Genomic DNA, 55,448 nt, shown 5'->3' with positions numbered 1-55,448 from the left:
CCCAGGTCGTGTCGTCCATGTCGGTGGGACGTTTGAAGCGCAACTGGATGGTGTCCACGGTCGGTCGCACCGACAGGACCGCTTCCACGCGCTCCGCGCTGTCGACGATGGCGTAGACACCCGGTGCTCGCCCACGCGGCCGCTGGGCCAAGGCGTGCGGGAGTTCCTCGTCCAGCGACAGGCGGGGCAGCAGGGTCGGATCGGTGACAAAGCCCTCCCGTGCGATCACCGGTCCCACGCCTCGGCCAACCGCGCGCGCGTGGCGCAGCGCGTGCGTGGCGGCCATCTTGGCCAGTACCGCCGCGTCGGCCGTCACCCAGCCCAGTGCCAGGGCTGAAGCCATGGCCGACGCGAAGGTGCAGCCGGTGCCATGGTTGTGCGGCGTGGCTTCGCGCGGCAAGGCCAGCCAGCCGCAGGCATGCGGTGTCTCCAGCCAGTCCAGTGACAGCTGCTCGTGACGCTGCAGCAGCGCCGCATCGCCACCGGTGATCACGACCGCCTCGCAGCCCAGTGCCCGCAGTGCGCGGGCTTGCGCTGGAATGTCTCCTGGTGCACCGTCACCGAGCAGGGCCACCGCCTCGGCCTGGTTGGGCGTGATCACAGTGGCGCGCGGCAGCAGCAGGTCGCGGTAGGCCGCGCGCAGTTCAGCGTCGGCCAGCGCAGCGCCGGTGCTGGCTCGAAGCACCGGGTCCACCACCAGCGCCAGCGGTTGCTGCATGCGCAGCCGGTCGATGAAGGCGACCAGCACCCGCACGTTGTCGGCGCTGCCCAGCAGGCCGGTCTTGATGACCTTCGGCGGCATGTCCCTGGCCAGCGTGTCCAGCTGCGCCTGCAGCACTGCGGGCGGTGTGGCTTCGGTGTGGGTGACTTCGGTGGTGCTTTGCGCCGTGATACCGGCCACGACGGTGCAGCAGTGAACGCCCAGGGCGTCGGCTGCTCGCTGGTCAGCCGCCAGCCCGGCGCCGCCACCGCTGTCGGTGCCGGCAATGCTCCAGATGATGGGTGTGGTCATGGTGTCATCCGATCAGGAAAGGGTGTCCGCTGACTGGGGTGGAGGCCACCGCCATGTCCTGCGGCGCCATCACGCCGGCTTCAAAGGCCGATCGGCCCGCTTCAATGGCCAGGCCGAAGGCGCGCGCCATACGCACCGGGTCCACGGCCTGTGACACGGCCGAGTTCAGCAGGACGGCGTCAAAGCCCAGTTCCATGGCCTGGGCCGCATGGCTGGGCGCGCCGATGCCGGCGTCCACCACCAGCGGCACGCCGGGCAGGCGCGCACGCAGGGTGCGCAGCGCAAACGGGTTGATCAGACCCTGGCCCGAGCCGATGGGTGCTCCCCAGGGCATCAGCACCTGGCAGCCCGCGTCCAGCAGGCGCTGGCAGGTCACCAGATCGTCGGTGCAGTAGGGGAAAACGGCAAAGCCGTCCTTGATGAGCTGCGTCGCCGCTTCCACCGTGCCCCAGGGGTCGGGCTGCAAGGTGTGTTCGTCACCCACGACTTCCAGCTTGATCCAGGGCGTGTCGTAGAGCTCGCGCGCCATGTGGGCCAGGGTGATGGCCTCGCGCGCGGTGCGGCAGCCAGCGGTGTTGGGCAGCAGGCGCACGCCACTGTTGACAATGCCGGCGATGAAGCCGTTGTCGCCCGCCGCGGCCAGCGTGCGCTTGAGGCCGACGGTCACCACCTGGGCACCGCTGGCGGTGATGCTGTCGGCCAGCACCTGCGGCGAGGGGTAGCCCGCGCTGCCGAGCAGGAAGCGGCTGCCGAGTTCGATGCCGTAGGGCGTCCATTGTGATGCGGTCATGGCTCAGCCTCCGACGATGGCCTGAAATGTGAGCACGGTGTCGCCCGGTTGCAGCACGGTGACGCCACGCCGGGTGCGGGGAACGAATTCGCCATTGACGGCGGTGGCCACTTGTTCGGCGTTGACGCCCTGTGCGGCCAGCAGCGCCGCCAGCGTCAGGCCCTCGGGGCAGGGCAGGGAGAGGTCGTTGAAGGTCAGCATGGGTTGACGGGAGAAGGGGCTTGATCCATATCAGCCGCGCAGCGGCGCAGGGGGAGTGCGGCAATCGCGTCCTCCACCAGCGCTGGTGCCAGCAGCCAGCCGTGTCGGTACAGACCGTTGATGCGCAGCAGGCCGTCTGCATGCTCGATGCGCGGCTCGTTGTCGGGCAGGGCGGGTCGCAGGTTGGTTTCCAGATGCACGATGCGCGCCTCGGCCAGTTCGGATATCACGCTCTGTGCGGCCGCCATCAGTTCCACGGCGCTGCGCAGGCTGACAGGCGAGCGGTCTTCGCTCTCGATCTCGCTGGCGCCGATGACGATGTGATCGCCCGGGCGCGGCACGATGTAGACGCGGTGACGCGGGTGCAGCAGGCGCACCGGTCGCTGCAGCGGCACGCCGGGCGCGTGCAGCCAGACCACCTCGCCGCGCACGCCGCGCACCGGCAGCTCAGGCCGGGCGCCCGTGCCACGCACATCGATGGCCAGGTCGAAGCGCTGTTCGCTGCCATCGTCCAGCACGATACGACCGGGCTGTACCGACGCCACCGTGTGCCGCCAGCGCCAGCGCACGCGCGGTGCGGCCGCGCACAGGGCGGGCAGCACCTGCAGCGGCAGGATCTGTCCCTCGCCGGGCAGCAACCAGGCGTGCAGTAGCGGGTCGATGGCCGGCTCCAGTGCCGTCAGGGTGTCGCGGTCCAGCCGCTGCGGTGTCTGCCCCGTGCCGGCCAGATTGGGCGCCTGGGCCAGCCGCGCCAGCACGCGCTGGGCCGCGCCCAGGTCGCAGCCGTGGGCCACCAGCAGGCTGCCCAGGGTGCGCAGTTGCAGCGCCGGTTCCTCACCGGTGCCAAGGCTCGTCGAACACCCGGTGCAGCTGCCGCAGGCGGCGGGCAGGGCGCCCGCATCCGGCGATCCTGCGCGGGCCAGTGCATCGGTGATCTCGCGCCACAGCGCCAGGGAGCGCCAGCCCAGCGCCGCGATGGCCGGGCCGCTGTTGTCCAGTTCGGCCAGCGGGCTGAGCATGCCGGCAGCCGTGAAGGCCGCCGGTCCCTGGCCGTCGCTGCGGGCTTGCGGACCATCGGCTGGATCGAACACGGTCACGTCGTGATGGGGAGACAGCCGCCAGGCCAGCAGCCGGCCCAACAGGCCGGCGCCCGCTATACCGATGCGCGCCATGGCTCAGCCTTTGTTCTTCAAAGAGTCGAGGGGCACGTAGAACTCGCCGCCGACCGACTTGAACTCGGCGCTCTTCTGGGCCATCCCTTCGGTCAGAGCCTGTTCTTCGCTCAGACCCTTGGCCGCCGCATAGTCGCGCACGTCCTGCGTGATCTTCATGCTGCAGAACTTCGGCCCGCACATGCTGCAGAAGTGCGCCTCCTTGGACGAGTCCTTGGGCAGGGTTTCGTCGTGGTAGGCCTCCGCGGTCTGCGGGTCCAGGCCGAGCGCGAACTGGTCGCGCCAGCGGAACTCGAAGCGCGCCTTGCTCATCGCGTCGTCGCGCGCGCGCTGACCCGGGTGCCCCTTGGCCACGTCGGCCGCATGCGCGGCGATCTTGTAGGCAATGATGCCCTGTTTCACGTCGTCGCGGTCCGGCAGACCCAAGTGTTCCTTGGGCGTGACGTAGCACAGCATGGCGGTGCCCATCCAGCCGATCATGGCGGCACCGATGGCGCTGGCGATGTGGTCGTAGCCCGGCGCGATATCGATGGTCAACGGGCCGAGCGTGTAGAACGGCGCTTCGTGGCAGTGCCTGAGCTGCTCGTCCATGTTGGCCTGGATCATGTGCATGGGCACATGACCGGGGCCTTCGATCATGGTCTGTACATCGTGCTTCCAGGCGATCTGCGTGAGTTCGCCCAGGGTCTTGAGCTCGGCAAACTGCGCCTCGTCGTTGGCATCGGCCGCGCTGCCCGGGCGCAGGCCATCGCCCAGCGAGAAGGTCACGTCGTACGCCTTCATGATCTCGCAGATCTCGTCGAAGTGCGTGTACAGGAAGTTCTCTTTGTGGTGGGTGATGCACCACTTGGCCAGGATGGAGCCGCCGCGCGAGACGATGCCGGTGCGGCGCTGGGTCGTGAGGTGGATGAAGGGCAGGCGCACGCCGGCGTGGATGGTGAAGTAGTCCACCCCTTGCTCGGCCTGCTCGATCAGCGTGTCGCGGAAGATTTCCCATGTGAGGTCCTCGGCCACGCCGCCGACCTTCTCCAGCGCCTGGTAGATCGGCACCGTGCCGATGGGCACCGGGCTGTTGCGGATGATCCAGTCGCGTGTGGTGTGGATGTTCTTTCCGGTCGACAGGTCCATGACCGTGTCGCCACCCCAGCGGATGGACCACACGAGTTTTTCCACCTCTTCCTCGATGGATGAGGTCACGGCCGAGTTGCCGATGTTGGCGTTGATCTTCACCAGGAAGTTGCGGCCGATGATCATCGGCTCCACCTCGGGGTGGTTGATGTTGGCCGGGATCACCGCGCGGCCGCGAGCCACCTCGTCGCGCACGAACTCGGGCGTGATCACGTCGGGGATGCGTGCCCCCATCGCGTTACCGCGCAGGCGCGCCTCGCGTTCGGCGTCGCCCAGGTATTCGCGCATCCACTCGCGCTTGCCGTTCTCGCGGATGGCGATGTATTCCATCTCCGGCGTGACGATGCCGCGGCGCGCGTAGTGCATCTGGGTCACGTTGGCGCCTGCCTTTGCGCGCAGCGGCTGGCGCTGCAGGCCGGCGGCCTCGGCGCGCAGCGCCTCGATGCGCGCGTCAGCGACGTCGCCGTGTTTGCCTCCATCGTCCAGCGCCATGCGCGCGCGACCTTCGTAGTGTTCGGTGTCACCGCGCGCAGCGACCCACTGGCTGCGCACCGGTCCGAGGCCCTGGCGGATGTTGATGTCGGCGGCCGGGTCGGTGTAGGGGCCGGAGGTGTCGTAGACCGTGACCGTCTCGCCATTGGTCAGCGCGATCTCGCGCATGGGCACCTGCACGCCGGGTTGGGCGCCGGGCACATAGACCTTTGACGACTGGGGGAAAGGTTCGCGGGTGAGGGTGAGCAGCTGCTGCAGCTTGTCGGGCGCGTTCATCGAGGCAGTCTCCATGTGGGTTGGATGAATGCCCCGCCTCGACGCCGGTGTTGCAGGCACGGACGCCCGCCACGGGTGGACGGACGCACGCGCCAACGGCGCTGCAGCTCTTCTTACGCTGGTACTAACCAGATCAAGTTCGCGGTTCCGGCGGTCAGGTCCGCCATCTCAGCACGCCATACGTGCACCCCGGAGCGGCTTTGAGTGTAGCGGCTCTCGACGCCTGGTCAAGAAACACTGCTGTCTCGTCCGGTCATTCGGTTTAAACTGTACAGAATTCTGTAAACCCGAACGAAAGCCAGCCATGAGCATTTCCATCAGCGATGTGGTGCCATTGACCCATGCCCGTGCCCAGCTGTCCGAGCTGGCCGAGCAGGCCAAGAGCGGTGCCGAAAAAATCATCACCAAAAACGGTGAAAGCTATGTCGCGCTGATTGATGCCGACCGGCTGGACTACTACCACCGCCTGGAGCGCGAACGCATCCACCTGCTGCTGATTGACGATGCCCGCCGCGGCCTGGCCGATGTGCTGGCCGGGCGCACGCAGGACGCCGACACCGCGCTGGCTGGCCTGCAGAAGGCGCGTGCCAAACCCGCAACCAGCAAGCGAAAACGTGGCTGAGCAACGCCTGCGTGTCGAACTCACTGCCAGTTTTCTTGAGCGGCTGGCTTACATCGAGGCCTTCCTGTCCGAGGCTGACGCCCTGTTCGCCTACGACGATCTGATCGCCGGCCTGCGCCACACGGTGGTGCCCAACCTGTCGCGTTTTCCCCGTATGGGAAAACGCTACCTTGACCAGCCCCCACAATCGGCCGAGGCTCTGGCCCAGCTCGCGCAACTGCCGGCTGGTGCAGCCGATGCCCTGCGCATCTATCTGCACAGTGATTACCTCATTCTCTACACTGTCGCAGACACCACCGTCTATCTGCTCTCCATCCGCCATCACCGGCAGCTGAGTTTTGACTTCGCGCGCCTGTGGCCGACCTGAGCTGCTCGACAAGATTCGCATGAAGGAAACATGACGAAAGAGGCCTTTGCCCGCGTGCAAATTGACGCGCTGCTCGCCGCCCAGGCCTTCGTGTCCACCTGCCCGCCACCGCCATGATCACCCCCGAACAACTCCTGCCCTTCCTGCTCACCGCCGTGCTGCTCACTGCCACGCCGGGGCCGGACAACCTGATGGTGCTCAGCGTCGGCGCCTCCAAAGGCCGGCGCCTGGGCATGGCCTTTGGCCTGGGCTGCGCGGCCGGGTGTCTGAGCCACACGCTGCTGGCGGTGCTGGGTGTGTCGGCGGTGCTGGCGGCGTCGCCGGTGGCTTTCACTGCGCTGCGCTGGGTGGGCGGGGCCTATCTGATCTGGCTCGGCATCGGCGCGCTGCGCAGCCGTGGAGGTGTGGGCCTGCCAGTGGCCGGGGCTGATGTGGCCGGCGATTCGGCGGCGCGCCAGTTCGCCAAGGGCGTGCTGGCCAATGCCATCAACCCCAAGGTGGTGCTGTTTTTCCTGTCGTTTTTGCCGCAGTTTGTGGTGCCGGCGCAGGGCAATGTGCCGTTGCAGATGGCGGTGCTGGGCGTGGTGTTCACGCTGCAGGCCGCCTTGCTGTTCGGCGCGCTGGGCTGGTTTGCCGGCAGCATCGGTCAGTGGCTGCAGCGCCGCCCGCGCGCCGGGCTGTGGCTGGACCGCCTGGCCGGTGTGGTGTTTGTGGGCCTGGGCCTGCGCATGGTGGTGTCACGATGAAGATACGTTTGCTGTTTCGTGGTGTGGCGATGGCGACTGTCGGGCTGGCTGCAGCCGTGCATGCCGATACACCGCCCGTACCTTCGCCTACGCCGAGCCTCCCGCAGGCGCTGGGATGCCCCAACTCGCCCAACTGCGTCAACTCTCTGGGTGTGGGCGATCTGTCACCGCTGGCCTACACGGGGAGTGCGGCCGACGGTATGGCCAGGCTGCGCGCGACCCTGTCGACGTTCAGTGACGCCAAGGTGGAACGCGCAGACGAGGTGTCGCTGACCGCCATCTTCACCACCCGGCTCGGTTTTCGCGATGAAGTGGTGTTTATCATCGACCCGTCCACGCAGCGCATCCACTTCCGTTCGCGTTCACTGGTGGGGTACTACGACTTCGGCAAGAACCGATCGCGCATGCAGGAGGTTGGCGAGCGCTTTGCCATAACGGCTCAACCTTGAGTGCGCCCATCCGGCGTGATGTGCTCGCCGCGTACCGCCTGGGCCATAAGAGGCCACAGCACCTGATGGGACTGACGGAACCAGTCCAGATGCCCGATGCGACGCAGCCCGTGTTCATGCGGTCGCAGGCAGCGCACCTGTCGCGGCGCTGAGGGCAGGGTGCTGAGCAGGTCAGCCACCGTACCGGCTGTGGCGATATCGTCGTCTTCGGCATGCAGCACCGTGACGGGCGTGCGCACCTGGGAATGAAAGTCGCGGTGTGCCTGGTGCTTTACCGCGTTTCTCGCGTAGCCGCCAGCAGCACACCATTGCCCCCACTGGCGCGCCACCCCGGCGGGCAGGTTCTCACCCAGACCGATGATGGCCGTGGTTCCGTAGCCTTTGAGGCGTATCCCCAAGGGCAGCACCAGACGCATGCCGAAGTGGGCCTTGAGCCGAAAGGCCGGCTTCATGGCCTTGAACCAGCCTGTAGAGGCAGCAACGCCCACCAGCCGCGCCACCCGGTGGTGATTGGGCAGGAGACCGATCATCTGCCCGCCCGCACTGTGGCCGATGATCACGATTTGCTCGGCGCCGGTACGGTTCAGCAGCCAGTCGATGGCGGCGACCTGATCCTGTTGCCCCCAGTCGGCCAGTGTGGCGTTGCAGTCTCTTAGCGAGCCGTGCAGGGACAGGCCGATACCCCGGTAGTCAAACACCAGCACGTCATGTCCCTGAGCAGCCAGCCAGCGCGCAAAGCGCAAATAGAAATGCTGCCGCACGCCCGTGGCGGGGGAAATGAGCACGGGCAGACCGGCGGATGTGCCGGCTGCACGAGGCAGGAAGTGTCCGTGCAGCCGGTAACCGTCGCCGCAGATGATTTCAGCCGTCTCATGCGCGTCATCCGCATGGGTGGGTGTCTGCTTGTCATTCATCATGGGGTCTCCGGCGGGTTGCCGCATTGCTGTACATGTCCCAGCCATCGGCCGACCACGGCCAGTTCCTCTGGGGTGAAGCCGTGGGTGATGCGGCTGTTGATCCGTTTGAGGGCGCCACGCAGGTGCGGGATCAGCGCCCGCCCCGCCGGTTGCAGCCAAACACGCTGGGTGCGGCCATCCTGATCGCCAGTGGCCCTGATCACCCATCCCTGAGACTCGGTCCGCTGGACCAGACCTGTTACAGCGGATGGCGCCAGATCCAGAGCCAGGGATAGTTCACCCATGGTCTGGCCGTCCAGGGTGTGCAGAGCGAACAGAAGGCCGCCCTGGGCTGGCGTTGGCGCGTCCAGGGCCTGGGTGGTCAGTCGCAGCTGCTCGGCAGTCACCAGCTGTTGAAGGCGGCGCTGGGCGGCATTGAGCAGAAAGACCAGGCGCGGAGTGGATGAGGTCATGATCGGATATATATTTCGCATGCGAAATATATACCAATACCACTGATATGATCCACGGAGAGAAGTTGGGTGCCAGTACAGCACCCTTCATTCGCCGGCCTCGCCCGCTCAGCGCGGCATGTCCCGGCGTGCTGCCTCCATCACCTGCCTGAGGGCAGGGAACAGCACATCACGTTGCCAGGCCTGCATGCGCTGTCCGTACACCTTGCCGATGCGCTGGTCAACCGCCTTGACCTGCTGGCGCTGGTCCGAGGTTTCGAAGGACAGGGCACGGGTCAGTTCGTCCTCGTTCAGTTGCTGCGTCAGTTGCGCCACCATTGAAGGCATATAGGCGTCCAGCGAGACCGTCTCCCGCATCTGGGTGGTGAAGCCCTGAAAGCGCGCCGGCCGGTCGGGCAGTGGCTGCGCAGCATCCTGGAAGCGCTCGATGGCGCGAAGCCGCATTTCGAACAGCTGCCCGTTCAACTGGCGCACGCTCGTGGCGGCCAGCAGGCGCTGGGCCGCCGCCTCATGGCTGGTGGTGGCCTGCCACGGTGCCGGTGGTGTGGTCGCCGATGCCACCGCAGGCGCTTCGCTGGCCAGCCAGGTGTGGGTCAGACGGTCCAGGTCCTGCCGTCCCTGTTGCTGCAGGGCGTACTCAACTTGATCGAGTGCGGGTTGCAGGCGCTTGACCAGCCACTGCCCGTCGGCGGAGCGGTAGAAGTCCAGCAGGGTGGCCACATCCTCTGCCGCGACCTGCGTCAGGTAGGTCTCCTGCACCAATGACTGCAAGGGGCCAGGCCACGCGAAGTGGCGGGCCATCACCTCGGCCAGTTGCCGGCCCAGCTCGTCCCGGGCTTGGGGTGACAGGTCGCGCCACCGGGGGCTGTTGACCGCCAGGCGCATCTGGCCGGCAAAAGTCTCGCGCAGACCGGCCAGTTTGCCTGGCCAGTCCTCCAGCGCCATCAGCGCCTCGACATCGGCCTGGCTTGCACGGGCAGTTGTGCTCGTGGTGGTTGTCGTGACCGTGGTCTGCGCTTGTGCGATACCGCTTGGCAGGGCCATGGTTGTCAGGCCGAGCACCAGGGCCAGTGTGCGAAGGCGAGCGGGCATTGGTTTCATAGGGTCGGGTCTTTCTGGTCAGTCGAGCAGGGATTCCACGACAGGATCCCGGGTGCGCAGGCGTGTCATGCGCTGGAAAAACAGGTTGTTGGGCACGCGCAGGTAGCTGCCTTGGTCCTCGGGTCCGGGTGCTTTCTCTTCCAGGGTGGTGTAGATCAGGTTGATGTCCAGCACGCGGCCACCCAGTCCCGGTTTGTCACCGCTTTCCAGCAATTCCACCTCGTCGTTCAGACCGAAGGGGCGCGTGGTGTAGATGAGAATGGAGCAGAAGATGTTGGACAGCACACTCCAGGCGGCAAAGAACGCCACCGCCGCCACCGTGGCAAAACCGGTGAAGGCGGTCCACAGCACCATGCCGGACACCCCCAGCCGGTCCAGCACCCACAACAGGGCCGCGCCGAACACCAGCAGGCTGATCAGCCGGCGGCCCCCCACCACCAGGTCGACCGGCAGGTGCTTGTCATCGCCCAGCCGGTTGATGAAGCGGTGCAGAAGGGACCGGGCCAGCAAGGCCAGCAGCAGGATCAGGGCAATCTGCAGGCCGATGGTGATGGATGCGATCCAGGGAAGCGCCCAGTCGGGCAGCAGATCTTTGAGGTCGGTCATGGTCAGGACGTTGATGCGGTCGATGTGCGTTGGGCGGTTCGAGGCGACCATGCAGACGATAGTTCAACCACGTGGGCTGCTACACTTTTACCAGCCTCGCGGTTTTCTGCATGACAGCAGGAATGAAAAGGGAACGACAGGAGGGCGGTGATCCGATCGCTGCCCAGGCTGTGGCTGCCCCCGCAACTGTGATCGGTGAGCTGTTTGCCCCTCCATGCCACTGGCCTTGTGCCGGGAAGGCAGACAGACAGCGTTGACCCGAGAGCCAGGAGACCTGCCGTGGGGTGTTGTGTGTCTGTGCCTGGGCGGGGTGTCCCGGAGCAAGTCCGTCGGTTCTGTCGCGGGCCTCCGGCTGCGCCCCATGGCGTGCACGGTCTGCTCGTGGCAACCCGCTGCCTTGCCTTTTCCATCGTTCCCCGCCTCCTTTGACGGAGGTGTCTCTTGTCCATTGTTTCTGTTTCGGGTGTGCCGGGTGGTCCGGATGCACCATGGCCGGATGTGCCGCCGCCCATGGCGGTGGTCGACATGGTCTGGCCAGACCAGTCCAACCACCACGGCACGCTGTTTGGCGGCGCAGCCCTGTCCATGCTCGACCGGGTGGCCTTCATTCTGGGCAGTCGCACCTTGCGGGGCGCCGTGGTCACGGCTGCCGTCAGTCAGCTGGATTTTGCCGCGCCGGCGCTGGCGGGGCAGCTTGTCGAGTGCCGGGCGCAGGTCATTCGGCGTGGCCGCCGATCGGTCACCGTGGATGCCACACTGGTCGCCGAGTCCCTGCTCACCGGCGAACGGACCGTCTGCCTCTCGGGTGAGTTCGTGATGGTGCGCCAGATGGATCGGGACGCTCAGGGCCCTGCCCAAACGTCGTCGCTGGCGGGAGAGCAGGTGCCTTTGCCGCAGTTGGCCCGGGAAGATGAGAGCACCGTCGCGGAGATCGTGTTTCCCGGGCATGCCAATCACCGCGGTGTGCTGCATGGTGGGCCAGCCATGGCATGGATGGCCAAGGCCGGTTTTGTCGCTGCCACCCGGCGGGTTCGCCGGACGGTGGTCATGGCCGCCAGCGATGAGCTGAACTTCAAACAGCCAGCCCATGTGGGTGACGTGGTTGAGGTGAGCGCCCGCGTGATTGCACAGGGCAAGCGATCCCTGCAGGTGCGGGTGCATATGTGGGCCGAGTGTCCGGCCACCGGCGTTCGGCGGCACTGCAGCGAAGCCAAGCTGGTGTATGTGGCTGTCGAACCTTGAGCTGCGGCCGCTGTCGGTGACGCATCGGGGGGCTCTGGGTGTGCACCTGCTTTCGCTTACACCCGAGGACCGCTATGCCCGTTTCGGCTTGACGCTCAGTGACGAAGCCGTGCTGGGTTGGGTGGAGCGGCTGCGCTGGGACGATCACCATTGGTGGGGTGCGTGGATGACCCACGACGCCGACCTGGGCCTGCTGGGCAGTTTGCAGCTGTCGGCCTCGGCCAGCCCGGGTGATTGGGAGCTGGGCTTGAGCGTGGCAGAGCCACTGCGTCGTCGTGGATTGGGAAGGCTGCTGCTGTCGACGGCGCTCAACCACCTGCCGCAAGTGCAGCGCATCGTTTGCCATCATGGTCACCCGGCCGTGGAGAACATGCTCAGGCGTCTCGGTCATCCGCTGATGCGTCCTGCTTGAGTTGCAGGCGTCGGGCATAAGTGGTGGCGATGCGTCGGTAAAGGGGTACCCAGAGCAGCACGTACAGCACCGGCACCAGCGCCGTGAGCCCCAGGCCGATGTCGGGTGTGCCGCCGAAGAAGGCTCGCCAGAACCAGTAGGGCTCGGCCAGGCCGAACAGCACACCGGTGGCAGTGGCCACCATCCAGCCTTCCAGCTGCCAGGCGTCGATGACGACCAGGACGTGGCACAGGATGGCCAGGATGCTCGCTACCGCGTTGCTCATGACCGCCACCAACGGCCGGCTCTCCAGCCAGCCGGTCAGGCCCCGGTGCTCGGTCGGTTCCTTGGACTTGGCAAACACCAGGTTCTTCATCACCCAGCCGCACAGACGCAGGGCGTGGCCGACGCGTTTGAACGGTTTGTCCGGTCGCTCTGAATACAGCTGGATGAGGGGATGGGCCCTGAGCTCTGCGGTGCGGGCCAGGACATTCTCCATACTGGCCTTGAGCTCGGCCGCCCGTTGGGCAGGGTCAGGAATTTCCTCTCCTGAGTCGAGCAGCTCCTGCAGGATGGCCGGGGAGACATGCTCGCGTGCCGACGGTGAGCGACGCAAGGCCCGCAGGCACACGGCAGCAGTGCGCAGATGCTCGGGCACCTCGCGCAGTCGCCATCCACTGTTGTCCACATGGGCCAGGCAGACCTCCTCATCCAGCATGTCGTGCGGCACCTGGGTGAAGGCCAAGCGGTTGTGCGCGATTGCTCGCGCGTAGCGCGCGGTGGTCATCAGTCGTTTGGGTACCGATCGGACTTCCCAGGCGCTGGCGTTCAGGGCCGCGTCGATCACAGCGCTGCTCAGGTGCTCGCGGGGCAGGGCCTGCAGGGCTTCGGGGTGACGGGTGACGAGGTCGATGGCCTCCGCCTCATCCGGTGCCGGCGGGACGCCGGGCTGACCGGCCCGCGCGCGCAGCGCGAGGGCCAGCGCGTCCACGCTGGGTGCCACCAGCAGCCAGTTCTCCCACCAGACGTCACCATCCCCGGAGTCGCTGGCATGGTGCAGGCAGACCCAGAGCTGACGGTGCTCGGCCAGGAGGCCATCGTCACCGGGTAGCGGCTGTGCCAGGGGCACCGCCCAGCCCACGGGCTCGAAGTAGCTCTCCTGCCAACCCGCCCATTCGGGCAGCACATCGGGCGGGCCATAGCGATCGGTCAGGATCTGGCGCAGTTCGTCGTGCAGCAGGGCGCTGTGATCGGACCATTCCCCGGTCAGGAAATGGTCGTCGGCGCTGTGTGTTTCGCCCAGGTAGTGACGCGAAAGGCGCCGTTCGGCGCGCAGCAGGCGCGCCATGCGGCGTGTCTCCCGCCGGGTGCTGCGCCAGTCGGGGTCCGTGGCGTGGGCGTCGTCGTCCTCAGTGTCGTCCCCCTCATCCTCGTCGTAGCCGTCGTCATCCCCATCGTCGTCATCGTCATCCGGGTTGGGCAAGGGTTCGAGCGTCTGGCCGCTGGCGGCCTGGTGCAGGCGGTCCTCGATCAATGCGCACAGCTGGGCGGCCAGCGGCGCGACGCCGGCCACCTCGGTGATGTGTTCCAGCACCTGCGCCGTGTGCGGCATGTAGTAAGGCTGCACCGGTCCAAGGTCGTGCGTCGTGGTGGACCAGACCTCGCCGGCTGACGTGTGAAGGCTGGCCTGTCCGGGGGGCAGGTGCACGCGGGCCTGTTCCTGAAATTCGCCGTCCACCCAGACCAGGTTGCCCGCATGGTCGATGAACGTGACCCAGGGGGTGTTCAGGTACTCGGGGTGCAGCCGGTCATCGGCGTCCGTCAGCGGCTCCCGCAGGTGCGGCGGCATCGGCACGATGCGTCCATCCGTGTGCAGCAGCGCCCAGTTGCGGGTCTGTGCGGGTTGGTCGTTGTGAGCCTTGACATCGTCCAGCCGCACAATGGCCACCCGGGCATCGGGCCGGAAATCGCTGGCCATGCGCAGCTGCGCGGCGGGCTCCATGCGCTCGCCATCGGCGCGGTAATACTGGGTCCACGCCCGGGCCAGACCGCACGAGCGGTGTTCGCCGACGTTGCGACCGGACGGGATGCAGATCTGTCCCTGCGTGTTGATGAAGCCCCGCTCGTGGTTGCCCTTGGCGACCAGAAAGCTGGCCAGCCCATCGTCATCGAAGGTCTCGATGCGCCAGTCCCGTTGCGGCTCCAGTACCCACTGGCCCCGCGTGTCGATCAGGCCGTAGTGGTTGTGGTCGAGCGTGGCCGCCGTGACCGCATGATCGCCAAAGGGGTTGGCGTAGCCGAAGGTGGGCTCGATGACCCACCGTCCTTCACGGTCGACGAAACCGATGCGCCGCCGGCCCCCTTTGACCGCCCAGTCGCGTTTTCCCGCCCAGGCCAGGCCCTCGCGCCCCATCTCGGCCAGCTCGTCGTGTTCCTTGCTGCCGGTGAAGGCGCCGCTCTCGTCAATGAAGCGCCAGCCCTTGCCGGGCAGCTTGACCGCCGCCACACCGTGCCGGAACGGACGGGCCTCCTCATAGCGGGCTTCGATCAGGACATGTCCATCCATGCGGATGTAACCCCACAGGCCGTTCTGACGGAAGCGCGCCATCCCGTTGGGCGCGGCATTGCGTGTGTCGTCGTACTGCGGCGGCACGCGCCACTGGCCCTCGGTGTCGATGAAACCCCATCGGCTGTCCAGCGCCTGGGCCGCACTGTAGAACACCCCGTCCACAGGTTCGGAGTCGAAGCCGCGCACTTTGAGAAAACCGTCCGGCGATCCCAGGTGGCGGCCCTGCGCGTCGATCAGCAGGCATCGCCACGCCTGGCGGGTGGGCAGGCAGATGTGCAACTGGCGTGGCATGGCGTCGGGCGCCTTGGATGGCAGGATGTTCATGGTGGGTTGGTGTCCACACGCTCACCTCGGTCGTACAGCCACTGCTTGTCCATGGCGTCGATGTTCAGTTTGAATTCGCCTTTGGGTGGTATCCGGAAACTGCTGGGGTCCGCTCCAGCCACGGGTTTGCCGTGGTGGATCACCTGGCCGTTGTTGATCAGGTAGTACGGGCTCAGCAGGCGCAGATCGGCGGAGGCGGGGCCCACCTCGAACGGCGGTTTCTCATGGCGCGGTGGCACATACCAGAGCGTCCCGTCTGCCACCGCGTACCAGATGCTTTCGTCAAAGGTCGTCAGTCGCTGGACGCGGTCGGCGAGCAGGCGCCATCGGCGATCCTGCTGCACGATCAGCCAGCGGCCGTTGATCAGGCGCCAGGGTCCGTTGCCTTGCACCGACGGTAACCCGGGCAGGCTCAACCAGGTGCTGCGCTGCGCGGTGCCCGCCTCACGAACAGCGCTGGCGTCAGGCCACTGCAGACCGTACGCAAGCACATGCAGGCGTGCGTCCGACACGAAGGCCAGCAGGCTTTTGCTTTCCAGCAGGCGAAAGTCCTTGCCCAGGGCCAGTGGCAGGGTCTGCTTGCCCAGGAACAGCCGTTGACCGTCGGTGCCCAGTGTGTCCTGGTCCGGGTCGGGCAGATGAAAGCGCGCCGGGTCGGCGCCCTGCAATTCGCTCAGGAAGTAGTCCGATCGTCCGGACTCGAACTCACCGTACCAGACCTTCTGGCGGTCCAGCACGTAGTGCCGGGGCAGATGGCGCGCGGTGGCCGCGTCGACTTCGCGGACACGAAACCCCTTGATGTAAAGCGCATTCTGGTCGGCCACGTGGTCCGGCCCGAGCACTCGCAGCGTGGCCGGATCTGCGCCCGCAATCTCGCGGCCTTCGTAGTAGACCCGCTGCCGGTCCGCTGCATAGCGCTCGGACACGGGGCGAAAGCTGGCGCGATCGGCCTGCGGCATGTCGCGCCGCCCCAGCTCGCTGCACAGACCGGCGCTGCAGTAGTGAAGCCCACCCGTCCAGCTTTTCAGATAGCTCTGACTGATCGTCGGGTCCACAGGCGATGCCATCGCAGGCCATGCGACCAGCAGAGAGACAAAGCAAGCCAGCAGGCGCCGCCCGAGCCATTGGCAAGGCGCGCACCCCGGCTTCCAACGATCACGGTGGTCGTCTTTCTTCATCCCTGATTCGGCGACAGCAACGGGAGCACTGTAGCGGGATCAGATGATGGTGTGTACCTTTGAGCTAATTCTTGTCGATCAGCGGAGGGGTGGGGCGGACAGACGCCTGGCACGGCGTGCGGAGGAATTCCGGCATGGTCCAGAGGGAGGGCCGGCCGTCATCGCAGTGCGCGCATGGGGCGAAGGATCATCGCTGCGGCGTGGGCTCAGTCACCTGCCAGGATCTGTTTGTCAAACAGCTTCACGGCCAGCACAGCGATCACGATGCCTTGCACGCAAGCGTGGACCAAGAGCATGTTGATGGCCTTCACCAGGGTTTGTGGCTCTGGCTCGCCAGGTTGGAACATCAGCCCGAACAGGACCATGTGATAGAGCAGAAACAGGGAGACAACGACAGTGATGCGCATGGTATTCCGGTGACAGGTGCATCTCGCATCGTTTGATGGCGGGTTTTTGGCCACGCACCAAACCGTCTGCAAACGAAAGACGTTCGCTGACGAAGGAAAATCCTGATGGGAGGTAGATGTCGTGGCCGCCGACGCAGGAGGCCACAGACAAAGGGAGGAAGACACGGACGAGCCGTGTCAACTCATGGCGGTGTCACTGACGAAAAGTACCCGCGCGGCAGACCGGATCCACGGAAGTGGACCCTCGCGTGCTTGTGTGACTGCGCAGCGGTAAGCATCCACAAAGTTTACCCCCGTTTGGGGATTTTGTCACCTTGAACGCTGTCTGGCTTCAGATGGGGTCAGCGAGCAGTTTGGAGATCGCCGCGATGTGCGCCGCCGTGGGCTTTTCCGCGGGCATTTCGTCTTCGGCCGCGGTGGCGTTTTCGTGTGCCTGGATGGCGTTCACCATCGCGTACTGGTTGTCCCAGGACAGGGTCTTGCCTTCGGGGCACATGTCGCGCAGCGTGCCGTACCAGTAGTAGCCATCTTTGCCGCCAAACAGCTTGTCAATGGCACCAGCGTCACCGCCCTTGATGCCCTGGGCGGAGAGGATGAGCTTGAGCTTGTGGTGCGAGACCGAGTACTGCATGGGCGGACCTGCCTGAAAGAGATGGTGGAAATGAAGGGGCGCGATTGTACCGATGGCACCGGAACAGACCGGGTCAGGCGCGAGGTGCGTTCTCGGCCAGCTTCACCATCACCCACAAGGCCCGGTTGGCCGGAGTGGGTACACCGAGGGCCTGACCTTTTTGCACGACGTAGCCGTTGAGGTGATCGATCTCGCTGGGTTTGCCGCGCATCAGGTCCTGGGCGGTGGACGAGTACTGTGTGGGCATGGTCTCGGCAATGCGGCGCACGGCAGCGGCCACATCGCCGGGAATGCTCACGCCGTCGGCGGCGGCCACCGCCTGGCATTCGGCGACCACATCGCGCATCAGGTCGGTCACGCCGGGTCGTTGCACCAGTTCACCGTAGACGATGCGCCCCACGGCCGACAGCCCGTTGTAGGCGCAGTTGAGGATGAGCTTGGCCCATAGCGCGCCGCGCACGTTGTCGCTGATCTCGGTGGGCACCCCGGCTGCCGTCAGCGCCTGCATCACCTGAGCGCTCCTGGCCGATGGCTCAATCACCAGTTCGCCCCGCCCGTGATGGCGCAGATGGCCGGGGCCGGCCATCTCGGTGGCCACGTAGACCACGGCGGCGGCCACCTCATGGCCGGGCAGGACGGTGCGCAGACGCTCGGCGTTATCCACGCCGTTTTGCAGGCACAGCACCAGCGCGCCGGGTGCCAGGTGCGGGCGCATCTGTTCGCCACCCGCTTGCGTGTCGGGCGACTTGACCGAGAAGAGCACCAGATCGGCGCCCGCAACTGCAGAGGCCTCGGTGCTGGCGGTCAGGGGAACACGTTCATCAAAGCTTTGCGTCTGCATGCGCAGACCTTGGGCGCGAACCGCCTGCACATGGGCGGGACGACCGATCAGGGTGACCGGATGACCGGCGCGGGCGAGCATGCCGCCGTAGTAGCAGCCCACGGCGCCAGCACCCATGACGGCAACCTTCAGAGCAGGGGTGGTGTTCATGCGGGGATCGTTGTCGTTGGAAGGCTATTCAGACCTTGCGCACAAATTCGGATTTGAGCTGCATCGCGCCAAAGCCCTCGATCTTGCAGTCAATGTCGTGGTCGCCCTCGACCAGGCGGATGCTCTTGACCTTGGTGCCAACCTTGATGACCGCCGACGAACCCTTGAGCTTGAGGTCCTTGACCAGGGTCACCGTGTCGCCGTCGGCCAGCAGGTTGCCGAACGCGTCTTTCCAGACCTTGGCTTCTTCGGTCGGCTCGTCGCCGCTGGTCTTGCCCCATTCATGGGCGCATTCGGGGCAGATGTACAGGTCGCCGTCCTCGTAGGTGAATTCGGACTGGCATTTCGGGCAGCGGGGCAGGGTCATGATGGGAGGCGCAGGTTGGGGTCGCAGCGGCGACCGAGGTGCAGAACTGTACCCGCCCGCCCCGCGCCCCTCACAGGCCCTGCACCGCGCGCAGCACCTCTTCGGCCGTGGCCGGGGCGTTCATGGCCTCGGGCCTGCCGCCCGCCTGCGCCACCGCATCGCGCAGCGCCTCGAACACGCTGATCGCCAGCATGAACGGCGGCTCGCCCACGGCCTTGCTGCCGTGCACGTTGTCCTCGCGGTTGGGTTCGGGCCAGAGGTCCACCTTGAAGTGCGCGGGGATGTCGCCGGTGGCCGGGATCTTGTAGGTGCTCGGGGCGTGGGTTTGCAGGTAGCCCTTGGCGTTCCACACCAGCTGTTCGGTGGTGAGCCAGCCCATGCCCTGCACGAAGCCGCCCTCGATCTGGCCGATGTCGATGGCCGGGTTGATGCTGCGGCCCACGTCATGCAGGATGTCCACCTTGAGCACGCGGCTCTCGCCCGTGAGGGTATCGATGGCGACCTCCGTCACCGCCGCACCGTAGGCGAAGTAGTAGAACGGCCGGCCCAGCATGGTGGTCTTGTCGTAGTGGATCTTGGGCGTGCGGTAGAAGCCGTCGCTCCAGAGCTGGATGCGGTTGGCATAGGCCGCGCCGACCACCGACTCCCAAGTCCGGGTCTGCTTTTCGGTGATGACCTGGCCACCCTCGAAGCGCACCGCGCCCGCGCCCACGCCATCGAGCCCGGCCACGAAGGCCGCGAGGTTCTGACGCACCTGTCGTGCCGCGAACTGGGCCGCGCGGCCGTTCAGGTCGGTGCCGCTGCTGGCCGCGGTGGCGCTGGCGTTGGGTACCTTGCTGGTGTCGCTTGCGGTGCTCAGCACCTTATCGAAGGGCACGCCCAGCTCGTCCGCCACGATGGCTGCGACCTTGGTGTTCAGGCCCTGGCCCATCTCGGTGCCGCCGTGGTTCACCTGCACGCTGCCGTCGGTGTAGACGTGCACCAGCGCGCCAGCCTGGTTGAACAGGGTGGCGGTGAAGCTGATCCCAAACTTGACCGGTGTCAGCGAGATGCCGCGCTTGATGACCGGGCTGCTCGCGTTCCACTGCGCGATCTGCTCGGCGCGCTCGCGGTAGCCGCTGGTGAGCGCCAGCTGCGTCATGAGCGGTTCGAGGATGTTGTCCTCCACCGCCATCTGGTAATGGGTGACATTGCGGTCCTCAATGCCATACAGATTGGCCAGCCGCACGTCGAGCGCGTCCACGCCGAGGTGGCGCGCGATGTCGCCCATGATGCGTTCGATGACGATCACGCCCTGCGGGCCGCCGAAGCCGCGGTAGGCGGTATGGCTCTGGGTGTTGGTCTTGCAGCGGTAGGAGTGGATGGCAACGTCTTCGAGGAAGTAGGCGTTGTCGGCGTGGAAGATGGCGCGGTCGGCCACCGGGCCCGAGAGGTCGGCGCTGAAGCCGCAGTTGGCCAGCATGTCCAACTCCAGCCCGCACAGGTGCCCGCGGTCGTCGAAGCCGACACGGTAGCGGTAGGCGAAGGGGTGGCGCTTGCCGGTGATCATGAAGTCGTCGTCGCGGTCCAGCCTCAGCTTGACCGGCCGGCGCAGCTTGTTGGCCGCGATGGCGGCCCAGACCGCCAGGTGCCCGGCCTGCGTCTCCTTGCCACCAAAGCCCCCGCCCATGCGCCGGCACTCCACCGTGACGGCGTGGTTGGCCAGGCCCAGTGCGTGCGAGACCCAGTGCTGCACCTCGCCGGGGTGCTGGGTGCTGCTGTACACCCACCACTGTTGCTGCTCCAGCGGCAGCACGTAGGCGATCTGGCCTTCGAGGTAAAAGTGCTCCTGCCCGCCGACCTCGAACGCGCCTTCCAGCCTGTGTGGCGCACGCTGCAGAGCCGCCGCCGCGTCGCCTCGGGTGACGTGCACCGGCGGCAGCACATAACTTTGCTTCGCGTGCGCCTGCTGCGGCGTGATCACCGGTTCGAGCACCTCGATGTCCCACTTCACCAGCCGGGCCGCGCGGCGCGCGGTCATCACGTCGTCGGCCACGATCAGGCCGCCCACCTGTCCCAGGAACTGCACCGTGCCCTGGGCGAAGACGGGCTCGTCGTGCGCGAAGGCCGCGAGCAGTTTGTCGCCCGGAATGTCGTCTGCGCCGATGAAGGCGTGCACGCCCGGCACGGCCAGGGCCGCCGAAGGATCGATGCCTTTGAGCACCCCGTGCGCCACCGGGGAACACACCGGCGCGGCGTGCAGGGTGCCGCGTACCTCGGGGATGTCGTCGATGTAGGTGGCGGCGCCGGCCACCTGGGCCTTCGCACTCTCATGGAAGCGCGAGACGCCGGCGGCAGTCGCGCCCCCACACTCCGCCGCTGACGCGGGTCGTTGCCCCCCAAGGGGGCTGATCCCACCTTGGGGCGGCCCGGCGGCGGGATCTCTCTTGCTCACGACGAGTTTCAGGTCGGGTGCGTTCATGACAGGGCCTCCAGGGTCTTGAGGCTTTCGAGGTTGATGGCCTGTTGCCCCTGGCTTTCCAGCCAGAAGCGGCGCAGCAGGTTGCCCAGCACCGTGTGCCGGTAAGCGGCGCTGGCGCGCATGTCGCTGATGGGCTGGAACTCGGCGCGCAGCGCCGCGGTGGCGGCCATCACCGTGTCCTCGTTCCAGGCCTGGCCGAGCAGGGCGGCTTCGGTCTGGCGCGCGCGGGCGGGGGTGGCGGCCACGCCGCCGGCGCCGATGGACACCTGCTGCACCACACCGGCTTTCACCGTCATCTGGATCGCCAGGCACACCGCCGAAATGTCGTCGTCGAAGCGCTTGCTGATCTTGTAGACCTTTTCCAGCGCATGTCCGGTGGGCCGGGGCACCTTGATCCAGCACAGCAGCTCATCCGGGCGCATCACATTCGTCCGGTAGCCGGTGTAGAGGTCTTCCAGCCGCAGCTCGCGGTGCGCGATCTCGCCGCCGGTCTTCGTCTTCTTCCAGCGCATCAGCACCACGCTGGCACCCAGCGCGATCAGCAGCGGCATGGAGTCGCCGATGGGTGAGCCGTTGGCCACGTTGCCGCCCAAGGTGCCCGAGTTGCGCACCGGCAGACCCGCGAAGCGCTGGCTGAAGCTCAGCAGCTGGGGCCGCTCCTTCACCAGCGCGGCAAAGGCGTCGGTCAGGGTGACGGCTGCGCCGATGGCGATGTGGTGCGGGTAGGTTTCCACGCGCTGCAGCTCGCGCGCGGCGGTCACGTCCAGCACCTGCGGGAATCGCTTGTGCATCTTGGTGACCCACAGCCCCACGTCGGTGGTGCCGGCCACGACCTGGGCCTGTGGGTGTGCGGCTCTGGCCTGCAGCAGGTTGGCCAGCGTGGTGGGGCGCAGGTAGGACGCCTCCGCCATGGGCTTCTTTTTCTTCAGTTCACTCAGAGCGGCCACCGTGGCCGCCTCGTCAACCGCGCAGCCGGCGGGCAGGGGCAGCCGGCCCATCTGCTGCGCCGCATCCAGAATCGGCCGGTAGCCCGTGCAGCGGCACAGGTTGCCCGACAGGTCGGCCTGGGCCTGCTCACGCCCAATGCCCTTTCCACCCTGTGTGTTCTGGTACATGCCGAACAGGCTCATCACGAAGCCCGGCGTGCAGAAGCCGCATTGGCTGCCGTGACACTGCACCATCGCCTCCTGTGCGGGATGAAGTTCACCGGAGGGTGCCGCAATGTCCTCGGCCGTGTACACCGCCATGCCGTCCACCGAGTGCGCCAGGCGGATGCAGCTGTTGATGGCCTTGTAGCGCAGGCGGCCGTTGACCACCTCGCCCAGCACCACGGTGCAGGCGCCACAATCGCCTTCACCGCAGCCTTCCTTGGTGGCGCTCAGGTGCAGGTCCTCGCGCAGGATGTCCAGCAGGGTCCGGTCCGCTGGCACGTTGTCCAGGCTCACGGGTGCTCCCCGGCGCAGAAATCTCAGGGTTTGTCCGGTATTTTGGGGCTTCATGCGCGCCAGCATAGCGCCAGCCCCCTGGCACGACATATGCTCTGTCGTATGACGCAAATGCCGTCATGGCGATTCACGCATACTGCGCCCGGGTATGAAATACAACTCCATGTTTGAACGCATCGACCTGCACCTCATCCGCGTGCTGCACACGGTCCTGACCGAGCGCAGCGTATCGCGGGCGGCGTTGCGCCTGGGCATGTACCAGCCGGCGGTCAGTGCGGCGCTCAAGCGGCTGAGGGATATTGCCGGCGACCCGCTGCTGGTGCGCTCGGGCTCGGGCATGGTGCCCACCGTGGCCGGCCTGCGGATGATCGAGCCGGCGGCCGAGATCCTGCGCAGCGCCGAGATGCTGTTCTCCGAGGCGCGTGCCTTCGATCCGCCCACGGCCCAGCACACATTCAGTCTGGCCGCCAGCGACTATCTCGACCCCCTTTTTCTGCCCCAGCTTGTGGCACGCCTGAAGTCTCTGGCACCGCATTGCAGGATCGAAATCCATGCGCTGTCGGCCGACGGCGACTACCGGCACCACCTGGCCCAGGGGCACTATGACGTGGTGATCGGCAACTGGCCCAAGCCGCCCGATGACCTGCACCTCGGGCGACTGTTCGGCGACGAGGTGGTCTGTCTGGTCTCGCGGGAGCACCCCGCCGTGCGCCGCGGTTGGGACGTCGAGGCCTGGCTGGCGGCCGAGCACATCGCCCCCATGCCCACCCATCCGGGTGCCCGGGGGGTCATTGACGATCATCTGGCCAGCCTGGGGCTGGTGCGCAACATCGTGGCTCGCTGCCCGCATTTCGGGCTGATTCCGGCCATGGTGGCGGGCAGTCTGCTGGTCATGACCACCGGTCGGCAGCACTGCGAGCGTTTTTTGAGTGACCTGCCGGTCCAGATCGTGACTTGCCCGGTACCATTCCCGCGCCTGATGTATTACCAGCTCTGGCACGAGCGCACCCACGCCGCCACGGCGGCGCGCTGGCTGAGGGAACAGATCAAGGACGTGGCGGCCTCGCTGCGTCGCGCCGATCCCGACGCCATGGCGGCCTGATGTCCGTGCCAAAGCCCTAGGAGAAACCTTTGACCACACCCCGACTGCAACTGACGGGCATCACCAAGCGCTACCCGGGCGTGGTGGCCAACAACGGCGTCTCGCTGTCCGTCAAGCCGGGCGAGATCCATGCCGTGCTGGGCGAAAACGGCGCCGGCAAGTCCACCCTGATGAAGATCATCTACGGATCGGTCAAGCCCGATGAGGGCTCGGTCATGTTCAATGGCCGGCCGGTCCACATCCGCAATCCGCAGGAAGCGCGGGCCCTGGGCATCAGCATGGTGTTCCAGCATTTCAGCCTGTTCGACACCCTGACGGTGGCCGAAAACGTCTGGCTTGGGCTGGACAAGTCGCTCACCCTGACCGAGGTGACGGCCAGCATCACCGCCAAGGCGGCCGAATACGGCCTGGACATCGATCCTGCCCGTCCGGTTCATACCCTGAGCGTGGGCGAGATGCAGCGGGTCGAGATCATCCGTGCCCTGCTGACCAACCCGCAACTGCTGATCCTGGACGAACCCACCTCGGTGCTGACCCCGCAGGCGGTGGAAAAGCTCTTTGTCGTGCTGCGCAAGCTGGCGTCCGAGGGTTGCAGCATCCTCTACATCAGCCACAAGCTGCACGAGATCCGTGAACTGTGCACCGGTTGCACTGTCCTGCGCGGTGGCCAGGTCACGGGCGAATGTGATCCGCGCCAGGAGAGCAACGCCTCGCTCTCGCGGATGATGATCGGGGCCGAACCCCCTGCGCTGGATGTGCGCGAACTCAAGGCGGGTGCCGCGGTGCTGCAGGTCAAGGGCTTGAGCATGCGCAGCAACGACCCCTTCGGCACCGACCTGCAGGACATCGCCTTGACCGTCCGCGCCGGAGAGGTCGTGGGCATCGCCGGCGTCTCGGGCAACGGGCAGGGCGAATTGCTGCAATGCCTCTCGGGGGAAGATCGGCGGGCGCCGGCGGGCAGCATCAGTGTGGCCGGTCAGGATGCCTCGCGCATGAGTCCGGGGCGGCGCAGGACGCTGGGCCTGCATTTCGTGCCCGAGGAGCGCCTGGGGCGGGGTGCCGTGCCCACGCTGTCGCTGTCCCAGAACCTGCTGCTGACCCGACGGGATGCCATCGGCGCCGGCGGCTGGATCCGTGTGGGGGCTCTGCGCGCGCAAGCCCAGGACATCATCGCGCGCTACAAGGTCAAGGCCAATGGACCGGACGCCGCCGCCAAATCACTGTCGGGCGGCAACCTGCAGAAATTCATCGTCGGCCGCGAGATCGAGGCCAAACCCCGGCTGCTCATCGTCAGCCAACCCACCTGGGGGGTGGACGTCGGTGCCTCTGCCCAGATCCGGGGCGAGATCCTGGCGTTGCGCGACGCCGGCTGTGCCGTGCTGGTGGTCAGCGAGGAACTGGACGAGCTGTTCGAGATCAGTGACCGCCTGCATGTGATCGCCAAAGGGCGGCTGTCGCCCAGCTTGGACCGCGCCGATGCCACTGTCGAGCGCATCGGTGAATGGATGTCGGGCCTGTGGGACACCGAACAACAGAACAACAAGAAGGAGTCCGCCCATGCTGCGGCTTGAAGTCCGTCCCCAGCCCTCGCGGGCCTGGAGCTACGCGTCTCCCCTGCTGGCGCTGCTGATCACCGTGGTGATTGGCGTCATCCTCTTTGCCGCCCTGGGCAAGGACCCGGTGCGCGGCCTGCAGGTGTTCTTCTGGGAACCGGTCAAGAACGCCTACGCGCTGTCCGAACTGATGGTCAAGGCCACACCGCTGCTGATCATTGCGCTCGGTTTGGCGGTGTGTTTTCGCTCCAACGTCTGGAACATCGGGGCTGAGGGGCAGTACCTGATCGGCGCCATCTTTGCCGCGGGCGTCGCACTCACCGCCACCAAGGACACGGGCCCGTGGATCGTGCCGGTCATCGTTCTGGCCGGGGCACTGGGCGGAATGCTGTGGGCGGGGATCACGGCGCTGCTGCGCGACCGTTTCAACGCCAATGAGATCCTGGTCAGCCTGATGCTGGTCTATGTGGCGGTGCAGGTGCTCAACTACCTGGTCTATGGGCCCTGGAAGGACCCCATGGGCTACAACTTCCCCCAGACCAAGACCTTCGAGTCGGTCACCCAGATGCCCCGGCTGATGCAGGGCTCACGCGTCAACATCGGCCTGATGCTGGCACTGGCCGGGGTGGTGGCCATGTGGGTGTTCCTGTTCCGCACCTACGCCGGCTATGCCCAGCAGGTGGGCGGGTTGGCCCCGGCAGCGGCCCGCTATGCCGGGTTTTCCTCGCGCAAGGCCCTGTGGATCGCTCTGCTGACCTCCGGTGGCATGGCCGGCATGGCCGGGGCGCTGGAGGTGGCCGGACCGATCGGCCAGCTCACGCCGTACCTGCCGGCCGGCTACGGCTTTGCCGCCATCATCGTGGCCTTCGTCGGCCGCCTGCATCCGGTGGGCATCGTCTTCTCGGCCATCCTGATGAGCATGTTCTACATCGGTGGCGAGCTGGCGCAGTCGCGCCTGGGCCTGCCCAAGTCGATCACCGGGGTGTTCCAGGGTCTGCTGCTGTTCTCGCTGCTGGCCTGCGACACGCTGATTGCCTACCGCCTGAAGTGGAAGAAGTGACCGGAGCCGACTGACATGGAATCCACTGCACTTCTCATCGCCGCCTCGCTCAACGCGGGCACTGTACTGGCCATCGCCTCGCTGGGCCTGCTCATCAACGAGAAAGCCGGCATCGTCAACCTCGGGGCCGAGGGCATGATGCTGTGCGCCGCCCTGGCCGGTTTTGCCACCGTGGTGCACACCGGCAGCACCGTGGCCGGCTTTGCCGCCGGCATGGCCGCCGGTGCGCTGCTGGCCGCCATCTTTGGTGTGCTGGTCATCTGGCTCAATACCAACCAGTACGCGACCGGGCTGGCACTCTCGCTCTTCGGCGGTGGCTTCTCGGCGTTCGCAGGCACCAGTTATGTGCAGGAGAAGCTGCCTGAGCAGTCACAGTTCGCCATTCCGGTGCTGGCCGACATCCCGTTCCTGGGCAATGCGCTGTTCAAGCACCATCCGATGGTCTATGTCTGCATCGGCCTGACGCTGGCCCTGATCTGGTTCCTCTGGCGCACCCGGGCCGGACTGGTGCTGCGCAGCGTGGGCGAGAGCCCGGAATCTGCGCACGCCCTGGGCTACCCGGTGCGTCGCATCCGGTTGCTGGCGGTGGTGGCAGGGGGCGCGCTGTGTGGCCTGGCCGGCGCCTATGTGTCCACCGTTTACACCCCGTTGTGGGTGGAGGGCATGATCGCCGGCAAGGGCTGGATCGCCCTGGCACTTACCACCTTTGCCACCTGGCGCCCGGCACGCGTCTTGCTCGGTGCCTACCTGTTCGGTGGCGTGACCATGCTGCAGTTCCACTTGCAGGGTATCGGTGTGCAGGTCCCCAGCCAGTTCCTGACCATGATGCCGTACCTGGCCACTGTGGTGGTGCTGGTGCTGATCTCCCGCAACCCGACCTGGATCCGCATCAACATGCCCGCATCGATCGGCAAGCCGTTCTATCCCGGCTCCTGAGCGTTCATAATCAACTTTTGTCCTTTCCACTCTCTCAACCCACCAAGAGGTTTCCATGACCGACCTGAACAAGCGTTCCCTGATCAAGCTGGCGGCCCTGACGGCCGTGGCCAGCGCGGCATTGATCGGCTGCGGCAAGAAGGAAGAGCCAGCACCGGCTCCCGCACCAGCCGCCGCACCCGCCGAGGCGCCCAAGGCCGAGCCGCTGAAGATCGCCTTCGCCTATGTCGGCCCGGTCGGTGACGGTGGCTGGACATTCGCGCACGACAACGGCCGCAAGGCCCTCGAAGCCGAGTTCGGCGACAAGGTGGTGACGAGCTTCGTCGAGAACGTGCCCGAAAGCGCCGACGCCGAGCGCGTGATCCGCGACCTTGCCAGCCAGGGCAACAAGGTCGTGTTCGGTACCACCTTCGGCTACATGGAGCCGATGCTCAAGGTCGCTGCTGACTTCAAGGACGTGAAATTCGAGCACGCCACCGGCTACAAGCAGGCCGAGAACATGCGCACCTACGATAGCCGTACCTACGAAGGTGCTTACATGGCTGGCGTGATCGCCGGTGCCATGACCAAGACCAACACCCTGGGTGTGGTGGCCTCGATCCCAATTCCTGAGGTGATCCGTAACATCAACAGCTTCACGCTGGGCGCCCAGTCGGTCAACCCGAAGATCAAGACCAAGGTGGTCTGGGTCAACGGCTGGTTCGACCCGCCAAAGGAAACCGAAGCCGCCACCTCGCTGCTCAACGGCGGTGCCGACATCCTGTTCCAGAACACCGATTCGTCGGCCGTGCTGCAGACCGCCGAGAAGGCCGGCAAGCGTGCCTTCGGTTGGGATTCCGACATGACCGCCTACGGTCCCAAGGCCCACCTGGGATCGGCCGTGATCAACTGGGGCCCGTACTACATCAAGGCCGTCAAGGACGTGATGGATGGCACCTGGCAGGGCAACAGTGGCGCCTGGTGGGGTCACAAGGAAGGCGCCATCGACATGGTGTCCATCGCCGAGGACGTGCCCGCCGAGATCAAGGCCAAGCTCGACACCATCAAGGCCGGTCTGAAGGACGGCAGCTTCCACCCCTGGACCGGCCCCATCGTGGGTCAGGACGGCAAGGAAGTTTTGCCTAAGGACGTCAAGGCGGATGACGCCTTCCTGGGCGGCATCAAGTTCTACGTGAAGGGCGTGGAAGGCAAGGTGCCGAACTGACGGTGTCCCCCCTGCGCCGCTTCGCGTCTTCCCCCCTGCTGCGCGGGGGGACGCACCCTGTGGCCCGGCAAAGCCGGTTCCACGGGTGCCTGTAGACGGGGCACGCGCACCGGAAACACCTCAGCGCCGCTGCTCCTGCAGCGGCTTTTTTCTTGGAGCTCACATGATCGAACGACAACTCTGGCACCCGGTCGTCGCCGCCATGCACCTGCGGGATGAGCCCGTGGCGGTCACGCTGCTGGGGCAGGATGTGGTCCTGTGGCGCGAACATGGCCATGATGGGCATGCCGGTGTGGTCCACGCCTGGGCAGACCGGTGCCCTCACCGGGGCGCCCGCCTGTCGCTGGGACGGGTGCTGCACCACCTGCACGGCGCGCGCCTGGAGTGTCCCTATCACGGCTGGCAGTTTGCCGGCGACACGGCGGCCACCCAGGGGCACCATGGCGCCCCGGTGCCGGTGGGGCGTTGCGTGCATGTGCCTGCCGCGCCCACTTTCGAGCCACCGCCCGCCCATTGCGCGCAGGTGTTCGATGCCCAGGAGCACCACGGTCTGGTCTGGGTGCGGCTGGAGCGTCCCGACCTGACCCAGGTACCGGCGTCGCTGGCGCAGCCTCCCGGGTTCGAACCCTGGCAGGATCCGTTGTGGCGCCAGCTCATCTGCGGCCCCTATGAAGTGCAGACCAGCGCGCCCCGGTTGGTGGAGAACTTCCTGGATCTCAGCCATTTCGGCTTTGTGCACGAAGGCTGGCTCGGTGCCCGCACCCATGCGCAGGTGGACACCGGCAAGGTGGACGAAGGCGCAGAAGGTGTGCGTGCCCACGAATGCAAAGCCTGGCAACCCAAGGGCTACGCTGGGGCGGAAGAGGGTGGCTGGGTGGTCTACCGTTACGACGTACCGCACCCCTTCGCCGCCATTCTGCGCAAGGACGCGACCGAAGGCGACCCGGTCAGCAATGCGATCGCCCTGTTCATCCGTCCCGATGGCGATGACCGCTGCACGGCCTGGTTTGCCATGGCCACGTTGGGCGACCTCTCGGATGACGAAGAACTGCGCGCCTTCCAGGACACGGTCTTTGCCCAGGACCGGCCTGTGGTCGAATCGCAGCAACCCAAACGCCTGCCCCTGGGCAAGGATGGACCGATTGCCGAGGTGCATGGACCGGCCGATCGCATGTCCAGTGCCTATCGCCGTTATCTCGTGCGCACCGGCATCTCGCTCGGTGTCTGCTAAAAGGAAAACATGAACGCTGTCGAACTGGCCCGCGCCATCCCCAAGGCCGAGTTGCACATCCACATCGAAGGTTCGCTGGAGCCCGAGCTCATCTTTGCGCTGGCCCAGCGCAATGGCGTTCAGCTGGCGTACCCGGGTGTGGAGGCGCTGCGCGCCGCCTATGCCTTCACTGACCTGCAGAGCTTTCTGGACATCTATTACGCCGGCGCCAGCGTGCTGCTGACCGAGCAGGATTTCCACGACATGGCCTGGGCCTACTTTCAGCGCGCCAAGGCCGACAACGTCATTCACGCCGAGCTGTTCTTCGATCCGCAAACCCACACCGCGCGCGGCGTGGACACAGGGGTGGTCATCCGCGGCCTTGCCTCGGCGCGCGAACGGGCACAGAGCGAACTGGGCATCAGCTCGGCACTCATCCTGTGCTTCCTGCGCCACCTGAGCGAGGAGGACGCCTTTGCCACTTTGGAGGCGGCGCTGCCGTACCGTGAGCATTTCATCGGCGTGGGGCTGGACTCCAGCGAAGTGGGGCACCCGCCCGAGAAGTTCGCGCGCGTGTTTGCCCGCTGCCGAGAGTTGGGCCTGCATGTGGTGGCTCACGCCGGCGAGGAAGGGCCGCCCGAGTACATGTGGCAGGCCATCGACCTGCTCAAGGTCCAGCGCATCGATCACGGCGTGGCCGCCCTGCAGGACCCGCTGCTGATGGCCGAACTGGCCCACACCCGCCTGCCGCTGACGGTGTGTCCGCTGTCGAACCTCAAGCTCTGCGTGGTGGATGACCTGCGCGACCACCCGCTGAAAAAGATGCTCGATGCCGGCCTGTGCGTGACCATCAACTCGGACGATCCGGCCTACTTCGGTGGCTACATGAACGAAAACTGGGCACAGACGGTCCAGGCCCTGCAGATGGACCGGGACGACGTGGTAGCCATCGCCCGCAACAGTTTCGAGGCCAGCTTCATCAGCGACCAGCGCCGGGCCGAGTGCCTGGCCGAACTGCGACGGGTGGCCAGCGCCTGAGCTGGCGACGCGCTAAAATACGATCCTGCGAGCCGGTGCTTCCCCGGCTCGCTTTTTTTGTCCGTCGGAAGCCATGTAGAGGAACACCATGTACAAAAACCTCGCTGCCGCGCTCGCGGCCGCCTGTTTTTTCTCCCCCGTTTTTTCACAGACCACCGCCCCGGTCAAGGCTGCCTTCGTCTACGTGGCACCGCTGACCGATGCCGGCTGGGTGCGTCAGCACGACCAGGGCCGTCAGGCCGTGGAAAAGGCCTTGCCGGGTCAGGTGCAGACCACCTACGTCGAGAATGTGGCGGAGGGCCCCGATGCCGAGCGTGTCATCCGGGATCTGGCGCGCCAGGGTCATCAAATCATCTTCACCCCCAGCTTCGGCTACATGGAGCCCACGCTCAAGGTGGCGCGCGAGTTTCCGAACGTCAAGTTCGAATCCGTCACTGGCTACAAGACGGCCGACAACGTGGCCGCCGCCAATGCCCGCTACTACGAGGGCCGCTACCTGGCCGGTGTGGCTGCCGGCCGCATGGCCACGCAGGCCGGCTATGTGGCCGGCTTTCCGATTCCCGAGGTCGTGCAGGGCATCAACGCCTTCACGCTGGGCATGCGCTCGGTCAACCCGCAAGCCAGCCTGCGCGTGGTCTTCCTGGGTGAGTGGTTCAACCCCGCGCGCGAGCGTGAGGCGGCCATGACCCTCATGAACCAGGGTGCCGAGGTGTTGGCCTTCCACACCGGCTCCAACGCCGTGATGGTGGCCGCGCAGGAAAAAGGCAAGCTGGCCGTGGCCTATCACTCCGACATGCGCAAGGTGGCACCCGATGCCCAGGTGGTGGCCGTCACCCACCAGTGGGGCGACTACTACACCCGGCGGGTCAAGGCGGTTATCGACGGTACCTGGAAGAGCGGCCAGGTCTGGGGCGGCGTGCGCGAAGGCATGATCCGGGTCGAGGGTTTTGGCAGCAAGGTGCCCGTGGCCGTGCGGGAAGAGGTCCTGCAGCGCCAGTCCGACATCGGGCTGGGCCGCCTGACCGTGTTCGCAGCGGGTCGTCAGCCCGTGCGCGATAACGAGGGCAAAGAAGTCATCCCGGCCGGTCAGCGCCTGTCGGACCCCGACATCCTGGGCATGAACTGGTTTGTCGAGGGCGTCGTGGGCAAACTGCCACGCTGAGTGACCACAACGCACAAATGCATGCCCGCCATGTGGGCGGCCGTATACCGGGCCTGCCAGCGGCCGGTTAAGCTAGTGAGCTCATGAAAGCCTACCGCGCCGCCCTCCTGCGATTCGATGACAACGGCCAGCCGCTGTACGACGCGGATGGCCTGCTGGTCACCGGGCCCGATGCCCGTGGCCGGCAGGTGGTGCTGGCCGCTGGCGATCACGGCGGCCTGGTTGGCCGCTACCCGGGCCTGGCCGTTGAAGATTTGCGCGGGCACCTGATCGCTCCGGGCTTTGTCGACCTGCATGTGCACTACCCGCAGACCGATGTGATCGGCGCCCCGGCCGACGGTCTGCTGCCCTGGCTGGAGCACTACACCTTTCCGCACGAGTCCCGTTTTTCCGATCCGGCATACGCCCGGTCGGTGGCCGAGTTCTTCTTTGACGAACTGCAGCGCCACGGCGTGACCACGGCGCTGACCTTCGCCACCTCGCACCCGGCATCGGTGGATGCGGCCTTTGGCGCCGCACAGGTCCGGGGGCTGCGTTTCATCACCGGCAAATGCCTGCAGGACCGACACTGCCCCGATGGCGTGCGTGACCAGACCGAGCAAAGCCTGATCGATACCGAGGCGCTTATCCGGCGCTGGCACGGCGTGGACCGCCTGGGCTACGCCATCACGCCGCGCTTTGCACCCACCAGCACTGATGCGCAATTGCGCGGTGCGGGCGAACTGGCAGCCAGGTATCCCGATGTGTGGATCCAGTCGCACGTCGCTGAAAACCAGGACGAGGTCCGTTGGGCGGCCGAGCTGTTCCCGCGCTCGCGCAGCTACCTGGGCGTGTACGACGACTTCGGTCTGCTGCGCCAGCGGGCCATCTACGCCCACTGCATCTGGCTGGACGAGGAAGACCGCGCCCTGATGGCGCGCACCGGCACGGCAGCCGCCATCAGCCCCACCAGCAACCTGTTCCTGGGCAGCGGCTTCTTCGACCACGCCGCCGCCGATGCGGCCGGCATGCGCTATGGCCTGGCCAGCGACGTGGGCGGGGGCACCAGTTTCTCGCCCTTCCACACCATGCTGGCAGCCTACTACGTGGGCCGCGAAGGCCAGACCAAAGCCGGCCTGAGCCTGACGCCCGGCCAACTGTGGTGGCAGCACACCGCGGGAGCCGCGGCCGCACTGGGTCTGGCCGGTATCGTCGGCAATCTCCAGCCCGGCTGCGAGGCCGACTTTGTGGTCCTCGACCCCCAGGCCACCCCGCTGCTGGCTCGCAAGACCGCGCAGGCCGGCAACCTCGATGAGCTGCTGTTCGCGCTCATCGTGCTCGGTGACGACCGCGTGGTGCGCCGCACCGTGGTGGCGGGCGCTCAGGCATAGCTCAGCGCCCGGGCCTTGCCCCAGAACACCCGGTACATGAAGATCGTGTAGGCGACGATCACCGGCAGTGTGATCGCCGTGCCGATGAAGATCACCGTGAGCGATTCGGTGGCCGCTGCGGCCTCCCACACGCTCAGGCGACCGATCACGATGTCGGGCAGGATGCTGTAGGCCAGCCCGAAGAACGCCATCACGCAGATGAGCACCATGTTGGCGAACACCAGCCAGCCGTAGCCGGCTGCCACCAGCTGAGGCCGGGTCAATACCCAGCGCATGGCGAAGAAGGCAGTCGCGCACACCAGGGGTACCGGCAGCAGGGCGACCACCTGCGGCAAGGCGAACCACTTGTCGATCACCGCCGGGTTGACCAGGGGTGTGGCCGCCGAGATGCCCACCAGTGCCACGGCCATCGGCCACAGGGCGCGCCGGGCCCAGCGCAAAGCGTGCTCCTGCAGTTCTCCCTCGGTCTTCATGATCAGCCAGCCAGCCCCCAGCAGCACATAGACCGCGGGCAGGGTCAGGGCGATGCCGAGGCTGAAAGCCCAGCCCAGGCCACCCAGGTCAAAGCCGGTGATGTAGCTGCCCAGCATCCAGCCCTGGGCCGTGGTCGCCATCAGCGAGCCGGCAAAGAAGGCCCGGTTCCAGAACGGCTTCCACGCCACCGGCGCCTTGACCCGGAAGTCGAAGGCGACACCGCGCAGGATCAGGCCGATCAGCATCACCGCCACGGGCAGGTACAGCGCCTGCAGCACCAGACCGTGGGCCTTGGGAAACGCCACGAGCAGCACGCCCACCCCCAGCACCAGCCAGGTCTCGTTGGCGTCCCAGAAGGGGCCGATGCTGCTGATCATGGTGTCCTTCTGGCTGTCGCTGCCCAACGGCAGCAACAGGCCGACACCCAGGTCATAGCCGTCCAGGATCACGTAGGCCAGCAGCGACAGGCCCATCACGGCCATGAAAATCAGGGGAAGGAGTTCGGCCCAGGTGATCATGTTCACGCTCCTGCCTTGCCCAGTTGGGCGCCTGCGGCGGGCACACCCGCGTGCTTGACCGGGTTCTCGGCCATGTACTTGAGCACGCTGATGTAGGTCACCAGCAGCAGGCCGTACACCACCAGGTACGCAGTCAGCGTCAGCGCCACCCAGGGCGAGGCGATCTGCGTGGCGGTGTCGGCGGTGCGCAGAACGCCGTAGACGACAAAGGGCTGGCGGCCGATCTCGGTCACGTACCAGCCCGCCAGTGTGGCCACCCAGCCCGAAAACGCCATGCCCGACAGCACCCACAGCAGCGGTCGGGGCAGGGTGGTGCCGGTGGCACGCCGCTGCGGCCACAGCTTCCAGGCCGTGAAGACGGCCACCAGCAGCATCACCGTGCCCATGCCCACCATCACACGGAAGGCGTAGAACACGGGTGCCACCGGCGGGTGCTCACCCTTGAATTCGTTGATGCCCTTGATCTCGCCATCCCATTCGTGGGTCAGGATCAGGCTGGCGAGCTTGGGTATCTTGACCGCAAAGTGGGTGGTCCCCGCTGCTTCGTCCGGGATGCCCAGCAGCGTCAGCGGCGCACCGCGCTCGGTCTCCCAGATGCCTTCCATGGCAGCGATCTTGGCCGGCTGGTGTTCCAGCGTGTTCAGGCCATGCAGATCACCCACGAACACCTGCACCGGCGCGATCAGCGCCGCCGCAAACACCGCGCTGCGCAGCGCCTTGTGCGTGCCCCGCGTGGCGCTGCCCTTGATGAGCTGCCAGGCGCACAGGCCGGCGATCAGGAAAGAGGCGGTCAGGCCCGATGCCAGCAGCTTGTGCGCCAGACGGTACGGGAACGACGGGTTGAAGACGATCGCCATCCAGTCGGTCGGCATGAACTCGCCGTTGACGATCTCGAAGCCGGCCGGGGTCTGCATCCACGAGTTCAGGCTCAGGATCCAGAACGCCGACATCGTGGTGCCCAGGGCCACCAGGGACGTGGCGATCAGGTGGACGCGCTCGCTCACCCGGCCGCGGCCAAACAGCATGATGCCCAGAAAGCTGGCCTCCAGAAAGAAGGCGGTCAGCACTTCGTAGCCCAGAAGCGGTCCGGCGATGTTGCCGGCCTTTTCCATGAAGCCGGGCCAGTTGGTGCCGAACTGGAAGCTCATCACGATGCCCGAGACCACGCCCAGCGCGAAGGTCAGCGCGAACACCTTGGTCCAGAAATAGTAGGCTTCTTCCCAGGCCGCATCGCGCGTCTGCACGAAGCGGATGCGGAAGAACAGCAGGAACCAGCACAGCGCGATGGTGATGGTCGGAAACAGGATGTGGAAGCTCACATTCGCCGCAAACTGGATGCGCGAGAGCAGCAGGGTGTCCAGGTCCATGGGCTTGGCCTTTCAGCAGGATCAATCAGCCGGATCAGTCGGTGGTGCCATCGGCAGCGCGTTCGGCCGCCTTGCGGGCGCGACCCCTGCCGGTCAGTGCGTCCCTCATCTCCAGTACCTTGGTCACTTTCGATCCCAGGTCCATGAGCTGCATGGCCGTCTCGGGTTGCAGCTTCTGTATCTCGTCAAACCAAGACATCAGGCGCTCGATCAGGTCGTGCATCTCGCGCATGCGGGCCTGGGCGTGGCGCTCGGCGTCGTTGTCTGGCGTCACCAGCAGGGCACTGCGCAGCATCGAGAGCGTCGGCTCGATCTCGCGGCGGCGGCGCTCGGTGGCCAGCACGCGGAAGATTTCCCAGACGTCCTCGGGCGCCTCGAAGTACTCGCGCCGGTCGCCCGGCAGGTGGCGCAGGCGCACCAGCCGCCAGGCCTGCAACTCCTTGAGACCCATCGACACGTTGGACCGCGAAAAGCCCAGGGTATCGGCCATGTCATCGGCGTTCAGGGGCACCTGCGACACGAACAGCAACGCGTAGATCTGGCCGACGGTGCGGTTGATGCCCCAGCGGCTGCCCATCTCGCCAAAGTGGTTGATGAACTCGCGGCTGAGCGACGAAAGCGGGGCGGCAGGTGACACGTCAATCCTTTCGAAGTTGCTGAATTTTCAGAAAGTTCTGAAAACCATGAACACCGCCAGGGATTTCTCCGGCCGGCCTGCCTACAATCTCACCCCACACCACAGGCTGGAGCACACCGCATGAGCATCAAGAGCGACAAATGGATCCGCCGCATGGCCGAGCAGCACGGCATGATCGAGCCCTTCGAGCCCGGCCAGATCCGGCAGAACGCCGCCGGGCAGAAGATCGTCAGCTACGGCACCAGCAGCTATGGCTACGACATCCGCTGTGCGCCCGAATTCAAGGTCTTCACCAACATCCACAGCACGGTGGTGGACCCGAAAAATTTCGATGAGAAAAGTTTTGTCGACATCAACGCCGATGTCTGCATCATTCCGCCCAACAGTTTTGCGCTGGCGCGGACCATGGAATACTTCCGTATTCCCCGCAATGTGTTGACCGTGTGCCTCGGCAAGAGCACCTACGCCCGTTGCGGCATCATTGTCAACGTGACCCCGTTCGAGCCCGAATGGGAAGGCTACGTCACGCTGGAGTTCTCCAACACCACCCCGCTGCCGGCCAAGATCTACGCCGGTGAAGGCTGCGCCCAGGTGCTGTTCTTTGAAAGCGACGAAGTCTGCGAGACTAGCTATAAAGACCGCGGTGGCAAATACCAGGGCCAGGTGGGTGTGACGCTGCCCAAGACCTGAGCATCCAATCCCTTGGCGTGAACGTCATCACGCCGCCTGTCCTGGTTTGACCGATGTCAAGCAGGGTGTAAGCAAGTGCAGTTAGTATGCGGGCGCCCGCGGTGATGTCTGGCGGGTGCCCCTGCGCCGGGCGGTTGGCGTGAATTCCGGCCATCCATGTCCCAGAATCCTCCCGAGATCCATCCCCCCCAGCCTATTCCTGCCGACGCGCCGCTGCCCCACCGCAAGGTGATCCGCGGCTGGCTCACGCCCATCGCCGAACGAGAAACTGCCCGCGGCATCGTCTTGCTGGCGCTGGACTGGGTGATCTTCGCTGCGCTCATCGTCGGCACCGTGTTGCTGCAGGCCTGGTGGGCCAAGCTGCTGTGCGGTCTGGCCGCCGGCTTCGTCATCGGCCGCCTGTTCATCATCGGCCACGACGCCTGCCACCAGAGCTACACCCCGCACCGCGGCCTCAACCGCATTCTGGGGCGCATCGCCATGATGCCCTCGCTCACGCCCTATAGTCTGTGGGAAGTCGGCCACAACGTCGTGCACCACGGCTACACCAACCTCAAGGGCGTGGACTTCGTCTGGGCGCCCCTGACCAAAGAAGAGTTTGAGGCCCTGTCGCCTGGCCGCCGCGCCATGGAACGCATCTACCGCAGTGGCTGGGGTCCGGCCCTGTACTACCTGGTGGAAATGTGGTGGAACCGCATGTATTTCCCCCGCAAGAGCTACATGGGCACCCGCCGTGCCGAATTCACCTGGGACGGCGTCTTCGTCACCGCCACCGCCGCCGTGTGGATCGCCGCCCTGATCGGCGCCGCCTACGCCACCGAGCAATCGGCCTGGGCGCTGGTGGGCTATGGCTTCGTCATTCCCTTCCTGTTCTGGAACGCCATGATCGGCTTCGTGGTGTACGTGCACCACACCCACACCGCCGTGCAGTGGCACGACGACAAGCACGCCTGGGCCAAGGCCGCGCCCTTCGTGTCCACCACCGTGCACATGACCTTCCCGTTCAAGATCGGCGCGATGATGCACCACATCATGGAGCACACCGCCCACCACGTGGACATGAGCGTGCCGCTGTACAAGCTCAAGAACGCCCAGAAACTGCTGGAAGACACGCTGCCCGGCCGCATCATCATCCAGCACTTCTCGTGGCGCTGGTACTTTGAGACGGCGCGCAAGTGCAAGCTGTACGACTTCACCCGCCGCTGCTGGACCGACTTCCAGGGCCGCCCCACCAGCGACTTCAAGCCGGCCATCGCCTGATGGTCTGCCGGCCGGGGTGAGGGCCGGCTGCCACAGCGGCGGTACTGCATCACACCCGATCCCCTCAAACGGGCACCTTCGCCAGAAGGTGCCCGTTTTTCGTTGGGCGTTTGCGCTGGCCTTTGCATAATGCTTTGGTGCTCGCCATCTGGGCAGCATCAGGCGGCAAGGGAGCCGGTCACACCAGCAGAGGGGACGCGCCATGAAATGGGAAAACAACCGCCAGTCGGACAACGTGGAAGACCTGCGCGGCCAGACCCGCAGCGGTGGCGGCTTTGGCGGGCGAATGGGCGGGCGCCGTCCCGGTGGCCGCGGGCTGGGCCTGGGCACCATCGTCATCGCGCTGATCGCCGGCTGGATCTTCGGCATCAACCCGCTGACCATCCTGGGTGTGTTGGGTGGTGGCGGCGAGATGCTGCCGGCTGAGCCCCCAGCGCAGACCCGCAGCGCACCAGCCCCCGCCCCGCAGGACGACATGGGCCGCTTCGTGGCCGCCGTGCTGGGCGGTACAGAAGACGCCTGGGGCGACATTTTCAAGGCATCGGGCAGCCAGTACCGCGCGCCGCGCCTGGTGCTGTTCCAGGGCGCCGTGGGCACCGCCTGCGGCACCGGCCAGTCGGCCATGGGGCCGTTCTACTGCCCGGGCGACGAAAAGGTCTACATCGACCTGTCCTTCTACGACACCCTGCGCCGCCAGCTCGGCGCCCCGGGCGACTTTGCCCAGGCCTACGTCATTGCGCACGAGGTGGGCCACCACGTGCAGAACCTCATGGGCATCACCAGCCAGATGGACCGCATGCGCGGCCGCGTGAGCCAGCGCGAATACAACGGCCTGAGCGTGCGTCTGGAACTGCAGGCCGACTGCTTTGCCGGCATCTGGGCCCACCACAACCACCAGAGCAAGGCCATCCTGGAGCCGGGCGACATTGAAGAGGCGCTGAATGCCGCCTCAGCCATCGGCGACGACGCCCTGCAGCGCAAGAGCCAGGGCATGGTCGTGCCCGACAGCTTCACCCACGGCACCAGCGAACAGCGCCAGCGCTGGTTTCACACCGGCCTGAAGACCGGCAGCGTGCAGGCCTGCGACACCTTCAATGCACGGGCTCTGTAAATGGCAAGTCGGGTGCAGCGATTGACAGGTGTGGCGCTCCCCTCATTTTGGGTTGTGCATCATGGTGACCCAACGTAACCAAGGTAACCCATAGGCTGCGTGTCTTGCCGTATCTGGATGTTGCTAGCGCGCTGATAGATATGGGGTCAATACGTCGGATCTTTTTTTGTTTAGGCCTCAGATGAACGCCGCCGAGCACTGCACGAACCTTGGGCAGCTTGTCCACAACTTCCAGGCTCTTGAGACTTGGCTTCGCTTCGTTCTACTGAAGCTTGAACCGAGCCAGCATCCTGTTGTTCAACTCGACTTCGAAGGAATGGCGTTGGGAACAGTTCTCTCGCAGAACGAAGTCACTGATTTCGCCGACCTAAGAACGCTGTGCAAACGGTTCAATCGCCACATGTCGGTGAAGAAGGCCCCTGAGCTAAATGTGGCAATAGTTGACATCCGCGACGCATTAGCTCATGGCCGGATCATTGGCACGAAAACCGGCTTTCCGCTGCGACTCATAAAGTTCAGCAAACCCGCATCAGGCAGGGTCAAACTTGTAGTCAATGAAGTCATGGACCATAACTGGTTCGCGCTGCAACTTCTTCGAACCCACCGAGCAATTGAGCGTGTACGAGCTGAGGCCTAAGATGCCGTATGTACTCTCCTTCTCAAGGGCAACTCACTTTCCGCTTGTAGATCATTTTGCGGAGCAATTCGCACCTGTCTCGGCTTGACGAGGAACTTCATCAATGCCCTCATCACATCGTACTTTCTGCATCCCTGCCCTCGGGCTATTCGTCTCTTTGTGTTTTGCGGGTTGCGGCGCCGAGGTAGCCGGTACTGCGGCAACTGCCGCCAAGCTTGAAGTCGAGAGTGCGGTACGGGCCAATGCGCAAAGTGAGAAGCTTCAGCAAGAGCTTGAGGCCGCAGCCAAAGCGAGGGAGGCGGCAGCATCTGCAGCTGAACGATAGCCCACCTGGATAAGCCTTGAATCTCAACATCCGCCCTGAAACCGCCGCCGACCACCATGCGGTCGACGTCCTGACCCGTGAGGCCTTCTGGAACCTGTACCACCCCGGCTGCGATGAGCACTACACCACGCACCTGATCCGGGGTCATGAGGACCATCTGCCCGAGCTGACCTTTGTGGCCGAGGTGGATGGTCAGATTGTGGGCAGCATCGTCTACACGCGTTCATGGGTGGTCAATGAACAGGGTGAACGGGTGCAGACGGTCACCTTCGGGCCCTTGTGCGTGCACCCGGCCTGGCAGCGCCGGGGCGTGGGCACGGCGCTGATCGGGCACACCCGGGCGCTGGCGGCGCAGCAGGGCTACCCGGCCATTCTCATCCTGGGTGACCCGCACAACTACTGCAGGCACGGCTTCAAGACGGGGCGTGACCTCAATGTCTGCACGGCCGACGGGCGCTACCCGCTGGGTCTGCTGGTGCTGGAGCTGCGGCCAGGCTTCTTTGCCAGCCACCCGCACTGGACGTTTCACATCAGCCCGGTGTTCGAGTTTGACCCGGCCGCGGCGCAGGCCTATGACGCACGCTTTCCGCCCAAGGAAAAGAAGCACCAGTGGTCGCAAGACCTGTTTGCCATGCTGGTGCGATCGGTGGTGGAATAGGGCAAGGCACCACCGCGGCGCCACACAAGGAAATCCGATTGTTCTCGCACGTATTCGTTGGCGTGATTGACTTTGACCGGGCGCTGGCCTTCTATCGCCCGCTGATGGCGGTGCTGGGGGTGCAAGAGCGCTTCTGCGAGCGTGATCGCCCCTGGGCGGGCTGGCAGTCCGAACCCGGGCCGCGCCCCCTGTTCCTCATTGGTCGCCCGTACGACGGACAGGCACCGCACCCTGGCAACGGTCCGATGACCGCCTTTCTGGCGGTCAGCCGGGCGGTGGTGGAAGAGGCGCACCGCACGGCGCTGGCGCACGGCGGCCGGTGCGAGGGTGCGCCCGGCCTGAGGCCCGAGTACCACGCGCACTACTACGGCGCGTATTTCCGGGATCCGGATGGCAACAAGCTGTGTGTGGCCTGCCATGCGCCACCGGCCTGAGGGCCACCGACCGCCGGGCTACGTGAAAACCCCATGAAGTGCGACAATATGAGGCTATGGCCCTCAGCGGCCAAAGCGCCCGGCCTGGCCACACACCGTGAAGCTGCCTTTTCGAGCGCACCACCTTTGCTTGCCTTTGCTGCTTGGCCCAGCCAGATTTGATGACCCAGTCCTTTTCCGAACTCCAGCTCTCGCCCACCATTTCCCGCGCCATTGCCGAGATGGGCTACGAGAGCATGACGCCCATCCAGGCACAGGCCATTCCGGTCGTGCTGCAGGGGCGTGACGTCATGGGCGCCGCCCAGACCGGCACCGGCAAGACCGCTGCCTTTTCGCTGCCGCTGCTGCAGCGCATGCTCAAGCACGAGAACGCGTCCACCTCGCCTGCCCGCCACCCGGTGCGTGCCCTGGTGCTGCTGCCCACGCGTGAACTGGCCGACCAGGTGGCCGACCAGGTCAAGCAGTACGCCAAGTACACCCAGCTGCGCAGCGCGGTGGTGTTCGGCGGCATGGACATGAAGCCGCAGACGGCCGAGCTGAAAAAGGGTGTCGAGGTGCTGGTGGCCACGCCCGGCCGCCTGCTGGACCACATCGAGGCCAAGAACTGCGTGCTCAACCAGGTCGAGTACGTGGTGCTGGACGAAGCCGACCGCATGCTGGACATCGGCTTCCTGCCGGACCTGCAGCGCATACTGTCTTACCTGCCCAAGACCCGTACCACGCTGCTGTTCTCGGCCACCTTCTCGCCCGAGATCAAGCGCCTGGCCAACAGCTACCTGCAGGACCCGGTGACGATCGAGGTGGCGCGGTCGAATGCCACCGCTTCCACCGTGGAGCAGCATTTCTATCGCGTCGACGACGACAACAAGCGCCAGACGCTCAAGCAGATCGTGAAAGAGCGTGGCGTGACGCAGGCGTTTGTGTTCGTCAACAGCAAACTGGGCTGCGCACGCCTGGCCCGTTCGCTGGAACGCGAGGGTCTGAAGACCACGGCCTTGCACGGCGACAAGAGTCAGGACGAGCGCCTGAAGGCGCTGGACGCCTTCAAGAAGGGTGAAGTCGACCTGCTGGTGTGTACCGATGTGGCCGCGCGTGGCCTGGACATCAAGGACGTGCCGGCGGTGTTCAACTTCGACATCCCGTTCAACGCCGAAGACTACGTGCACCGCATCGGCCGCACGGGCCGCGCCGGTGCCTCGGGCCTGGCCGTGTCGTTCGTCAGCGGCAAGGACACGCGCCTGATGGCCGACATCGAGAAGCTGATCGGCAAGAAGTTCGAGCTCGAAGCACTGGAGCTGGAGGCCGACAAGCGGCCGGCCGGCCACTTCAACGATGGTCAGCGTGCCTGGCGCCAGCCGGCCGAAGAGGGTGAGCGCCGTGACCAGCGGGACCACCGCGACATCCGTGAAGCCCGCGCCAGCCGCGAGGGCAGGGAAGGCCGTGAAGACCGCCGTCCTTTCCGGGCCCCGCGTCCGCCGGCCGATCCGCTGTTCGACAAACCCTACGAGCCTTCGCTGCCCGAAGACGCCAAGCCGTCCTGGGAGAGCCAGCCCAAGCCAGCCACCAGCCGCCTGTCGCCCAACATCAAGACTCGCAAGAAGGTGGCGGCCCTGTTCAAGGCCGCCCCGCCGGCCGAGCAGCCGCAGTCAGAGACGCAGGCCGGTTAAGTGGTGCCGCCCGGGCGCTGGGCCTGGGGGCAGTTCACGCTGATGCGTTCGACTTGGCCTGCTTGCGCACCCAGACGTGCCGCGGTCAGGCAGCCCCCCCACACACAGCCGGTGTCCAGCGCCAGCACGTCGTCGCGGCCCGCATCGCCCAGCGTGGACCAATGACCGAACGCCACCGGCGTGCCGGCGGTCTTTCTGCCCGGTACCTCGAACCAGGGCATGAAGCCTTCAGGCGCTGCGGCGGCGCTGTCCTTGGTGTCGAACTCCATCACGCCATCGGCATTGCAGAAGCGCAAGCGCGTCAGCGCATTGACGATCACGCGCAGACGGTCCAGCCCGCGCAGGTCGTCGTGCCAGTGATCGGGCCGGTTGCCGTACATGTTGTGCAGGAACACCCCCCATTCGGGGCCGCGCAGCTCGCTCTCCAGCTCATGGGCCAGTCGCAGTACCTGCGTGGCGTCCCATTGCGGCAGCACGCCAGCGTGCACCATGAGCCAGCCATCGGCCTGCAGGGCCATGGGACGGTGGCGCAGCCAGGTCAGCAAGCGCTCACGATCTGGGGCCTGCAGGATGTCGTCCAGCGTGTCGCTGCGGTGGGGCTTGCGCACACCGTGCGCGACCGCGAGCAGGTGCAGGTCGTGGTTGCCCAGCAGGCAGTGGGCCGCGCCCTCCAGCGCCATCAGTCGGTGCAACACCGCCAGCGACTCGGGACCCCGGTTCACCAGGTCGCCCAGCAGGTGCAGGGTGTCTCGGCTGGGTGAGAAACCGATGGTGTCCAGCAGGCGGCCCAGTGCTGCGTCGCAACCCTGGACATCGCCGATCATGTAAAGTGCCATGCCTCAATTATGGATTTCCTGCTCATTGCGTTTCTGACCCTGCTCAACGGTGCCTTCGCCATGTCGGAGCTGGCACTGGCCTCCAGCCGCCGCGCCCGCCTGACGGCGCTGGCCGAGACCGGCGACAAGGGCGCCAGCGCCGCCCTGCGGCTGCTGGAGAACCCGACGCAGTTCCTGTCGTCGGTGCAGGTGGGCATCACTTCCATCGGCATGCTCAACGGCATCGTGGGCGAGGCGGCCTTCAGCGGCTCGCTGGCGGTTCAGCTGCAGGGCCTGGGCATGAACGACGCCAGCGCGCAGGCACTGGCGACCGGCATCGTCGTGGTGGTCATCACCTTTGTGACCATCGTGTTTGGTGAACTGGTGCCCAAACGCATCGGCCAGCTTTACCCGGAGGCGGTGTCGCGCTGGGTGTCACGCCCGATGACGCTGGTGGCCAAGGGCGCCAAGCCCTTTGTCTGGCTGCTGACCCATACCACGCAGTGGGTGCTCAAGTTGCTGCGCATCAACGTCAACGCCCAGCAGGTGGTGACCGAGGAAGAGATCAACGCCAGCCTGGAAGAGGGCGTGGACGCCGGCATCATCGAGGCGCAGGAGCACCGCATGGTGCGCAACGTGTTCCAGCTGGACGATCGGCAGCTGATCTCCATCATGGTGCCGCGTTCGGACATCGAGTGGCTGGATGCGGAGGATTCACTCGAGCATGCGCTGCCCAAGGCCTGGTCGGGTGCGCATTCCTGGTATCCGGTGTGCCGTGGCGGCCTGGACCATGTGATCGGCATCATCCACCTGCCGCACCTGTTGGCGCTGCGCGAGCAGGGTGTCAGCGGCACCATCGGCCAGCATGTGCAGCCGGCCGTCTTTGTGCCGGAGACGCTCACCGGCATGGAGTTGCTGGAGCAGTTCCGCGTGCAGGCCATCCGCATGGCCTTTGTGGTGGACGAGTATGGGGTGGTGCAGGGTCTGCTCACGCCGCTGGATCTGCTGGAAGCCATCACCGGTGAACTCTCGCCCGAACGTCCGGTGGATGCCTGGGCCACCCCGCGCGAGGATGGCAGTTGGCAGATCGACGGCGCCATGCCGGTGGCGGAGCTCAAGGCACGCCTGGCCATCGAAGAACTGCCGGACGAGGACAAGGGCCGCTACAACACCGTGGCGGGCCTGATGCAGACGGTGGCCGGTGAACTGCTGTCCCAGGGCGAGCACGTGGACTGCGCAGGCTGGCGCTTCGAGGTGCTCAAGCTGGAAGGGCGCCGCATTGACCAGGTCAGCGCTGTGCCCCTGCCCGAGGCCCTGGCCGAGGACATGGTCGGCTGATCCTCTTCAAGTCAGCACTGTCTCAAGCTCAAGGCGAGTGTGGGCGACAGTCTGCGAGCGCAGGCTGCCAAACAGGTTCTTGGGGTCGGCCAGCTGCGGAATCAGGGTGATGCGTTCGCCCAGGCCCAGGGCGTTGGCGGTGTCGTACATGAATCGGAGGGCCGAAAAGTCCTCCAGCGCGAAACCCACCGAGTCGAAGACCGTGACCTGCGCGGCATCGTCGCGTCCGGCCCGTTCGCCGTGCAGCACCTGCCAGAACTCGGTGACCGCGAAGTCGGCCGCCTTGTGCTGGATCTCGCCCTCGATGCGCGACTGGGGCTCGTATTCCACGAACACCTTGGCTTGGTCGAGGATGTCACCGTGCAGTTCGGTCTTGCCCGGGCAGTCGCCCCCGACCGCGTTGAGGTGCATGCCCGGTTCGATCATGTCGGGCGTGACGATGGTGGCGCAGGCCTTGTCGGCGGTCACGGTGGTCACAATGTCGGCACCGCGCACGGCCTCGGCGGTGCTGCGGCAGATGGTCAGCGTCAGGCCCCGGTCCTGCAGGTTGGCCACCAGCTTGGCGGTGGCAGCGGGGTCCACGTCGTACAGGCGCAATTCGGTGATGCCCAGCAGGTGCTGGAAGGCGATGGCCTGGAACTCGCTCTGGGCCCCATTGCCGATCAGGGCCATGACGCGGCTGTCCGGTCGGGCCAGCACCTGGGCGGCCAGGGCCGACATGGCCGCGGTCCGGATGGCGGTGGTCAGTGTCAGCTCGCTCAGCAGCAGGGGCGCGCCCGTGTCCACGTCGGCCAGCACGCCGAAGGCCATGACCGTGGACAGGCCGAAACGGGTGTTGCCGGGGTGGCCGTTGACGTACTTGAAGCTGTAGCGGTGCTGATCGGCCACCGGCATCAGTTCGATCACGCCGTCGCGTGAATGGGCGGCGACGCGTGCGGTCTTGTCAAAGTCGATCCAGCGCAGGAAGTCTTCCCGGATGTGGCTGGCCACCGTGGCGATGCAGCGCTCCAGGCCGTGTCGCCGCACGAGTTCGGCGGCTTCGGGGGCGCTCAGGTACAGCGTGCCGGTGTGGCGGAACTGGGTCAGATCGTGGTGGCTCATGGTCGTCTCTGGGGTGTTGTTCGATGACCCATGAAGTTTGCCGAGCGTTAGCGTCAATGAAAATCGGCAAAAAAGTATGCTTACGGCAATTTTGAGATCAAAATGGCAAGCTTTATTGACGTTTTGATCATGGATGAGCTTGACCACCAACTGATTGCCCTGTTGCGCCAGAACGCCCGGCTGTCGGTGGCCGACCTGGCCCACAAGCTCAAGGTATCGCGCGGGACGGTGACCAACCGGCTGCGCAAGCTGGAAGACAGCCAGGTGATTGTGGGATACACCGTGCGCCTCAAGCCCGAAGCCGAGCCCGAACGTATCCGGGCCTGGATGGGGGTGCAGGTGGAAGGCAACCAGACGCGGCGTGTGATCGCCAGTCTGCTGGGCGAGCCGGGGGTGTCCTCATTGCACGACACCAACGGTCGCTGGGACCTTCTGGCCGAGCTGGAGGTGGGATCGATGAACGAGCTGTCACAGGTGCTGGAGCGTGTCCGGCTGATCCCGGGCATCCGGGCCACCGAAACCAGCCTCCACCTGGCCACCTACCGCTGACGTATGCGGTCCACCCTATTCGTTGCTGACGCCAACGACCGGCAGCCGCAGCGTGACCGTGGTGCCTGCACCGGGCTCGCTGCTCACGCTGACCTGGCCTCCCATGAGCTCAATGATCTCCTTGACGATGCTCATGCCCAGACCCGTGCCCGGAATGTGGCCGGAGGTGTCGGCCCGGTAGAAGCGCTCGAACACGCGCGCCACCTGGTCCGCCGACATGCCCATCCCATGGTCGCGGATGCTGATGGCGACTTGCTGCCCGTTCCCATCAGGTTGGCAGTCGACCATCACATCACCACCCTCGGGCGAATATTTGTAGGCGTTCGATAGGACGTTGAGGATGGCCTGCTGAAGCTTGCCGCGGTCGGCACGCACATGCAAGGGGTGGTCACTGATGGACAGCACAGGCTGGGCACGACCGTCCGGCGGGTTGTAGTCGGCCACCACCAGCCGCACGATGTCCTGAACGGCCAGCGTCTCCAGCACAAAGTCCTGCCCGCGGCGGGCCTCGATCCGCGCCAGGTCCAGCAGCTCGTCGATGATGGTCGACATGCGCGTGGCCTGACGCGAGATGGTCTCCAGCAGGTCGCGCCGCTTTTCGTCCGAGAACTTGCGGTGCAGCAGCAGCTCCGAGAAGCCATAGATGCTGGCCATGGGCGTGCGCAATTCATGGGCGGCGGTGGAGAGGAACTCGCTTTTCATGCGGTCCACTTCTGTCTCGCGGGTGATGTCGCGGACGTACAGCACCTGGGAAATGAAGGCAGACCCGGACGATTTGAGGGTCAGCTCCAGAATGCGGTCGCCAGGCCCTGACATCTCCAGCACCGGGCGCTGGGCACTGCCCTGGCGCTGATCGGCGTCGGCGCCGTCATCCGCCCGCATGGCGTCAAAGCCTTCGAAGGCCTGCGGGTTGCGGCAGCGCGCGCGCAGCACCGAAGCAAACGCATGCTCGTCCAGACCCTTGAGCATGCGCTCTTCCAGTCCCGTCATCTGCAGGAAGGCGCGGTTGACCGAAGCGACCTTTCCTTGCCGGTCAAACGAGACCACGCCATCCGGGGTGAGCGCAAAAATGGTGTCCAGCTGCGCGGTGCGGTCGTTCAGCTCACGGGTGCGCTGCTCCACCAGCAGCTCCAGGTTCAAGTGATAGCGGTCGAGTTCGGCCTCGACCGCCTTGCGTTCGGAGATGTCGCGCTGGGTGGTCAGGATGAAGGTGCGATCACCCCATTGCACCCGGCTCAGGGTGACCTCTGCCACATAGGTTGAGCCGTCCTTGCGGCGGTGCACGGACTCGATCATGTCGCCCTCTTTGCGGGCGGTGCGGATGTTGGCCGCGATCTCGGTGGCGCTGAAGTTGGCCTCCCAGGCCGTTACATGCATGCCCTTGAGCTCGTCGGGCGCATAGCCCAGCATCCGGGCCGCGCTCGGGTTGGCCTCGAACACGGTGCCATCCTCGTTGAGGATCACCACGCCGTCACGCTCGTGCTCGAACAGTGCTCTGCGGCGGGACGCTTCGTCAGCGATCTTTTTCTGGGACTGCTTCTGAGCCTCGTCCTGCATGGAAATGGTGTCCAGCAGCACGTTGAAGTGGCGAGCCAGCAACTCAAGTTCGTCGTTTCGCGGGCTGGTGGATACCCGCGCTGCACGATCCCCCCTGCGCACGCGGGACATGGTTCGTCCGATGGCGCTCAGGCGCCCGGTGATCTCCCGACCCGCCACCAGATAGGACACCGATACCACCAGCATGGTTACAGCCATCACACCGCCGACCGCCCACAGCAGCAGGCGGATGGCCCGCTCGTAGGGCGCATAGGGAAAGGCCACCCCGACCGAGCCCAGCAACTCCCCACCATGAATGTCCCGCAAGGCGGCCACGCCCGTCATGTAGGACGCATCACCGAAGGTGGTCAATCCGGTCCACTGCTCTGCGCCATTGGCCAGGGCTGCGGTCGGATCGACGGGCAGCTTGCCACCGGTCAGACGCCCTCCGTCCTGACGTTGCCGGCTGAGGGTGACGATGGTGTCGCCGATTGTCAGCAGGGTCAGGCCCTCGGTGTTGTCGGGCAGGGTGCCCACCGGGTAAACCAGTTCCCGCATGTGCTCGATCAGCGCCGCATTGCGGTTGAGCAGGATGCCTCCCACCAGCATCGCGTTCGGGCTGTCCACCGACAGCGGAAAGTGGGCGGCAGCATGAATGGCCAGACCCCGGTCCTCCGTTGCCAGGTTGCTGCCTTCCAGCAGGGACACCTGGGCTTCGGTCTGCAGGCCATTCCCCAGCATGTCGAGCACATCGGAGCCGAAACGTTCGAACGCGGCGGTGGCCACGCCCTCACGGGCTTGTCGGACCACATGGTCCAGTGGCAGCAGCATGCCAACCGATTTGCCGGAATCGGAGGCCAGAATGCGGCCATCGTCCTCGATGATGAGCAGGTAGTCCAGGTTATTGCTTTCGGCCACCTCGGCCAGCACCCGCTGGACATTCGTGGCCTCGCTGCCGCCGCGCAGGAGCGCCCGCATGCGTTCGCTGCGCACCAGTTGGCCCAGTTGGTGTCCGGTTTCCCGGCGGGTCTGTTCCAGGTAGCTGCTGCTGGCACCCAGCTGGCTGCGCAGGTTGGCCAGCAACATCTCCTCAGCCCGGCCGCCGCCCAGCACACTCAGCGCCGCCATGACCAGCGGGAATGCCAGCAGCAGGGGCATCAGGCCCAGCGCCAGCAGTCGAAACCTCAGGGAACTGTTCCAGGATCCTCGCCAGCCGGCCAGCCGTCGTTGCCCGTTGACGACAAGGTCTTCATTTTCCGGCGGAAGGGTCGAAATATCGTCCAGGTCTTTCATGTGCAAACCGGTGAAGGGTGTCTCACCGGCGCTATCGTGGGAGTCATTGGTTGTATATCGGATCATCCATGAAAAAATTCTGTGCTTTTTTGATCGTGATCACGACGGCCTTGTTGGCAGCCTGCTCGGAGAAGCCGGTGGAGCCCATCCGGATCGGTTTCATCGGGGGGCTGTCCGGCCCCAACTCGGACAACGGCCAGTCTGGCCTGAATGGCTTGACGCTGGCGGTGGAGCAGTTCAACCGGGCCGGCGGCGCCAATGGTCGGCTCGTCGAGATCATTGCCAAGGACGATGCGCAGAGCAAGGAGACCGCCACCACGTCCAGCAATGAGCTGGTCGCGGCCAAGGTCGAGGCGGTGGTGGGCCCATTCACCAGCAGCATGGCCGCCGCCATCGTGCCCATCACCGGGCAGGCGGGCATCTTCCAGGTCAGTCCCACCATCACGGCCATGGAGTTCTTTGGCAAGGACGACAACCTGTTCCGCATCAACCGGACCACGCGCGACAACGCCGGCGACTACGCCAAGGTGATGCACGGCCGCGGCCAGAAGCACGTGGCGGTGGCCTATGACCTGCGCAACCGCGCCTTCACCCAGTCCTGGCTGGACGAGTACCGCACGGCGGTCAAGGCCCTGGGGGCATCGCTGGCCGCCGAGATTTCTTACGAATCTGCCAAAGACACCGATTTCGAGGCCGTGGTGGCCAAGATGCTGGAGGCCAAGCCGGACGGCTTGCTGTTCATCTCCGGCGCGCTGGACGTGGCCCGCCTGGCGCAGGCGGCCCGCAAACTGGCGCCCCAACTGCCCATTGCCGCCTCCGAGTGGGCAGCCACCGAGCAACTGATCGATCTGGGTGGCCAGGTGGTCGAGGGACTGCTGATCGTGCAGAACTACGACCGGGACGATGCGTCGCCCCGCTTCAAGGAGTTCAGCGACGCCTACTTCAAGCGCTTCCAGCGCAACCCGGGTTACAGCTCGGTGTCGACCTACGACGCGGCGACCGTGGTGCTGACCGCCCTGAAGAACCGCAAGGAAGGCGAATCCGTGAAAGCGGCCGCCCTGCGCAGCGGCCCCTACCAGGGTCTGCAGCAGGAAATGGCGTTCGATGCCAACGGCGACACGGTGCGCAAGGTCTATTTCACCGAAATCCGCGAAGGCCGTTACCGCCGCATCGACTGAAATGGTGCTGCGTCAATCCGCCCGGGCGTGCGCCCACTGCACTTGCCAGTGCGCAGGGAGCAGCTCACGCACGGGTGATCGGGCGTAACGGTCGTCCATCAGCCAGACCGTGCCCCGGTCTTCCTCGGTTCGGATCACCCGCCCGGCCGCCTGGATGACCTTCTGCAGGCCCGGGTACAGGTACGTGTGTTCCCAGCCGTGGCCAAAGCGCGCCTGCAGGCGCTGGCGCAGCAGCTCATTGAACGGGTCCACCTGGGGCAGACCCAGGGTGGCAATGAAGGCCCCGATCAACCGGTGGCCGGGCAGGTCGATGCCCTCACCGAACGCGCCGCCCAGCACGGCAAAGCCGATGCCCTGGCCATCGTCCACGAAACGGTCGATGAAGGCTTGTCGGGCCCCTTCGTCCATGCCACGTGTCTGTGTCCAGACCGGAATGTCCGGGTGCCGCTGGCGCAGTCGGTCCAGCGTTTGCGACAGGTAGTCGAAGCTGCTGAAGAAGGCCAGGTAGTTGCCGGGCTGTTGCCGATACTGGCGGGCCATCAGGTCGGCCATGGGGTCCAGCGAGGCTTGCCGGTTGGCCCACCGGGTAGAAATGTCCATCGAGACCCGCACCGCGAGGTGTGAGGGATCAAAAGGCGAGGGCACCTGCAGTTGCCGGTGCCCCCGGGGTTGATCGGCCGACGGCAGACCCAGCAGTTGCGCCATGTGGTCCATGGGCGAGAGCGTGGCCGAAAACAGCGTGGCGCCGTCCAGACGGGTCCACAGCGGTGACAGCAGCGGCGCGGGCACCAGGTTGCGGATGCCAATGACCGGCTGTGCGGTGCGGGTGCGTGGCAGGGGCCGCGCGCAGGGCTGCAGGTCCACCACCGAATGGTCACCAAAGCTGTCGGCCAGGCGCAGCCAGCGCAGGGCCTCGAAGAACCAGCCCATCAGGGCTGCATCGGCTGCATCACCCGGTTGCTGTGCCAGGTGATCGGCAATCGCAGTGCTGGTCTGGCGCAGGCCAGCCAGGAAGTCGGCGGGCAGATCGTTGAGGACCGTGTACGTGCCGTTCAGCTGGTGGGCCAGTGCATTCCAGTGCCGGTGCATCCGGTCCAGCGTCTTGTGCAATCCTGGCGGGGCCGACTGGCGCAGCGCCTGAAAATCGGCCGGGTCGAGCGTGGCGCTGTGCATCTCTCGTGCCCGGCCGATCAGGTGGTGGGCTTCGTCGACCAGGAGGGCCACGCGCCGCTCGTCCTGCTCGGCGGCGGTCAGCCATGACGCGCTAGGGTCGAAGACGTGGTGGTAGTCGCCAATCGCCACATCGCACCAGCGCATCATTTCCTGCGCCAGGTAGTACGGGCAGATGTCGTGGGTCAGGCCGATCTTCTGCAGGCTGGGGTGATCCAGCCAGGCGGCATCGCCCGCCGCCTGGCGGGCCGCGGGCAGCCGGTCGTAGAAGCCGCGTGCCAGGGGGCACGAATCCCCATGGCAGGCTTTGTCCGGGTGTTCGCACGCCTTGTCGCGTGACAGCCGCTCCACCACGCGCAACGGCAGGCCCCTTGCCGCACCCATACCCTGCAGCGCACCCAGGGCCAGTGCCCGGCCCGTGGTGCGCGCGGTCAGGTAGAACAGGCGGTCGGTCCCGTGTCGGGGCATGGCCTTGAGCGCCGCAAACAGGGTGGCCGCCGTCTTGCCAATCCCGGTGGGGGCTTCGGCCAGCAACACCTGGCCCGAGGTGTGGGCCCGGTACACCGCCGCCGCCAGGCTGCGCTGCCCCGGCCGGAACGCCGGGTGGGCGAAGGCCAGCTGGTGCAGGGCCTGATCGCGGGCCAGGCGGTGCGCACGCTCGCGCCGGGCCCAGTCGGCGTAGCGCCGGCACAGGGCATCCACCGCCTCGGTCAGTTCATCGCGCGTGTGCCAGGCCTCATGAACCGTCTCCCGGCCGCTGTCGATGTCGTAGTACACCAGCGCAATGTGCAGGCCGTCCAGTTGCAGCTGTTCGCACAGCATCCATCCGTACACGCGGGCCTGTGCCCAGTGCAGTGCCTGGCGGTTGGGACGGATCAGGGCCGGATCGCCCCGGTGGGTCTTGATCTCTTCCAGCCGGCGGGCATCCGGGTCCCAGCCGTCGGCCCGGCCCTGGATGCGCAGGCCATGACGCATCGCGCTCAGGCTGACCTCGCGCTGGTACCTGGCACCGCGCCTGGCGGTGACGGCGGCGTGCCCTTCGATGCCGTCGACACCGCTGGGCGAGGGTGTGAAGCGCAGGTCCAGGTCACCGGTGCGGGCACCGAAGTCGCACAGCACACGCACCGGCACGCTGCCCAGTGGCAACTCCTCGGTGGGCAGGCTGGCCTGGGCGTCTTGGCTGAGGGTGTTGACCGGATTCATGGTGGGCGACAAAGGATCGTACTGGATATATAGTCAGTCCATGCAACCGTCCGACATCACCCTGACGCGCCGCCACGACCAGCGCCTGCGCGACATCCACCGTTCGGCCGGCTGGCCCTGCCAGGACGTGCTGGAGGTGGAACTGCTGGCCGCCGGGATGCTGCAGCGCTGCTTTGACACGGATGGGAGGGAGACACTGCGCCTGACCGATGCCGGCATGCTGCGGCTGGCCGGGGCCCTGGCGGGCAACCGGGCTGCGCGCAGCGCCCACGAGTTGCTGGTGGGGCAGGTGGCGCAGGCCATGCAACGCGCCGGCCGCCTGGCCTGGCGGGGCCTGATGCTGCGTGTGCCCTTGCCCTTGTCCCTGTGGGCGGCGGAAGCACCCTCCGCACCTGTGGCGCCCGGCCTGCTGTGGACCGATGGTCTGGAGGCGGCACCGCCACCGACCGGCCATGCCTGGGTCATGGCCAGCCCGGATGTGTTCTCGATCCGACGCAGTTCGGTGGAGGCCTACCTGGAGCCGGTGGTGCACGAGATCAAGGTCAGCCGCGCCGACCTGCAGGGTGACCTGCGCCAGCCGGCCAAGCGCGCCGCCTACCTGGCGATGGGCGGGGCCTGCTGGTATGTGCTGGGCCGCGATGCCCGGGGCCGGGCCATCGCCGACCCCGACGAGGTGCCTGCCGAATGCGGCGTCATGCAGGTGGATGCGGCCGGTCAGCTGCAGGTTTGCCGCGAAGCGCCTCGCCGGGCGGTGGAGCGCCTGCCGTTCCACCTGTGGATGAGCCTGGCCCAGGCGACACCGGTGCCCCCGCCGGACGAGCCGGCGCAGGCCATGCTGTGATGACCTGCTAGACTATCGAAGTCATTGGGGAGTAGCCGCTCTTGCCTTGCGCAAGAGGTTCGCGTCAACACACTTGGCCCGCAGGCCATGGCGCGATCAGCCCACCGCCTGGCAAGACCTTTGACCATGTTGCCCCTGCCGTGGCCGCGGGGCGCATGGTCAATCGCGTGTTTGCGGCCCAGGAAATCCCATGGAATCCCTCATCGTCTCCACCGGCGTGGTGGCCCTGGCCGAAATCGGCGACAAGACCCAGCTGCTGGCCTTTCTGCTGGCGGCCCGTTTCAAGAAACCCGTCTCCATCATCCTGGGTATCCTGATCGCCACCCTGGTCAACCACGGCCTGGCGGGCGCGTTGGGCGCCTGGATCACCACGGCCATGGGCCCCGAGGTGCTGCGCTGGGTGCTCGGTGTGTCCTTCATCGCGATGGCGGGGTGGATGCTGATCCCGGACAAGATTGAAGAAGATGAGGCGCAGATTGCCCGCCGCTTCGGCGTCTTTGGTGCGACGCTGGTCACCTTTTTCCTGGCCGAGATGGGCGACAAGACCCAGATTGCGACCATCGCCATGGCCGCCCGCTTCCCGGATCCCATCACCGTGGTGATCGGCACCACGCTGGGCATGATGCTCGCCAACGTCCCGGCGGTCCTGCTGGGAGACCGCCTGGCCGGCCGCATCCCGATGAAGCTGGTTCACGGCATCGCGGCGGCCATCTTTGCGGCCTTGGGCGTGGCCACGCTGCTGGGGGCAGGGGAGAGTCTGGGTTTCTGAGGTCAGCCTGCTCAGTAGTGCGGCGGCAACTCGTCCCGCAGGCTGCGGAAAGTCTGACTGGGCTCTTCTGACCGCTGGCAGCGCAGTTCGGCCACCTCGCGCAGCAGGCGGTCGATCTGGTCCTGCTGGCGGGCCACCAGCGTGTTCAAGGAGTCCAGCAGATCCTCGGCGTAGCTGAGCTTGATCTCCAGCTGCTCCAGCCGTTCTTCGGGGGCTCGGTGGCTCATCGGGGCTGGTGCTCCAGGGCTGCCGAGTTCATGCAATAGCGCAGACCGGTCGGTGCCGGGCCGTCTTCGAACACATGCCCCAGGTGGGCGCCACACTGGCTGCAGACGGTTTCGGTGCGCACCATGCCGTGGCTGCGGTCCACGATCTCGGTGATGGCGCCCGGCACGGCCTGCCAGAAGCTGGGCCAGCCACAGCCCGCATCGAACTTGGTGGTGGAGTTGAACAGGTGGTTGCCGCAGCAGATGCAGTGATAGCTGCCGTCGGCCCAGATCTGCTCGTACTTGCCCGTGAACGGCCGTTCGGTGTAGGCCCGCCGGGTCACCTCAAACGCGCCCGGCTCGGTATCCTTGGCCGCCAGTTCGGCGCGCCATTCGGCCTCGGTTTTGCGAATGGGAAACTCGCTCATGCTCTTCTCCTGATGGGGTCATCCTTCAACGATTGACATTGTCGCGTGCTTGACTGCCCGACATTCGGGCGGGGGATATCCGGGTCTGTCCGCTACAGAAACCCTATCGGTTTGGTGCATGATTAGGGGTGAATTTTCGAACGACTGGAGTTGACCCGCTTTCGTGGACGGGTACTGGTTTGATAGTCAAACCGTTTCGGGTGTTGTCTCGGCATGCACACGGGCATCCTCGACGACATCAAACAGGGCTTCGTTACTCCTTTCAAAGTTC

At 66.0% G+C, this 55,448-nt stretch carries 53 protein-coding genes and 3 riboswitches (1 of these 56 running past the window's edge); of the genes, 27 read left to right on the top strand and 26 right to left on the bottom strand.

The window, feature by feature from the left end; translation table 11 throughout:
- The 5 genes in view from thiD to thiC are tightly spaced (at most 4 nt apart) and all read right to left on the bottom strand, a layout consistent with a single transcriptional unit that may run on beyond the window.
- Nucleotides 1–1,012, bottom strand: the 5' portion of a protein-coding gene (gene thiD, locus ACFQNJ_RS17590) for a bifunctional hydroxymethylpyrimidine kinase/phosphomethylpyrimidine kinase (RefSeq protein ID WP_382259900.1). It extends 584 nt beyond the left edge of the window; 1,012 of the gene's 1,596 nt are visible here — the first part of the coding sequence; it begins with the start codon at nt 1,010–1,012; its stop codon lies off the left edge, out of view.
- A 4-nt stretch (nt 1,013–1,016) separates the two neighbouring features.
- A complete protein-coding gene (locus ACFQNJ_RS17585; RefSeq protein ID WP_382259898.1) occupies nt 1,017–1,802 on the bottom strand; it encodes a thiazole synthase in 786 nt (261 codons plus the stop codon).
- Nucleotides 1,803–1,805: 3 nt separating this feature from the next.
- Nucleotides 1,806–2,003 carry a sulfur carrier protein ThiS gene (thiS, locus tag ACFQNJ_RS17580; RefSeq protein ID WP_382259896.1) on the bottom strand — a complete coding sequence of 66 codons (198 nt, stop codon included), beginning with the start codon at nt 2,001–2,003 and terminating at the stop codon, nt 1,806–1,808.
- Nucleotides 1,997–3,175, bottom strand: coding sequence for an FAD-dependent oxidoreductase (locus tag ACFQNJ_RS17575; protein ID WP_382259894.1), 1,179 nt, complete (start codon nt 3,173–3,175; stop codon nt 1,997–1,999). The genes thiS and ACFQNJ_RS17575 overlap by 7 nt, the downstream gene beginning before the upstream one ends.
- A 3-nt stretch (nt 3,176–3,178) precedes the next feature.
- A complete protein-coding gene (gene thiC, locus ACFQNJ_RS17570) occupies nt 3,179–5,071 on the bottom strand; it encodes a phosphomethylpyrimidine synthase ThiC (protein ID WP_382259892.1) in 1,893 nt (630 codons plus the stop codon).
- Nucleotides 5,072–5,164: 93 nt separating this feature from the next.
- A riboswitch (TPP riboswitch) is annotated at nt 5,165–5,273 on the bottom strand.
- Nucleotides 5,274–5,375: 102 nt separating this feature from the next.
- Here thiC and ACFQNJ_RS17565 point away from each other — a divergent pair.
- The 4 genes from ACFQNJ_RS17565 to ACFQNJ_RS17550 all read left to right on the top strand — a co-directional run bounded on the left by ACFQNJ_RS17565 (nt 5,376) and on the right by ACFQNJ_RS17550 (nt 7,255).
- On the top strand, nt 5,376–5,693 hold the full coding sequence (locus ACFQNJ_RS17565; protein ID WP_382259890.1) for a type II toxin-antitoxin system Phd/YefM family antitoxin: 318 nt from the start codon (nt 5,376–5,378) through the stop codon (nt 5,691–5,693).
- Nucleotides 5,686–6,060, top strand: a complete 375-nt coding sequence (locus ACFQNJ_RS17560) for a type II toxin-antitoxin system RelE/ParE family toxin (protein ID WP_382259888.1) — start codon at nt 5,686–5,688, stop codon at nt 6,058–6,060. Before ACFQNJ_RS17565 ends, ACFQNJ_RS17560 begins: the two co-directional genes overlap by 8 nt.
- 113 nt (nt 6,061–6,173) lie before the next feature.
- The gene (locus tag ACFQNJ_RS17555; protein ID WP_382259886.1) at nt 6,174–6,806 is read left to right on the top strand and encodes a LysE family translocator; all 633 of its coding nucleotides are present in this window, start codon (nt 6,174–6,176) and stop codon (nt 6,804–6,806) included.
- Complete coding sequence (locus ACFQNJ_RS17550; RefSeq protein WP_382259884.1) at nt 6,803–7,255, top strand: DUF1499 domain-containing protein; 453 nt, start codon at nt 6,803–6,805, stop codon at nt 7,253–7,255. The genes ACFQNJ_RS17555 and ACFQNJ_RS17550 overlap by 4 nt, the downstream gene beginning before the upstream one ends.
- On the opposite strand, the gene ACFQNJ_RS17545 is transcribed toward ACFQNJ_RS17550, so the two are convergent.
- The 4 genes from ACFQNJ_RS17545 to ACFQNJ_RS17530 form a co-directional block, all read right to left on the bottom strand.
- Nucleotides 7,246–8,172, bottom strand: coding sequence for an alpha/beta hydrolase family protein (locus ACFQNJ_RS17545; RefSeq protein ID WP_382259882.1), 927 nt, complete (start codon nt 8,170–8,172; stop codon nt 7,246–7,248). The genes ACFQNJ_RS17550 and ACFQNJ_RS17545 overlap by 10 nt on opposite strands.
- Complete coding sequence (locus tag ACFQNJ_RS17540) at nt 8,169–8,624, bottom strand: MarR family winged helix-turn-helix transcriptional regulator (RefSeq protein WP_382259880.1); 456 nt, start codon at nt 8,622–8,624, stop codon at nt 8,169–8,171. The genes ACFQNJ_RS17545 and ACFQNJ_RS17540 overlap by 4 nt, the downstream gene beginning before the upstream one ends.
- A 108-nt stretch (nt 8,625–8,732) precedes the next feature.
- Nucleotides 8,733–9,716, bottom strand: a complete 984-nt coding sequence (locus tag ACFQNJ_RS17535; RefSeq protein ID WP_382259878.1) for a hypothetical protein — start codon at nt 9,714–9,716, stop codon at nt 8,733–8,735.
- Between the two features lie 27 nt (nt 9,717–9,743).
- Entirely contained in the window at nt 9,744–10,331 is a 588-nt protein-coding gene (locus ACFQNJ_RS17530; protein WP_382259876.1) for a mechanosensitive ion channel domain-containing protein, read from the bottom strand.
- Nucleotides 10,332–10,413: 82 nt separating this feature from the next.
- A riboswitch (cobalamin riboswitch) is annotated at nt 10,414–10,627 on the top strand.
- 145 nt (nt 10,628–10,772) lie between these two features.
- Between ACFQNJ_RS17530 and ACFQNJ_RS17525 the strand changes: the two genes are divergently transcribed.
- The gene (locus ACFQNJ_RS17525; protein ID WP_382259874.1) at nt 10,773–11,573 is read left to right on the top strand and encodes an acyl-CoA thioesterase; all 801 of its coding nucleotides are present in this window, start codon (nt 10,773–10,775) and stop codon (nt 11,571–11,573) included.
- Complete coding sequence (locus tag ACFQNJ_RS17520) at nt 11,554–11,985, top strand: GNAT family N-acetyltransferase (RefSeq protein ID WP_382259872.1); 432 nt, start codon at nt 11,554–11,556, stop codon at nt 11,983–11,985. The genes ACFQNJ_RS17525 and ACFQNJ_RS17520 overlap by 20 nt, the downstream gene beginning before the upstream one ends.
- Here the strand turns inward: ACFQNJ_RS17520 and ACFQNJ_RS17515 are convergent.
- From ACFQNJ_RS17515 to xdhA, 8 genes are all read right to left on the bottom strand, one after another.
- The gene (locus ACFQNJ_RS17515) at nt 11,948–14,857 is read right to left on the bottom strand and encodes a WG repeat-containing protein (protein WP_382259871.1); all 2,910 of its coding nucleotides are present in this window, start codon (nt 14,855–14,857) and stop codon (nt 11,948–11,950) included. The genes ACFQNJ_RS17520 and ACFQNJ_RS17515 overlap by 38 nt on opposite strands.
- A complete protein-coding gene (locus ACFQNJ_RS17510; protein WP_382259870.1) occupies nt 14,854–15,924 on the bottom strand; it encodes a DKNYY domain-containing protein in 1,071 nt (356 codons plus the stop codon). The genes ACFQNJ_RS17515 and ACFQNJ_RS17510 overlap by 4 nt, the downstream gene beginning before the upstream one ends.
- 317 nt (nt 15,925–16,241) lie before the next feature.
- Entirely contained in the window at nt 16,242–16,442 is a 201-nt protein-coding gene (locus tag ACFQNJ_RS17505) for a hypothetical protein (protein ID WP_374641393.1), read from the bottom strand.
- A gap of 331 nt (nt 16,443–16,773) precedes the next feature.
- Complete coding sequence (locus ACFQNJ_RS17500; RefSeq protein ID WP_374641395.1) at nt 16,774–17,073, bottom strand: hypothetical protein; 300 nt, start codon at nt 17,071–17,073, stop codon at nt 16,774–16,776.
- A 73-nt stretch (nt 17,074–17,146) separates the two neighbouring features.
- Complete coding sequence (locus ACFQNJ_RS17495; RefSeq protein WP_382259868.1) at nt 17,147–18,064, bottom strand: ketopantoate reductase family protein; 918 nt, start codon at nt 18,062–18,064, stop codon at nt 17,147–17,149.
- 28 nt (nt 18,065–18,092) lie between these two features.
- Nucleotides 18,093–18,434 carry a zinc ribbon domain-containing protein YjdM gene (locus tag ACFQNJ_RS17490; RefSeq protein ID WP_382259919.1) on the bottom strand — a complete coding sequence of 114 codons (342 nt, stop codon included), beginning with the start codon at nt 18,432–18,434 and terminating at the stop codon, nt 18,093–18,095.
- 67 nt (nt 18,435–18,501) lie between these two features.
- Nucleotides 18,502–20,892, bottom strand: coding sequence for a xanthine dehydrogenase molybdopterin binding subunit (gene xdhB / locus ACFQNJ_RS17485; RefSeq protein ID WP_382259866.1), 2,391 nt, complete (start codon nt 20,890–20,892; stop codon nt 18,502–18,504).
- The gene (gene xdhA / locus ACFQNJ_RS17480) at nt 20,889–22,391 is read right to left on the bottom strand and encodes a xanthine dehydrogenase small subunit (RefSeq protein ID WP_382259864.1); all 1,503 of its coding nucleotides are present in this window, start codon (nt 22,389–22,391) and stop codon (nt 20,889–20,891) included. Before xdhA ends, xdhB begins: the two co-directional genes overlap by 4 nt.
- Before the next feature lie 94 nt (nt 22,392–22,485).
- On the opposite strand from xdhA, the gene ACFQNJ_RS17475 reads away from it, so the two are divergent.
- From ACFQNJ_RS17475 to guaD, 9 genes are all read left to right on the top strand, one after another.
- Nucleotides 22,486–23,439 (top strand): LysR family transcriptional regulator, encoded by a 954-nt coding sequence (locus tag ACFQNJ_RS17475; protein ID WP_374641403.1) that lies wholly within the window; start codon nt 22,486–22,488, stop codon nt 23,437–23,439.
- Nucleotides 23,440–23,468: 29 nt separating this feature from the next.
- Nucleotides 23,469–25,010 (top strand): ABC transporter ATP-binding protein, encoded by a 1,542-nt coding sequence (locus ACFQNJ_RS17470; protein WP_382259862.1) that lies wholly within the window; start codon nt 23,469–23,471, stop codon nt 25,008–25,010.
- A complete protein-coding gene (locus tag ACFQNJ_RS17465; protein ID WP_382259860.1) occupies nt 24,997–26,052 on the top strand; it encodes an ABC transporter permease in 1,056 nt (351 codons plus the stop codon). Before ACFQNJ_RS17470 ends, ACFQNJ_RS17465 begins: the two co-directional genes overlap by 14 nt.
- Nucleotides 26,053–26,067: 15 nt before the next feature.
- Nucleotides 26,068–26,988: an ABC transporter permease gene (locus ACFQNJ_RS17460; protein WP_374641409.1), complete on the top strand. Its 921-nt coding sequence runs from the start codon at nt 26,068–26,070 to the stop codon at nt 26,986–26,988.
- A 55-nt stretch (nt 26,989–27,043) separates the two neighbouring features.
- Entirely contained in the window at nt 27,044–28,192 is a 1,149-nt protein-coding gene (locus ACFQNJ_RS17455) for a BMP family ABC transporter substrate-binding protein (protein WP_382259858.1), read from the top strand.
- A gap of 163 nt (nt 28,193–28,355) precedes the next feature.
- Nucleotides 28,356–29,423: a Rieske 2Fe-2S domain-containing protein gene (locus ACFQNJ_RS17450; protein ID WP_382259856.1), complete on the top strand. Its 1,068-nt coding sequence runs from the start codon at nt 28,356–28,358 to the stop codon at nt 29,421–29,423.
- Between the two features lie 9 nt (nt 29,424–29,432).
- Nucleotides 29,433–30,440 (top strand): adenosine deaminase, encoded by a 1,008-nt coding sequence (locus tag ACFQNJ_RS17445; protein WP_382259854.1) that lies wholly within the window; start codon nt 29,433–29,435, stop codon nt 30,438–30,440.
- A gap of 88 nt (nt 30,441–30,528) precedes the next feature.
- Nucleotides 30,529–31,602: a BMP family ABC transporter substrate-binding protein gene (locus ACFQNJ_RS17440; RefSeq protein WP_382259852.1), complete on the top strand. Its 1,074-nt coding sequence runs from the start codon at nt 30,529–30,531 to the stop codon at nt 31,600–31,602.
- A gap of 83 nt (nt 31,603–31,685) precedes the next feature.
- Nucleotides 31,686–32,972: a guanine deaminase gene (gene guaD, locus ACFQNJ_RS17435; RefSeq protein WP_382259850.1), complete on the top strand. Its 1,287-nt coding sequence runs from the start codon at nt 31,686–31,688 to the stop codon at nt 32,970–32,972.
- On the opposite strand, the gene ACFQNJ_RS17430 is transcribed toward guaD, so the two are convergent.
- Genes ACFQNJ_RS17430 through ACFQNJ_RS17420 form a run of 3 tightly spaced genes read right to left on the bottom strand, consistent with a single transcriptional unit; the run spans nt 32,963 to nt 35,908 of the window.
- The gene (locus ACFQNJ_RS17430) at nt 32,963–33,964 is read right to left on the bottom strand and encodes a cytochrome d ubiquinol oxidase subunit II (RefSeq protein ID WP_382259848.1); all 1,002 of its coding nucleotides are present in this window, start codon (nt 33,962–33,964) and stop codon (nt 32,963–32,965) included. The two genes, guaD and ACFQNJ_RS17430, sit on opposite strands and share 10 nt — an antisense overlap.
- A gap of 2 nt (nt 33,965–33,966) precedes the next feature.
- On the bottom strand, nt 33,967–35,325 hold the full coding sequence (locus tag ACFQNJ_RS17425; protein WP_382259917.1) for a cytochrome ubiquinol oxidase subunit I: 1,359 nt from the start codon (nt 35,323–35,325) through the stop codon (nt 33,967–33,969).
- Nucleotides 35,326–35,365: 40 nt separating this feature from the next.
- Entirely contained in the window at nt 35,366–35,908 is a 543-nt protein-coding gene (locus ACFQNJ_RS17420; RefSeq protein ID WP_382259915.1) for a GbsR/MarR family transcriptional regulator, read from the bottom strand.
- A gap of 180 nt (nt 35,909–36,088) precedes the next feature.
- Here ACFQNJ_RS17420 and dcd point away from each other — a divergent pair, with 180 nt between their 5' ends.
- The 7 genes from dcd to ACFQNJ_RS17385 all read left to right on the top strand — a co-directional run bounded on the left by dcd (nt 36,089) and on the right by ACFQNJ_RS17385 (nt 42,750).
- Nucleotides 36,089–36,658, top strand: a complete 570-nt coding sequence (gene dcd / locus ACFQNJ_RS17415) for a dCTP deaminase (RefSeq protein ID WP_374641423.1) — start codon at nt 36,089–36,091, stop codon at nt 36,656–36,658.
- Nucleotides 36,659–36,814: 156 nt separating this feature from the next.
- Nucleotides 36,815–37,918 (top strand): fatty acid desaturase, encoded by a 1,104-nt coding sequence (locus ACFQNJ_RS17410; RefSeq protein ID WP_382259845.1) that lies wholly within the window; start codon nt 36,815–36,817, stop codon nt 37,916–37,918.
- 202 nt (nt 37,919–38,120) lie between these two features.
- Entirely contained in the window at nt 38,121–39,029 is a 909-nt protein-coding gene (ypfJ, locus tag ACFQNJ_RS17405) for a KPN_02809 family neutral zinc metallopeptidase (protein WP_382259843.1), read from the top strand.
- A 181-nt stretch (nt 39,030–39,210) separates the two neighbouring features.
- Nucleotides 39,211–39,666 (top strand): hypothetical protein, encoded by a 456-nt coding sequence (locus ACFQNJ_RS17400; RefSeq protein ID WP_382259841.1) that lies wholly within the window; start codon nt 39,211–39,213, stop codon nt 39,664–39,666.
- 341 nt (nt 39,667–40,007) lie between these two features.
- Entirely contained in the window at nt 40,008–40,649 is a 642-nt protein-coding gene (locus ACFQNJ_RS17395) for a GNAT family N-acetyltransferase (protein ID WP_382259839.1), read from the top strand.
- 38 nt (nt 40,650–40,687) lie between these two features.
- On the top strand, nt 40,688–41,083 hold the full coding sequence (locus ACFQNJ_RS17390; RefSeq protein ID WP_382259837.1) for a VOC family protein: 396 nt from the start codon (nt 40,688–40,690) through the stop codon (nt 41,081–41,083).
- Nucleotides 41,084–41,244: 161 nt separating this feature from the next.
- Nucleotides 41,245–42,750, top strand: a complete 1,506-nt coding sequence (locus tag ACFQNJ_RS17385; protein WP_382259835.1) for a DEAD/DEAH box helicase — start codon at nt 41,245–41,247, stop codon at nt 42,748–42,750.
- Here ACFQNJ_RS17385 and ACFQNJ_RS17380 read toward each other — a convergent pair.
- Complete coding sequence (locus ACFQNJ_RS17380) at nt 42,747–43,586, bottom strand: symmetrical bis(5'-nucleosyl)-tetraphosphatase (protein WP_382259833.1); 840 nt, start codon at nt 43,584–43,586, stop codon at nt 42,747–42,749. The two genes, ACFQNJ_RS17385 and ACFQNJ_RS17380, sit on opposite strands and share 4 nt — an antisense overlap.
- A gap of 9 nt (nt 43,587–43,595) precedes the next feature.
- Between ACFQNJ_RS17380 and ACFQNJ_RS17375 the strand changes: the two genes are divergently transcribed.
- Entirely contained in the window at nt 43,596–44,903 is a 1,308-nt protein-coding gene (locus ACFQNJ_RS17375) for a hemolysin family protein (protein ID WP_374641439.1), read from the top strand.
- Between the two features lie 6 nt (nt 44,904–44,909).
- Here ACFQNJ_RS17375 and ACFQNJ_RS17370 read toward each other — a convergent pair whose 3' ends face one another.
- The gene (locus ACFQNJ_RS17370) at nt 44,910–46,004 is read right to left on the bottom strand and encodes an ornithine cyclodeaminase (protein ID WP_382259831.1); all 1,095 of its coding nucleotides are present in this window, start codon (nt 46,002–46,004) and stop codon (nt 44,910–44,912) included.
- A 129-nt stretch (nt 46,005–46,133) separates the two neighbouring features.
- Between ACFQNJ_RS17370 and ACFQNJ_RS17365 the strand changes: the two genes are divergently transcribed.
- Nucleotides 46,134–46,553 carry an Lrp/AsnC family transcriptional regulator gene (locus ACFQNJ_RS17365; protein ID WP_374641443.1) on the top strand — a complete coding sequence of 140 codons (420 nt, stop codon included), beginning with the start codon at nt 46,134–46,136 and terminating at the stop codon, nt 46,551–46,553.
- Between the two features lie 15 nt (nt 46,554–46,568).
- Here the strand turns inward: ACFQNJ_RS17365 and ACFQNJ_RS17360 are convergent, their stop codons facing one another.
- The gene (locus ACFQNJ_RS17360; RefSeq protein WP_382259829.1) at nt 46,569–49,382 is read right to left on the bottom strand and encodes a PAS domain S-box protein; all 2,814 of its coding nucleotides are present in this window, start codon (nt 49,380–49,382) and stop codon (nt 46,569–46,571) included.
- A 68-nt stretch (nt 49,383–49,450) separates the two neighbouring features.
- Between ACFQNJ_RS17360 and ACFQNJ_RS17355 the strand changes: the two genes are divergently transcribed.
- Nucleotides 49,451–50,560, top strand: coding sequence for an ABC transporter substrate-binding protein (locus ACFQNJ_RS17355; RefSeq protein WP_382259828.1), 1,110 nt, complete (start codon nt 49,451–49,453; stop codon nt 50,558–50,560).
- Nucleotides 50,561–50,572: 12 nt separating this feature from the next.
- Here ACFQNJ_RS17355 and ACFQNJ_RS17350 read toward each other — a convergent pair whose 3' ends face one another.
- Nucleotides 50,573–52,933 (bottom strand): helicase C-terminal domain-containing protein, encoded by a 2,361-nt coding sequence (locus tag ACFQNJ_RS17350; protein WP_382259826.1) that lies wholly within the window; start codon nt 52,931–52,933, stop codon nt 50,573–50,575.
- Between the two features lie 40 nt (nt 52,934–52,973).
- On the opposite strand from ACFQNJ_RS17350, the gene ACFQNJ_RS17345 reads away from it, so the two are divergent.
- Together ACFQNJ_RS17345 and ACFQNJ_RS17340 are read left to right on the top strand one after the other, a co-directional pair.
- Nucleotides 52,974–53,774: a hypothetical protein gene (locus ACFQNJ_RS17345; RefSeq protein ID WP_382259824.1), complete on the top strand. Its 801-nt coding sequence runs from the start codon at nt 52,974–52,976 to the stop codon at nt 53,772–53,774.
- Between the two features lie 14 nt (nt 53,775–53,788).
- Nucleotides 53,789–53,956: riboswitch (yybP-ykoY riboswitch) on the top strand.
- 8 nt (nt 53,957–53,964) lie between these two features.
- Nucleotides 53,965–54,543: a TMEM165/GDT1 family protein gene (locus ACFQNJ_RS17340; protein WP_382259822.1), complete on the top strand. Its 579-nt coding sequence runs from the start codon at nt 53,965–53,967 to the stop codon at nt 54,541–54,543.
- A gap of 11 nt (nt 54,544–54,554) precedes the next feature.
- Here ACFQNJ_RS17340 and ACFQNJ_RS17335 read toward each other — a convergent pair whose 3' ends face one another.
- A complete protein-coding gene (locus tag ACFQNJ_RS17335) occupies nt 54,555–54,770 on the bottom strand; it encodes a SlyX family protein (protein ID WP_374641454.1) in 216 nt (71 codons plus the stop codon).
- Entirely contained in the window at nt 54,767–55,177 is a 411-nt protein-coding gene (msrB, locus tag ACFQNJ_RS17330; RefSeq protein ID WP_374641456.1) for a peptide-methionine (R)-S-oxide reductase MsrB, read from the bottom strand. The genes ACFQNJ_RS17335 and msrB overlap by 4 nt, the downstream gene beginning before the upstream one ends.
- Nucleotides 55,178–55,448 lie beyond the last annotated feature (271 nt).

Origin of the sequence: Hydrogenophaga bisanensis (genome assembly GCF_042665135.1) — a bacterium.
GTDB classification, from domain to species: domain Bacteria; phylum Pseudomonadota; class Gammaproteobacteria; order Burkholderiales; family Burkholderiaceae_C; genus Hydrogenophaga; species Hydrogenophaga bisanensis.
Note: the sequence above shows the minus strand (reverse complement) of the source record. Positions and strands in the feature narration are given on the sequence as shown.

Coding starts and splice junctions, on each gene's coding strand:
- ACFQNJ_RS17585 (WP_382259898.1), bottom strand. CDS start 1,802: ATGACCGCATCACAATGGACGCCCTACGGCATCGAACTCGGCAGCCGC.
- thiS (WP_382259896.1), bottom strand. CDS start 2,003: ATGCTGACCTTCAACGACCTCTCCCTGCCCTGCCCCGAGGGCCTGACG.
- ACFQNJ_RS17575 (WP_382259894.1), bottom strand. CDS start 3,175: ATGGCGCGCATCGGTATAGCGGGCGCCGGCCTGTTGGGCCGGCTGCTG.
- thiC (WP_382259892.1), bottom strand. CDS start 5,071: ATGAACGCGCCCGACAAGCTGCAGCAGCTGCTCACCCTCACCCGCGAA.
- ACFQNJ_RS17565 (WP_382259890.1), top strand. CDS start 5,376: ATGAGCATTTCCATCAGCGATGTGGTGCCATTGACCCATGCCCGTGCC.
- ACFQNJ_RS17555 (WP_382259886.1), top strand. CDS start 6,174: ATGATCACCCCCGAACAACTCCTGCCCTTCCTGCTCACCGCCGTGCTG.
- ACFQNJ_RS17550 (WP_382259884.1), top strand. CDS start 6,803: ATGAAGATACGTTTGCTGTTTCGTGGTGTGGCGATGGCGACTGTCGGG.
- ACFQNJ_RS17545 (WP_382259882.1), bottom strand. CDS start 8,172: ATGATGAATGACAAGCAGACACCCACCCATGCGGATGACGCGCATGAG.
- ACFQNJ_RS17540 (WP_382259880.1), bottom strand. CDS start 8,624: ATGACCTCATCCACTCCGCGCCTGGTCTTTCTGCTCAATGCCGCCCAG.
- ACFQNJ_RS17535 (WP_382259878.1), bottom strand. CDS start 9,716: ATGCCCGCTCGCCTTCGCACACTGGCCCTGGTGCTCGGCCTGACAACC.
- ACFQNJ_RS17530 (WP_382259876.1), bottom strand. CDS start 10,331: ATGACCGACCTCAAAGATCTGCTGCCCGACTGGGCGCTTCCCTGGATC.
- ACFQNJ_RS17520 (WP_382259872.1), top strand. CDS start 11,554: ATGTGGCTGTCGAACCTTGAGCTGCGGCCGCTGTCGGTGACGCATCGG.
- ACFQNJ_RS17515 (WP_382259871.1), bottom strand. CDS start 14,857: ATGAACATCCTGCCATCCAAGGCGCCCGACGCCATGCCACGCCAGTTG.
- ACFQNJ_RS17510 (WP_382259870.1), bottom strand. CDS start 15,924: ATGGCATCGCCTGTGGACCCGACGATCAGTCAGAGCTATCTGAAAAGC.
- ACFQNJ_RS17505 (WP_374641393.1), bottom strand. CDS start 16,442: ATGCGCATCACTGTCGTTGTCTCCCTGTTTCTGCTCTATCACATGGTC.
- ACFQNJ_RS17500 (WP_374641395.1), bottom strand. CDS start 17,073: ATGCAGTACTCGGTCTCGCACCACAAGCTCAAGCTCATCCTCTCCGCC.
- ACFQNJ_RS17495 (WP_382259868.1), bottom strand. CDS start 18,064: ATGAACACCACCCCTGCTCTGAAGGTTGCCGTCATGGGTGCTGGCGCC.
- xdhB (WP_382259866.1), bottom strand. CDS start 20,892: ATGAACGCACCCGACCTGAAACTCGTCGTGAGCAAGAGAGATCCCGCC.
- xdhA (WP_382259864.1), bottom strand. CDS start 22,391: ATGAAGCCCCAAAATACCGGACAAACCCTGAGATTTCTGCGCCGGGGA.
- ACFQNJ_RS17475 (WP_374641403.1), top strand. CDS start 22,486: ATGAAATACAACTCCATGTTTGAACGCATCGACCTGCACCTCATCCGC.
- ACFQNJ_RS17465 (WP_382259860.1), top strand. CDS start 24,997: ATGCTGCGGCTTGAAGTCCGTCCCCAGCCCTCGCGGGCCTGGAGCTAC.
- ACFQNJ_RS17460 (WP_374641409.1), top strand. CDS start 26,068: ATGGAATCCACTGCACTTCTCATCGCCGCCTCGCTCAACGCGGGCACT.
- ACFQNJ_RS17455 (WP_382259858.1), top strand. CDS start 27,044: ATGACCGACCTGAACAAGCGTTCCCTGATCAAGCTGGCGGCCCTGACG.
- ACFQNJ_RS17450 (WP_382259856.1), top strand. CDS start 28,356: ATGATCGAACGACAACTCTGGCACCCGGTCGTCGCCGCCATGCACCTG.
- ACFQNJ_RS17445 (WP_382259854.1), top strand. CDS start 29,433: ATGAACGCTGTCGAACTGGCCCGCGCCATCCCCAAGGCCGAGTTGCAC.
- ACFQNJ_RS17440 (WP_382259852.1), top strand. CDS start 30,529: ATGTACAAAAACCTCGCTGCCGCGCTCGCGGCCGCCTGTTTTTTCTCC.
- guaD (WP_382259850.1), top strand. CDS start 31,686: ATGAAAGCCTACCGCGCCGCCCTCCTGCGATTCGATGACAACGGCCAG.
- ACFQNJ_RS17430 (WP_382259848.1), bottom strand. CDS start 33,964: ATGATCACCTGGGCCGAACTCCTTCCCCTGATTTTCATGGCCGTGATG.
- ACFQNJ_RS17420 (WP_382259915.1), bottom strand. CDS start 35,908: ATGGGCAGCCGCTGGGGCATCAACCGCACCGTCGGCCAGATCTACGCG.
- dcd (WP_374641423.1), top strand. CDS start 36,089: ATGAGCATCAAGAGCGACAAATGGATCCGCCGCATGGCCGAGCAGCAC.
- ACFQNJ_RS17410 (WP_382259845.1), top strand. CDS start 36,815: ATGTCCCAGAATCCTCCCGAGATCCATCCCCCCCAGCCTATTCCTGCC.
- ypfJ (WP_382259843.1), top strand. CDS start 38,121: ATGAAATGGGAAAACAACCGCCAGTCGGACAACGTGGAAGACCTGCGC.
- ACFQNJ_RS17400 (WP_382259841.1), top strand. CDS start 39,211: ATGAACGCCGCCGAGCACTGCACGAACCTTGGGCAGCTTGTCCACAAC.
- ACFQNJ_RS17385 (WP_382259835.1), top strand. CDS start 41,245: ATGACCCAGTCCTTTTCCGAACTCCAGCTCTCGCCCACCATTTCCCGC.
- ACFQNJ_RS17380 (WP_382259833.1), bottom strand. CDS start 43,586: ATGGCACTTTACATGATCGGCGATGTCCAGGGTTGCGACGCAGCACTG.
- ACFQNJ_RS17375 (WP_374641439.1), top strand. CDS start 43,596: ATGGATTTCCTGCTCATTGCGTTTCTGACCCTGCTCAACGGTGCCTTC.
- ACFQNJ_RS17370 (WP_382259831.1), bottom strand. CDS start 46,004: ATGAGCCACCACGATCTGACCCAGTTCCGCCACACCGGCACGCTGTAC.
- ACFQNJ_RS17365 (WP_374641443.1), top strand. CDS start 46,134: ATGGATGAGCTTGACCACCAACTGATTGCCCTGTTGCGCCAGAACGCC.
- ACFQNJ_RS17360 (WP_382259829.1), bottom strand. CDS start 49,382: ATGAAAGACCTGGACGATATTTCGACCCTTCCGCCGGAAAATGAAGAC.
- ACFQNJ_RS17355 (WP_382259828.1), top strand. CDS start 49,451: ATGAAAAAATTCTGTGCTTTTTTGATCGTGATCACGACGGCCTTGTTG.
- ACFQNJ_RS17350 (WP_382259826.1), bottom strand. CDS start 52,933: ATGAATCCGGTCAACACCCTCAGCCAAGACGCCCAGGCCAGCCTGCCC.
- ACFQNJ_RS17345 (WP_382259824.1), top strand. CDS start 52,974: ATGCAACCGTCCGACATCACCCTGACGCGCCGCCACGACCAGCGCCTG.
- ACFQNJ_RS17340 (WP_382259822.1), top strand. CDS start 53,965: ATGGAATCCCTCATCGTCTCCACCGGCGTGGTGGCCCTGGCCGAAATC.
- ACFQNJ_RS17335 (WP_374641454.1), bottom strand. CDS start 54,770: ATGAGCCACCGAGCCCCCGAAGAACGGCTGGAGCAGCTGGAGATCAAG.
- msrB (WP_374641456.1), bottom strand. CDS start 55,177: ATGAGCGAGTTTCCCATTCGCAAAACCGAGGCCGAATGGCGCGCCGAA.